Consider the following 57,671-nt stretch of genomic DNA (forward strand, 5'->3'; position numbering starts at 1 on the left):
CCACCGGTCTGCGCGGCCGGGGTGGTGCGGCCTTCGCGGGCGGTGAGTGCCAGTTCGCGGATTTCTCCTGCAAGCTGGCCCAGGCCCATCGTGTGAGCACCCTTGATGTTCGGCACGACGAGGCCGCGCGGTGTTGCCGCGGCGATGCCGAGGTTGACGTAGTGCTTGACCACGATTTCATCGCCTTCCAGCGAACTGTTGATCCGCGGATTGCGAGCTACCGCCCAGGTCACGGCCTTGGCAACGACGGCCAGGGGTGACAGCTTGACGTCGCCGAGCAGACCGGACGCCTTGAAGCGCGACACCAGTTCCATGGTTGCGGTGACGTCGACGTCGAGGAATTCGGTGACGTGCGGTGCGGTGAACGCCGAATCGACCATTGCCTGCGCCATGAACTTGGTGACGCCCTTGAACGGGATGCGCTCTTCTGCACCCGGGCCGCCAGCTGCCGAGGTGCCTGTCGCCACGGCGGCCGTCTGGGCGGGCGCGGAGCTCGCCTGACCGTTCTCCATGTAGTTCATGAGGTCGGCGCGGGTGACGACGCCGCCTTCGCCGGTCGTGGGGACATCGGCCAGGTTGATGCCGTTGTCTTTTGCTAGTTTGCGCACCGGCGGCTTGGCCAGAGCGCGCCCGGCTGTCTCTGGCAGTTCCGGTGCGGGCTGCACAGCCGGATCCGCCGCAGCCGCACGGGCTTCCGGTGCCGGGGCTGCATGCTGGTCCTGCGGCTTTTGTCCCTTGCGGGGGCGGCGGCGCTTGGACTGCGCGGTGGTTCCATAGCCCACGAGGTTCGGGCCGGTGCCTTCGTCGGCCGCAGTGTCCTCCGCAGCGCCACCGGCTGCGGGAGCGTCACCGGAGGCCGTGCAGTCGCCTTCGAACTCGAGGATCGGGGTGCCGACTTCGACGGTCTGGCCTTCTTCAACCAGCAGTTTGGCGATCACACCGGCGTGCGGACTGGGCAGTTCGACGAGTGATTTTGCGGTTTCTATTTCAACGAGGATCTGGTTGACCGTCACGGTGTCGCCTTCGGCGACCTTCCACGAGATGATGTCAGCTTCGGTCAGCCCCTCGCCCGGGTCGGGCAGGAGAAATGTGTCTGTCATTGGGTTCCTTAGAAGTCCATGGCCCGGTCGACGGCATCGAGAATGCGGTCGAGGTCAGGCAGGTAGTGCTGTTCGAGCTTCGAACCGGGGTACGGGGCGTGCGGAGCGCCGACCCGCAGCACGGGCGCTTCCAGGTGGTAGAAGCAGCGTTCGCTGATCCGTGCGGCGATCTCCGATCCCAAGCCCAGGAACACGGGGGCTTCGTGGGCAACAACAAGGCGGCCCGTCTTCTTCACGGACTCTTCGATGGCCGGGAAGTCGATGGGGTTGAGACCGCGCAGATCAATGACCTCGAGGTCAACGCCTTCTTCCGCCGCTGCCGCTGCCGCGTCGAGTGCCTGCGGTATGAGCGGGCCGTAGGCCACGAGCGTGCAGTCCCGTCCGGGCCGGACGACTTCAGCGCTGTACGCGGTGGTGGCGGGATTGCCGAGGTCGACGTCGCCGCGCAGCCAGTACTGGCGCTTGGGCTCAAAGTAGATGACCGGGTCGGGGCTTTTAATGGCCTCCTGGATCATCCAGTAGGCGTCGTGTGCGTTCGACGGCGCCATGATCTTAAGCCCCGCATGGTGGGCGAAGACGGTTTCCGGGCTCTCCGAGTGGTGTTCGGGCGAGCCGATGCCGCCGCCGTAGGGGATGCGGATGACCACCGGCACATTGAGTTTGCCGCGGGTGCGCGCGTGCAGCTTTGCCAGCTGGGTCACAATCTGGTCGTAGGCCGGGAAGACAAAGGCGTCGAACTGGATTTCGACAACCGGGCGATAGCCGCGGATGGCCATGCCGATTGCGGTGCCGACAATGCCGGATTCCGCCAGCGGGGCGTCGATGACGCGCTGCTCGCCGAAGTCCTTCTGGAGTCCTTCCGTCACGCGGAAGACGCCGCCGAGCTTGCCGATGTCCTCACCGATGAGAACAACCTTGGGGTCTTCGTCCATTGCCTTGCGAAGCCCCGCGGTGATGCCCTTGGACAGGGGCATCTTCTGAACCGAGTCGAGTGCGGATGCCGCGGTCACAGTGCGCCCTCCTCTGCGAAGGAGTCGAGGTATTCCAGGTACTCACGCCGTTCGGCTTCGATGAGGGGGTGCTCTTCGACGAACACGGAATCGAAGATCTCAGACGGCGCCGGCGGATCCATGGCCATGCAGGCCCCGCGAATCCGGGCGGCAAGCGCGTCGGCTTCTTCGTCGATCGAGTCGAAGAATTCCTGGTCGGCGTAGTCTTCGCGGTGCAGGAAGCGGCGAACCCGGTCGATGGGGTCCTTTTCGAGCCACGATTCCGTCAGCGCGTCCGAACGGTACTTGGTGGGGTCATCAGCGGTGGTGTGTGCACCCATGCGGTAGGTGAACGCTTCGATCAGCATGGGGCCCAGGCCCGCGCGAATCGAATCGGCGCTTGCCTTGGCCACGGAGTACATGGCCAGCACGTCATTGCCGTCGACGCGCACACCGGGAACGCCGAAGCCGGTTCCGCGCTTGAACAGCGGTGCTGCCATCTGTGCGGAGTTCGGTTCGGAAATGGCGAACTGGTTGTTCTGGATGAAGAACAGGACGGGCGCGTGGAAAACCGCCGCGAAGTTGAGGCCTTCGGAGACGTCGCCCTGGCTGGTTGCGCCATCGCCCATGCATGCAACCGAGATCGTGTCGCGTTCGAGGTCGCCGGTGGCGACGTCGCCGTCGAACTTCACGCCCATGGCGTAGCCGGTGGCGTGCAGTACCTGCGAGCCGATGACGATCGTGTAGGTGTGGAAGCGGTTTTCCTGGGGGTCCCAGCCGCCGTGGTGCTGTCCGCGGAACATGCCCAGCAGCGTTTCGGGTTCAACTCCGCGGCACCACGCCAGGCCGTGTTCACGGTAGGTGGGGAACACGAAGTCCTGTTTGCGCAGTGCGCGGCCCAGTCCGATCTGCGCTGCCTCCTGGCCTTTCAGCGGGGCCCACAGCCCCAGCTGACCCTGGCGCTGCAGGGCGTTGCCTTCTGCGTCCACTCGACGGATGAGCACCATGTCGCGGTAGAAATCGCGCATGTCCTCGCCTGTGAGATCTGCGGCGTAGGAATCGTACTCCCCGGAGCGAACGCGCTTGCCTTCCGGCGAAAGCATCTGAATCATCGGACGATCTGAATCTTGAGCAGCACTGGTGTTGCCTGCGAGATTCGAGGTCATTGCGTCTCCTCTAATCGTGGCCGAATGGGCTTGTGGCCTCTTTGCCATACCAACCGAGCGCTCGGCTGTTTGCCTGCACGTCGGCGACGTGTTTCACATCGTGAACACAATCTAACGGAAGTGAGGACCTATGCCAATATGCACTTTTACTTTTCCTGGCGGACCCCTTCGTATTCGCGCGACTCTTCGACGGTGCCGCCGAGAAAGTCGCGATTGTCTTTCGAAAACTGAACAATATCCGGCTGTCGACTCCTCTCAAGATCGCGGATGACCTCGGTGTACGCCTCAGAGGAATGAGCACCCAGGGGGCTGTCCACCGGCGGTGAATCCGCGATGATCGTGGTCCAGGTGCGCTTGTCAGGGTTGTCCGTTCCGTCGAGTGCCGGAACTACGTCTCGGTCCTGTTCGATCGACAGCACCTTGGTGTTCCCCACGTCGAAGCGGCCGACGGGACTGCCGACGGTGACCACCTGCCGCACGCGCGCCTGTTTGCGGAATTCGGGATCAGCTGCCAGCGATGCCGCGACGATTCCGCCCTGCGAATAGCCCACGAGCATGATTTCGTCTTCGGGCTGGATGCCGCTTTCTCTGATTGCCGTCTTCACCACGTGGCGCATGGCTGATTCTCGCTCTGCCATGGTCTGCACGTTCGTTGCCGTGTCCGTTGTGTTGCGTCCGCCTTTGACACTCCAGTCGGTTGTTGCCGGCACATAGACGATGTACCGCTTCTTGCCGTCCTGTCCGCGGACCGCATCCACCCGAACCCTGCCGTTTTCGCGACCGGAGTGTGCGGCTACCTGGCGTTCGTACAGGCCGGACAGGGAACGCGGCGAACCGCCCGCCGCAGCCGCGTGAGAGCGAACCTCCGGAGGTTCGGTGGGAAAGGCCCCGCGCGCTTCGCCGGTCTTGGCCAGAGAGCGGGTCAGCGGGCCAGCGCGCATTGCATCGATGATGGGCGGCAGCGGCGGCAGGCCCAGCAGGCCCGTGCCGAAGCCGGAGAGCCCGGAATCAAGCACCCGGCTGAACGCGCCTGTGTTGTCTGCCACCGCCTGCTCGAAGATGCCTCGGGCTGCGGCCATGGCCTTCTTTCCGAGTTCGGGACTGCGCCCGGTGATGAGGGTGACAAGCCCGTCCGCCGCCGCTGTCCATCCGGCCGCTGTCAGTGCCGCAATGGCCGCCGGAACCGCCCACACCGGTGCTGTCACCCGCACCGCCACACCCAGGCCCCAGCCGGCCGCCCAACTGCCGAACTGCTGCGCCCTGTGGGCGGCAGAATCGGCAGCTTCGTAGCCCGCCGCTGCCAGCTGCGCCTGCGCACCGAGCTTCGTGAGGCTGTCGCCCAGCCCACGGGTGCGCATGAAGAACTCAGCGCAGGCGTGTTCGACTTTTGCCCACGTCAGCGGAGAGTCCAGCAGCGAGCCCACGCCGGGCGGCTGAGGTGACGCCCGCACAACGTCGCCAGCGCTCTCACCCAGGTTCCGCAGAGTGCCCGCCGCGCTGCGGATGTTTTCAAGCCGGGCAAAAAACCCGCGCTCCCCGCCGATAACCCTCATGACTCCACCCACTCGTAAGCCGCGGCGAGCGCCGCATCGAGTGCTGCGACGATGGCGGATGGACGGTCCGCCGCAGTGAATTCAATGTGCTCGAAAACCTGTCCAGGCGTCCCGTCAGGGGTGAGTGCGCCCACGGCAAAGGCTCCGTCGCTGAAGCCCGCGGCAAGGATGTCTCCCATAATCTGCGGGAGGTCACCAAGGTCGCAGAATGTTCCGCGCAGCAGACGCCCGTGTAGGGCCGCACCACGGTCGGCCGCACCGCCGTCCGCCTCCACATCGCCCCTGTCGCGGCGCACGATGACCGCGGCGGTTGCCGGGTCGAACACCGCGTGGATGACCAGAATGCCCGGCGGTCCGTACGCATAGGCGGAAAAGACAAATGGGTTCGAGGCGAAGGCAACTGCGAGTGCAAGCTCGGCACCGTTGACGGGCTTCCCGGGGGAGCCCTCCCCACCAGAACCCGAGGTGCCACTCCCCTCCCCCGGAACCGGCACCTCGTGAGCTGGCTCCCCAACAGCCGGCTCCGTCAGAGTCGGTACGATCCCGAGCGGCAGGAGCGCCACGAGGTCTGGCGGCAGCGCTGCGAAAGCGCGAGGGTCCAGGTCGAGCCACGTCATGACACCGCCTTCCTGACGTGCTCGGCGAAAGCCCGCACGACCTCGTCCGCCATGCGCCCGGCCTCAGAGCACGCGCGGGCTCGCTCCCGCAGCTGCCTGCGGAAGGCTTCTGCAGCGGCACCTTCCCAGTAATCGGGATCAGCTGCGGCCACGGCGTTCGCCAGCATCGCCAGTTCGCCGCTGATGGCTTCCCATTGCTTCATCATCACGTGCAGTTCATCCATGGCCCGATCTTCAGCGCGGCCTGCCCACGCCGGCCAGGGTGGACCGAAGCCTGTGGACACACGTGCAGTTATCCACAGTCAGCCGATACTCAGCGGCGCACACTGCATGGACACGGATAGGGTGTGCCCGTGACTGCCGCACAGCGAACCCCCGCCGAAGTTCTCGATTCCGTCTTCGGCTATTCGTCGTTTCGGGGCCAACAAGAAGAGATCATCAACCACCTGTGCACAGGCGGCGACGCGGTAGTCCTCATGCCCACCGGCGGCGGTAAATCGCTGTGCTATCAGATTCCTGCGCTGGTGCGCCCCGGCACCGGCGTGGTCATCTCGCCCCTCATCGCGCTCATGGAGGACCAGGTTGTCGCCCTCGAAGCGCTCGGGGTCAAAGCCGCCTACCTCAATTCGAGTCTGAGCCCGGAAGAAGCTCACGAGGTGCAGGCCCAGCTGCGTTCGGGTGCTTTGGATCTTCTGTACTTGGCTCCTGAAAGGCTCGTCCAGGAAAGGACGCTGCGCCTGTTGGAGCAGACGCAGATTTCGCTGTTTGCTATTGATGAGGCGCACTGTGTGTCCCAGTGAGGGCATGATTTTCGGACTGACTACCTGGGTTTGTCGGTTCTGCACGAGCGTTTTCCGGCCGTGCCGCGTGTCGCGCTGACGGCAACCGCCGCCCCGGCTGCCCATGATGAACTGACGCGGCGGTTGGCCATGGGTGAGGCGCGCCATTTTGTTTCGAGTTTTGATCGGCCGAACATTCAGTACCGGATTGCGGAGGTTCTTTAAACACATCTACCCGTCACACGAGCAGGACAGAGCTGGCCAAGACTGATGGCGTTGCCTACCTCGATGCCGTCGCAGACGAGGCCGCGGCCAGCGGTCGCCTCGCCGCTATGGATAGATTTGGCAAGCACAAACCCGCGTCGAACACCGCGAAGCAAATCAGCACATCCGAGCCATCCGGGCACAGGAGCGCGCGACGTGCGGCGAACCACGACCAAAAGACCAGGACACTGCCCGACTGGGCAGCACAGCGAGCAGAACTCCGTGCCGGGGCCGACCCTCGCGTGATCGACGCCGCCCAGCACGTCGAGGCGGCGAGAGCCGGCCGCGACGAGACGCGAACACGGCACAAGCAGGAACGCCGGGCACTTCTGATCAGCGAGTACGGAGCAGAGCAAGCCCGCCGTGCCCATCTGGACATGCGCGCCCCCAACCCGCACCGTCTCGTGCATAACGCAAGAACTGAGGCCGCAGTGCTCCGCGCCGAGTCAGACGAGCTCGGCGCCCTGCCTGTGAACGAAGCTGCCATCTTGATAGAGGCCACCCGTGCCAACGGGAGTGGCTGCGACAGCAGATGGCAGAAAGAGCCCGTCGGTTCGGTGACCCTCACGAACATGAACTCCACCGCCAGAACTCTGATCGCTGGCGGCCGACCTGCGGGCTATGACGTGACTCTTTCACCTGCGTGTCGCATGGTGGCCGCTGGCAGCATGCGGGAGAATGAGTCGGACATGTAGCGAACAGTAGGTGACCGCGTCACCGAAGGGAGGTCTCCGTCTGGTGAAGTCGCGCGAGCTCGAAGAGTTATCCGGTAGTCACCGCATCACGTGCCGACCCGGCGAGTTTCCGAGGGGTCACGCTGACCCCGGCGAACGGCGAGGGTGCCCCAGTGTCCGGTAGCAAGCAGGTCTCCGTCGTCCGGCTCGGCGCAGATCTAATCCAGGCTGAAGGTTCAGGGTCGTTATCCGCACTTCAGAAACGTCGAGTCGAGGCGTGGCTGGCCGCCTTACTTCAGACCGAGCATCTCTCGCTTTTGATTGGCAACGGTTTGAGCGCAGCGGCGGGCAGTATGGCAGGGAAGCTCCCGCCCCTAATGTCTCGCCATGTCTCAGAAGACGAGGAAGCACCATTTCCACGGATAAGAAAATATGCGCAGGAATCGGCTCGGAACGTTGGTCGAGATGCAAATCTTGAAGACGAGATTCGAGCTGCCATGATGCTCGCGGATGGCCTCGCCGTGCTCGGTGAAAAGTCCAAGGAAGACTCAGTCAGAGCTGCCATCGAAGTCGCCATGTCAAGCCTCCTGAATGAAGTACTGGATTTCGAAAGAAACATCTGGGAGCATCACCAGAAGTCCGACGGCGAAGCCCTCAAGGTTACACGCGCCTTGACACAGTTTCTCGGGCCATTCACCGCTCGGCCTGCTCAACGCGATCGTCTGAACCTCTTTACTACTAACTATGATCGGCTATTGGAGTACGCGGCCGATGTACTTGGCCTACATCTGATAGACCGCTTCGAAGGCAGGCTCCACCCCAAGTTCAGCGCATCCAGAGTCAACCTGGACCTTCATTATTCTCCGCCTGGAGTTAGGGGTGAGCCCCGACTGGTCGACGGCGTGGCAAGGTACGCCAAGCTGCATGGGTCTATCGATTGGAGCTTCGCACGAGGGGAGATTTGGCGCGACTCGATTCCTTTCGGTGGTCCTCGCGCCGCTTCGAAGACAGCAACGAACGCAGTCATCTACCCCAATCCGGCGAAGGATGTTGAGACTCTGTCCTTTCCTTACGCCGAGTTGTTCCGTGACTTCGCCGCTGCTGTTTGTCGTCCGAATACGACACTGGTCACCTTCGGTTATGGATTTGGCGATGGCCACATCAATCGAGTAATAGCAGACATGCTCCGCGTTCCATCAACCCACTTAGTCGTCGTGTCGCGCGATCCTCTCAGCGCCTTCGACTCTTTTAAGGCTCGGACTCTGTTTCCTCCGTCGCAGACAACCGAACTTGTAGGCCCGGACGTAGGAGGTCTTGAAGAGTTTTCCTCATTGCTCCCTGTGATTACTTCGGACCAGATCCTTGAGGCTCAGTTCGACTACCTCAACAAGCGATCAAAGCTCGGGGATGAACTCGACCCCCAGCACGGTCACAATGAGGACTCATGAGCACACCGTTTGCCTTTCGCAGAAGTCAGATCATCGGTTCAGTGGAGAGTGTCTCCCCTCGAGAGATTAGCGTCTCTCTATCTAACGAGGCGCCCAGCGCAACGTCATTAGATACAAGCCTTGTGCAACGATTTCCCCGAATCAACTCATGGGTGCTGATACCCAGCGAGGTCGGTCATTTGGTTGGTGTTGTCACATGGATAGGCATAGATAACTCGATTCCCTTGGCGGCTGAACGTCACGATCGAACACTGCTCGATATCCCCTTCCCACATCGGCGAATGTCAGTCACCCCGTTGGGAACCTTGAGGTGGGGGATGGCCGACAACGCGTCACCCGAACTGGTACGGGGTGTCGTTTCCTATCCGTCGGTAGGCGAGCCGGTATTAGTTCCCGATGCCGAGCAGATCGGAGCGATCGGCAGCGCAGGAACGACAGCCGGGAAGGTTGTACTAGGCACATCACCTCTAGCAGGCGATACAGATGTCGCATTCGATCCAGACCGCCTCTTCGGTAGACACTTGGCAGTCCTTGGCTCAACGGGTTCGGGCAAGTCATGTACCGTCGCTGGGCTTGTCCGCTGGTCGCTATCGGCCGCACGCGCAGCGTCCAGCAACAACAAATCGCGTTCCAGATTCGTGGTACTAGACCCGAACGGTGAATACAAGGATTGTTTCAAAGACTTGACAGGGGTAAGGGTTCTCCGCGTCGAGCCAAGCGGCGAAGGCGAAGAGAGACTCACTGTTCCCGCTTGGTCCTGGTCAAGCGCTGAATGGGCCGCAATCACCAGAGCCTCCGCGCAGTCACAACGTCCTCTGCTCCAACGCACTCTCAGAAACCTCCGGAATAGTCTAGATACAGAGATCGAGGGGATCGATCGTCTAGCAGTAGAGCTTCGGGCTCACCTCGATATATGGAGCATTCTACGAAGCGACATGCCGGGGCATCTCAAGTTCCCCCGCTATACGAGCTTCACTTTGGTCCTAGAAGACATGGAGGATGTTTTCTCTCCTTGGCAAGATGAAGACGGGATAGAGGAATTGTTGCAGCAGGTCGAGGACATGCGACAACGTCATTGCACCACCCGTCAGTATGGGGACCAAAGCTACGTCAACACCGAGGTTGATACCCTTCTCGACTGCCTGCGTAGCGCGCTCGCGGGTCTAGGGGAGCCAGAGGAGGACACCAAATATACGGAGGACATGCCGGTAGTCTTCGATCCCCAGGACCTTCCCTCCCAACTTGAGGCGCTTCTCAGAACATCTGACTTCCAGCGAGACGCTGGATACGCGTCATCTTTCCTGATCAGGGTCAAAGGGTTACTGGGCGACCTCCGTCATCAACCGATCATCGCACCTGATGGTGATGAGAGCCTTGCAGAATGGCTCAGCAAGTTCCTCGGGGACGAAGAATGCGAGAATGGCGAAGTCGCTGTCATCGACTTGTCGCTTCTAGCTCCAGAAGTCGTTCACACTGCCGTTGCGGTAATCGGGCGTCTAGTCATGGAGGCACTCCAGCACGTCAGAGCAATCACTGGCGAGGTTCTTCCGACGGTGTTGGTGCTCGAAGAAGCGCACAGTTTCGTAGCATCTGGCGTCAGCAGCGCAGACATCCCAACCAGCGCTGATCTTTGCCGTGAGACTTTCGAACGTATCGCGCGAGAGGGCAGAAAGTTCGGACTTGGTCTCGTGCTGTCCTCTCAACGCCCGTCTGCACTTTCTCAGACTGTGCTCTCTCAGTGCAACAGCTTTCTTCTGCATCGCATCGTGAACGACCGAGACCAGGACCTGCTCAGACGATTAGTGCCTGACTCGCTCGGCGATTTATTGCACGAATTGCCTTCGCTGCCACCACGCCAGGCAATTCTACTTGGTTGGGCTACGGAACTGCCAACTCTTGTTGAGGTAAGTCACCTGAATAGTAGTCAACGCCCACACTCAGACGATCCTCGGTACTGGGAAATCTGGACGGGCATGAAGTCTGTTGAATTCAACTGGCAGAAGGTTGTCGATCACTGGACATCCTGACCTTAGGGCTACGCCGGCCCGTATCGCGGATACTGTGCCCCAGTAGATCAGCAAAGATCGCGACCAAAGCCATCCTCAGCCACGAAAGTCGCGCGTCAAAAGTGCTTCCCGACATGCATGCGAATCCAGAAATCTAGGACCGCACACGTGCGCACGTTCGCAGGGGAGTGTGTTCGGGGAACCTCAGACTGCGGAGAAGACTTCTCCGCGCCGTCAGCTGGTGCAGCTGATCAAGGATGAACATCCGGGTGAGGCGGGTATTGTCTACTGTCTGTCGCGCAAGTCGACGGAGCAGTTTGCTGACTATCTGTGTGAGCAGGGCATCGATGCGATGGCCTATCACGCTGGTCTGCCGCAGGATGAGCGTTCGGCGCGCCAGGCGCGATTTCTGCGTGAGGACGGCGTTGTCATCGTCGCCACGATTGCCTTCGGGATGGGCATTGACAAGCCGGATGTGCGCTTTGTCGCCCACGTGGATCTTCCGAAGTCCGTTGAGGGCTACTACCAGGAGACGGGCCGAGCCGGCCGGGACGGCCTGCCGGCGACCGCGTGGATGGTGTACGGCTTGGGCGATGTTGTGGCTCAGCGCAGGCTGATCAGCCAGTCGGAGGGTTCGCCGCAGCACCGGCAGAATCTAAGCCGCCACCTGGATTCCATGCTCGCCCTGTGTGAGTCGCTCAGCTGCCGCCGCCAGCAGATTCTGCAGTATTTCGGAGAGGATTCCAGCCCGTGCGGCAACTGCGATACGTGCCTTCATCCCCCGCAGGCGTGGGATGCGACTGTGCCGGTGCAGATGCTGCTGTCGACCATTATCCGCTTGGAGCGCGAGCGCGGTCAGCACTTCGGCACGGGGCAGATCATTGACGTGCTGCGCGGTAAGAACAATCCGCGCTCGGAAGAGTCCGACCACGGGAGCCTGTCGGTGTGGGGCATTGGGGCCGATCTGAGCGAAGCCCAGTGGCGTTCGGTATTCCGACAGACCACGGCGCGCGGTTGGACCGTGCCGGTCGGCGAGTACGGCGTGTTCATGGTCGATGCGTCTGCCGACCCGGTGCTGCGCGGCGAGGTGAGGGTCGAACTGGCCAAGCCGAAGAGGCAGAGCAGGACGAGCTCCGCCTCGTCAGGGGGTGTGCGGAAGTTCCATTTGACGGAAGATCAGGAGGAGATCTTCAACCGCCTGCGCATCTGGCGTAGAACCACCGCCGCGAACGCCGGTGTCCCCGCCTACGTGGTGTTCCCGGATACCGCACTCATGCACATTGCGATTGCCCAGCCGCAGTCGTCGGCTGCTCTGCGGAAGGTCAGCGGGGTCGGTGACAAAAAGCTCGAGGCGTATGGCGCCGAGGTTCTGGAAATCGTCGCCGGAGCAGACGTGGGATGATGGGGCTATGACTCGCGTGACTTTGGCTGATCTTGATCCCGCTATTGCCCTGAGCCCGCTCGATGGCCGCTACCGTGCCGATGCGGCGGGCCTGGTCGACTACCTGTCTGAGGCCGCACTCAATCGCGACCGCATCCACGTGGAAGTGGAGTGGCTGATCCACCTGTCTGAAAACGGTGTGGTCGACGGAGTGCGCACTGTGACAGAAGAAGAGAAGGCGGGCCTGCGCGGGCTGGTCGAGGACTTTGACGCTGCCACTATTGCCAAGCTCAAAGACATTGAGAAGGTCACGGTGCACGATGTCAAGGCCGTCGAGTACGTCATCAAGGACCGCCTGGCTGAGCTCGGCGGGGATGACCTGCGCGAGTTCGTGCACTTCTGCTGCACGTCCGAAGACATCAACAACCTGTCCTACGCCCTGGGGCTCAAGGGCGCGGTTGAAAACCAGTGGCTGCCGCGGGCCGAAGCGCTCATCGATCAGCTGACGGCCATGGCCCAGGAGCTCGCCGAGGTTCCCATGCTCGCCCACACGCACGGTCAGCCGGCCACGCCGACCACCATGGGCAAGGAAATCGCGGTGACCGCGCACCGTCTGGCCCGCCAGTTCAAGCGGATCAAAGACACCGTCTACCTGGGCAAGATCAACGGTGCGACCGGCACCTACGCCGCCCACTCTGTCGCGGTTCCCGGTGCTGACTGGCCGGAGATTGCCCGCAGCTTTGTGGAAGACCGTCTGGGGCTGACGTTCAACCCACTGACCACGCAGATCGAATCGCATGACTTCCAGGCGGAGCTGTACTCCGACATCGACAGGTTCAACCGGATCGCCCACAACCTGGCGACGGACTTCTGGACCTACATTTCGATGAACTACTTCAAGCAGATCCCCGTTGAGGGCGCCACCGGTTCCTCGACCATGCCGCACAAGGTCAACCCCATCCGCTTTGAAAATGCCGAAGCGAACCTCGAAGTGTCGTGCGCTCTGCTGAACACCCTTGCCGACACGCTTGTCACCAGCCGCCTGCAGCGCGACCTGACGGACTCGACAATGCAGCGCAACATCGGTGTCGCTTTCGGCCATTCGATCTTGGCGATGAACAACCTGGTCAAGGGCCTGAAAATGCTCGACATCAACCGTGACGCCCTCGATGCTGACCTCGACGGCAACTGGGAAGTGCTCGGCGAGGCCGTCCAGTCGGTCATGCGCGCGGCCTATCTGCGCGGTGTTCCCGGCATGGACAGCCCCTATGAAAAGCTCAAGGACCTCACGCGCGGCCACCGGATCGGCCAGGCGGAGCTGCAGGAATTCACTGAGGGCCTGGGCCTGCCGGAAGAGGACGCCGAACGCCTGAAGCAGCTGCGCCCGCAGACGTATATCGGCCGGGCCCGCCAGCTTGCCGCCGACCACGCCGAACGCTGGAGTGCGCTGAAGAACGGCTGATCGTTCTGCCCACACCCCTGCTGACCCCAGTACAAACTGACGAGGTGCCGCTCACCAGGAGCGGCACCTCGCCAGTTTTTCTGTGCGTGCGGTTCTGTGTGTGCTTCAGTTCCGTGTGCGGGAACCGGATCACGAGGCCCGACGTGCGGCTCGCTCTACGAGGAAGCGGTCGTAGGCCAGCCGAACGAAAGACTCCGTGAAGTCGGGGTGGTCAACGGTTTCGCGCAGCATGTCGGCGATTTCGTGGAAGTAGTCGGCGGCGTGCAGCGGCACAATCGCGAGTTCTTCTGCGACAGCACGCGTGAACACAGCGGTGTCGAAGGTGCGGCCGTCGGTGAGCTCCACGCTGTTGCGCAGCCACTGCCACAGCTGGCTGTGCGACAGTTCCGCCGCGGCGGTGCCGATCATCCGACCGTCTTCGCGGTACTCCCCCAGCCCCGACAGGTAGGTGTCGGTGTAGCCGAGCACACGGCGGATGTTGGCGTGAACATCGTCGATGCTGATGTTCGGGGTGCGTGCGCCCACAATGAGGGCGCGGCGGCCCGGGTCGGCAGTCGACCTGGTGGTGCCGGCGTCCACCAGTTCGCGTGTGGTCTCCAGCAGTTCGCGGGCATCGTCAACCAGGGCGGGTTCGCCCACGCGGATGCGTGTCATCTCCGGCCGCGTGGAATCGAACTCGGCGCTGAACAGGGCACCGTGCTCAGCGCTCAGTGCCGCCGCGCGGTCAAGCAGTGCGGTCACGGAGGGTTCGTCGAAGTCGAGCGTCGTCCAGTCGTCGAACGAAATGTCCGAGTAGTCGCGAGCAGCGGAGATGAGCGAAGACATGTAGGCGCGCACACCCGTGGTGACGGTTTCGCAGTGCTCCCGCAGGGCGAACAGAATGTCCTCAAGGAAGGAAGCACCGCCGAAGGTGTCCACCTGGACGGTCGCGCGGATAAAACCGCGTTCGAACCCCATGCGGTCTTCCGCGAAAGCGAAGACGCTGTTCCACAGGGCGGCCTCAGCTGCTGTTTCAATGCCCGGCAGGTGTACCCGCAGGTGCTCACCGCGCTTGTGCAGACCGGCCGCATTGTGGAAGAAGAACAGGCCGAAGTCGACAAGACCGGCAACCGAGCGCACCCGCCGCCCGGAGTCGGATTCCCACACCAGGTGGGCTTCGCGGGCGTGAAGGTCACGCGGACGGATGCTCACCAACGGCATGTGCCGAGTGCGGATGCTGACCCGGTGACCGTTGTGCGGATCGAGCGCAAAAGCCTCTCCCCGCACAACGGCCCTCAGGTTCTGCTGAGCGATGACGACGTTCTTCCACCGGTGGCTCAACCCGGTGTGGAAGTCAGCCACCCACAGCTGTGCTCCCGAACGCAGAGCGTCGGAAATCTGCTGACCCAGAGCAGGAGCAACCACCTCGACAAACCCCGCGGTGTTGCTGGTGCCATCCGCGGTGCCGACCGCGTGCGGGCTTCCCGCGTCGGCAGTGCCAGTCGCGGAGTCTGCGGAGGAACAGACGTCCTGACCAGCACCGACAACGCGGAAGCCCGGCATCGTGCGCTCGACTTCGGCGGACTGCCCCGAAGCCGGCAGGCGGCCCACGTCCGAACCAGAACGGGAGACCTGCCGACTGTGCAGCACTGTGCGCAGTTCGGTCTCGAACTCGCTGTGCAGAGCCGCAGCGAACTCAAGCGCGGAAGTGGAGAGAACTCTGCCGAACTCGGGCTGCTGGGTTCCGCGGACAATCATGCGAGACACGGTGTTTTCCTTTTCTGGGTTGACGTCGGCTCCGACTTGACGGCCAGAGCCGACGTGCTCTGGGTTCTTCTGACTCTTTGGTCAGAACTGGGCGGACTCGGTGGAGCCCTTCATTGCGGTCGTCGAGGACTGCGGGTTGATGATGTTGGCAACCTGGTCGAAGTAGTCCACACCGACCTCGCGCTGGTGGCGGGTTGCGGTGTAGCCGCGGTCTTCCGAACCGAATTCACGTTCCTGCAGGTCGACGTAGGCCTTCATCTGTTCGCGGGCGTAGCCGTGAGCCAGATCGAACATGGAGTAGTTGAGCGCGTGGAAGCCAGCCAGGGTGATGAACTGGAACTTGTAGCCCATAGCGCCCAGTTCGCGCTGGAACTTGGCGATCGTGTCGTCGTCCAGGTGCTTCTTCCAGTTGAACGACGGCGAGCAGTTGTAGGACAGCAGCTGGTCGGGGTATTCGGCCTTGACCGCTTCGGCGAACTGCTTGGCGACTTCGAGGTCTGGCGTCGAGGTCTCCATCCAGATCATGTCGGCGTACGGGGCGAATGCCTTGGCGCGGGCAATGCAGGGCTCGATGCCGTTCTTGACCCGGTAGAAGCCCTCCGCGGTGCGCTCACCCGTGATGTAGGGCTGGTCGCGCTCATCAACGTCCGAGGTGATGAGCGTTGCAGCCTCAGCGTCGGTGCGGGCGATGATGAGCGACGGGACGTTCTCGACATCGGCCGCCAGGCGGGCCGTGTTGAGGGTGCGGATGTGCTGCGCGGTCGGGATAAGCACCTTGCCGCCCAGGTGGCCACACTTCTTCTCCGAGCCCAGCTGGTCTTCCCAGTGGACACCGGCAGCACCGGCGTTGATCATGCCGCGCATGAGTTCGTACACGTTGAGGGTGCCGCCGAAGCCTGCTTCTGCGTCAGCCACGATCGGGGCGAACCAGTCATCGACGGTCTTCTTGCCGTCGGCGACTTCGATCTGGTCGGCGCGCATGAGAGCGTTGTTGATGCGGCGCACAACAGCGGGAACCGAGTTGGCCGGGTACACCGACTGGTCAGGGTAGGTCTGACCGGCGAGGTTTGCGTCTGCTGCCACCTGCCAACCGGACAGGTAGATGGCCTTGAGCCCGGCCTTGACCTGCTGAACGGCCTGGTTGCCGGTCAGCGCGCCGAGGGCGTTGACGAAGTCTTCGGTGTTGACCAGTTCCCACAGGCGTTCGGCACCGTGACGGGCAAGAGTGTGCTCTTCGATGAGCGAGCCGCGGAGCTTGACGACGTCTTCCGCGGTGTAGTCGCGGTCGATGCCCTTCCAGCGGGGGTTTTCGTCCCAGTCCTTCTGGATTGCCGAAGCGTTGTGCAGGTCAGTCATGGTTTCTCCTTTGTGAGCCGTTTGAGCCGTTGCACCGGAGGAAGCGATTGCTGGAAGGCGATGCGCTGCCGGGTTCCGGTGTTGGGTTCTATCTTTCTCTGTGACGCACGCCTCCAAAAGAGTTTTTCAGAAGAATTTTCTCCGTTTTTCTGCTCTGCAGAATTTTCGCTCTTCTGCTGATGCGAGTGCCATAATTGCCCCATGACGAGCCCACATCACAGCAGCTTTCCTCCCTCGAACGCTCATAAACCGCCTGCGGCAGGCTCCCAAGCAGGCGCACATCAGGCGGAAGCAGATGCCCTGTCGATTGGCCTGAACCTGCGCCACTACCGCAGACGATCCGGGATGACCATGGCGGAACTGGGTGCGCTTGTGAGCCGGGCGGCATCGCAGATCTCCGCCTTTGAAACCGGCAAGCGAGCGCCCAGCCTCGACATGCTCGGGGCCCTGGCAAATGCACTGGACGTTTCTGTTGACGACCTCCTCAACCCCACCCCGGCCGATCCGCGTGCTGCGCTGGAACTCGAAGTTGAGCGCCGCCAGAACTCTTCGCTGTACTCCGTCCTGGGCCTGCCGACGGTCCGAGCGAAGTCATTGGGCAATGACGAACTCCAGGCGATTGCCTCACTGCAGCGGGCCCTGGCGACAGTCCTTGAACAGCGGGCCGCAACACCGGAGGAGGCGCGCCGGGCCAACCGAGTGCTGCGCGAAGAAATGCGCGCCCAGGACAACTACTTCCCGGACATCGAAGCTGCAGCGGCACAGCTGCTTAGCGCCATTGGGTCGGGCGACGGCCCACTGTCACAGGCACAGACAGCCGCAATCGCCAACCACCTGGGCTATTCCCTGCACTACGTGCCGGACCTTCCAGACTCCACGCGCTCGGTATCGGATACGCGCAATAAGCGGCTGTACCTGTCGAACGATTCACAGGCACTGGGCGATCCGCGCTCTCACGTGCTCACGGCCCTGGCCTCACACGTGCTCGGCCACACCCCGCCGAAAAGCTTCCAGGATTTCCTCCGCCAGCGCGTAGAAGTCAACTATCTGGCCGCAGCTCTGCTCGTGCCGGAAAAATCTGCTGTCGAACAGCTGCAGAACGACAAGAAAAACCGGAGTATTTCTATTGAGGAGTTGCGCGACCGTTTCTCGGTGTCTTACGAAACGGCCGCGCACAGATTTACGAACCTCGCCACCCGGCACCTCGACCTGCCGGTGCACTTCATGAAGGTCGCCAAGACGGGAACCATTCACAAGGCGTACTCCAATGACGGACTGCCCTTCCCCCAGGATCCCCTGGGCTCTGTGGAAGGGCAGTTTGCGTGCAAGCGATTCACATCGCGTGCCGTGTACCGGGTTGAAGACCGGTTCAGCCCGTACTTCCAGTACACGGACACCCCAGAAGGGACTTTCTGGTGCACAGCTCGGGTGCTGCCCGGCGGGGAGTTCTCCATCAGCGTCGGTGTGCCCTTCGCCCACGTGAAGTGGTTCACGGGCCAGGGAACCCCGCACCGGTCAACATCGAAGTGCCCGGACCCCAGCTGCTGTTCGCAGCCGCCGCAAGAGCTCAGTGCCAAGTGGGAAGACGCCTCGTGGCCGTCCGCCCGCACCCACGCATCACTCCTTGCCGCGGTCCCACCGGGGGTGTTCCCCGGTGTTGACCGCACCGAGGTCTACGCCTTCCTCGAGCGCCACGCACCGAGAGAGACTAGGACGATGGACGCGAGCAGCCCGAGCGCGCCGATGAACTCGAGGATCACGTCGAGGTAGGTGAAGTCGTAGAGCTCGCCATAGCCGCCATAGTTTGTAATGGCCAGGGAGAAGACCGCCATGAGCGTCGGCATTGACAGCACCATCAGCGGGACAAACAGTTTCTGCTGCTGCGCCAAGCTGATCAGTGCATCAGCGCGCAGGGCGCACGTGAGCGCCCCGGTCAGAAGCAACAGCACTAGAATCCGGGAAGCCGGGAAAGCCACATTGTTGGCGAGCATTCCTTCGAGGAAGGTCCCGCCGACGCTCACGGCAAGCACTGCAGCATAGAGGACCGCGCACATGATCCACGTCGAGGCGGGCGATCTTTGCTCGGTGTCGACGGTCAGCGGACTGTCGGTCGCGGCACTGTCGGTGGCGGCGGCAGACACGTCTGGGGGAGAAGCTGATGCCAGGCAGATCGCTGCCACCACAATGAGCTCGGGCAGGGCGAACAGCATGAGGTAGCCCGGAGTTTCCTCCATCGGAGGACTGACCATGTTCGCTTCAAGCAGCACGAGGATGCTGCAGACAATCGGGGGCAGTCCCAAATACATGACCATACGGTTGTTTCGCAGGAAGATTCCGATTTGCTCTCCGGGTGCAGCTAGGACCACGAGGATGCCTGCCGCTGCGAAAACGGCGGTTCCGATGAGCGCATACGTGTACGGGAGGACGTCGAGGAGCCCGTCACTGAATCCGTTGATGCATGCCGCGATGACAAACAGGGCGCCTGCCGCAAGCCACAGGGCACTGCCGCGTTCTCCGCTCGAATCACGCATTGTATTTTCCTTTCCGCGCCGGGGGCCATGCCCCGATTCCGCGCTTCCCAGCGGTCCCGGCATTCCTTCGCCGCCGAGATCCAGTTGTCTCAATATAGCTTCGGTGCTGAAAGTCAGCCACGCTTCGCCGCGACGATTTCGCGGGCCTGGGCAACTGCGTCTGGCAGTGAGGCTATGACGTAGTCATCTTCGGCAAGCGATGACAGGACTCCGGTCGAGCTCGCCAGGTGCTCGTGCTGTGCCTGCAGGCCTTTGACGATGACTGTGATCTTGCGCCGACCGAAGACCTTGATGAGTTCGGCAAGTACTCGGGCGCCGGAAGAGTCCATAAACCTCAATTGGGACAGTTTGAGGATGACGACGTCAACATCGTTAATGCCCTCAATGGCCTCGACGGCAGTGAGAATGCGATCGCCGATGCCGAAGTACAGTGCCCCGTCAAAGCGGACGATCGCAATGTGCTTGTCTTCCGGCTGGTGGGGTTCGGGGATCTCTTCGTGTTCGACCGCGGCGGTTTTCGACAGGGCCCGCAGTGCGAAGACGGCGGTGACCGCGATGCCGATGAGCACCGCGAAGATCAGGTCGAAGGACACCGTGATGAGTGCTGTGAGCGCAAAGATGAACGCGTCCTGCCTGCTGGTGCGAAGGATTCTGCCGGCGTTGTGATAATCGACCATGTTCACCGAGGTGACCAGCAGAACACCGGCCAGGGCAACCATCGGGATCTGGCTGACGAGCCCGGAGGCCAGGTAGACGACCCCGGCAAGGAACAGCGCGTGCACCACAGCTGCCAGGCGGGTGCGCGCTCCTGCGCGGACGTTGACGGCGGTGCGGGCAATTGCACCGGTGGCGGGCATGCCGCCGAAGAAGCCGGAGGCGACCCCGGCCAGGCCCTGCCCCAACAGTTCGCGGTCGCCGTCATAGGCGCCCGCCGACGTCATGCCGGAGGCCACGCGGGCCGACAGCAGCGATTCGATGGCGGTCAGGGCTGCAACGGCGACTGCGGGGCCGATGAGTGCTTGCAGCAGCGCTGGATCGGCTTCTGGGGCACTCGGTGCGGGAAGCGATGTGGGCAGTTCCCCGATCACGGCCAGCGGCGCGTCGGCCAGCTGAGCAATGACCGCGACAGCGATGATTGCCAGGATCGAACCGGGCAGCCGTTCGTGCAGGCGGGTCGAGCCGACCATGATGACGGCCACGACAGCGACCATGGCCAGTGACCACAGCATTTGGGTGATGTTGATGTGGGCAAAGGATTGGGCGGCCGCAATAATGGCGTTGGTCGAATCGCCCGGTTTCGAACCCAGGGCGGCGGGCACCTGCTGCATGAAGATGATGATGGCGATCCCCAGGGTGAAGCCCTCAATGACGGGCCACGGGATGAATGCGACCACCCGCCCCAGTTTGAGCACCGCTGCGGCGATCACCAGGATCCCGCCCATAATGGCGACTATCGGCAGTGCCTGATAGCCGAATTCCGTGGCGATCGGCAGCAGGATGACGACCATGGCGCCGGTGGGACCTGACACCTGCACGTGGGAACCGCCGAAGACCGCCGCAACAAAACCTGCCACAACCCCGGTGATGAGACCCATTTCCGCCGGTGCCCCACTGGCAATGGCGAAGGCGAGCGCCAAAGGAATCGCAACAATCCCCACCGTGATACCTGCCATGATGTCGCGCAGCCAGCTGGAGCGCAGCTCCGCATAGTCAGACAGCCGCGGGGACAGACGAGCCACTCGCAGTGCCGCTGCTTCTGCCCGCTGTCCCATGAATCTGCTCCTTGTATCCGCGTGCCGCACCCACTGCCGGGCCCGGGTGAGTGGCCCTCAGCTGGAGTCTATAGGCGGACCGGGCAGGCACCTCGTGATGTATGGCAGAAAACCACGAGGTGCCGCCTGGGTCGGTCTTCTCTGTCAGGCGGGTGCGCGCCTGCTGGTGGCGCGCCTGCTGGTGGGGCCATACAGTGAGGGCATGGATCCTAGAATTCACTTCTCAGCAGAGTCGCTGGCGAAGATCAAAGAGCGTATGGCCGGTGCCGAGCCTGACACTCCCCGACCGTCGGCCACCGTGATCTTGTTGCGTGATGGTGAGCGCGGCCCGGAGGTGTACCTGCAGAAGCGCCAGTCGTCGATGGTGTTCGGCGGCAGGCCCGTGTTTCCCGGTGGGAAGGTCGATGCGGCTGACAGTGCGGATATTGAAGCCTGGCACGGGCCGACACCCGAGGAATGGGCGCAGCGGCTGGGTGTCACCGCGGATGAAGCGCGGGGGCTGCTGGTTGCGGCGGCGCGAGAGACTTTTGAAGAGTCCGGGTATCTGCTGGCCACAGCGAGTGACGGCGGCGAACTGACAGCGCTCAACACGGATGAGTGGCGGGCCGACCGGGACGCTGTTGATGCGCGAGAGATGTCCTTTGCGGATCTTCTGCGCAAGCACGGGCTAGTGCTGCGCACCGATTGGCTCACACCGTGGAGTGTGTGGGTGACACCCGAGGTTGAGCCGCGCCGCTTCCACACGTGGTTCTTCCTGGCCGCGTGTCCTATGGGGCAGGAGGTGCTTGGGGTGTCGGCCGAATCCACTGTCGACGGGTGGATCACTCCGGCAGAGGCTGTGCGGAAGAGCGCTGCTGGTGAACTCCAGCTGATGCCCCCGCAGCTGTGCACTTTTGTGGAACTGCACGGGCACGCAGGTGTTCGCGAGGTGCTTGCGGGCGATCGCGACGTGCTCGAGGTGCGGCCGTTCGTTGTGGAGAACAGTGACGGGTCGGGGTACTTGGAACTGCCGGAAGAACTCGTTCGCTTGGCTGATGAGGTAGGGAGGGCAATCCTGTAGGGCGGCAGGTTCACTGGGAGCTGGCTGCAGCGGGGTTTCGGCCAGCCACGCCTATTTGTTCTTGCTTGCCTTCCTCGCTTCGCGGCGCTGACGGGCTCGAGCACGCTTGGTCTTGCGGATTTCGACGACCCAGCGGGGCACAAAGGGCCACGGCAACGGAATGCCAACTGATCCTATAAAGCCGATGCATCCGATGACGAAAGCAGCCATCAGCGGGACCGCATAAATCATTTCAATGAACTCGGGAAGGTTCAGGTGGCTGATCAACCACCTGACTGAGACAGCAGCCACGAGCAGCGTGGAGTACGGAAACGCGTAGAGCGCAAGATCGCGGTTTGGGGGAACATCGCCGGGGATTTCAATGTTCGTATTTGCGTCGTACCACTCCTCGGACCTGGGGCTCATCCGCACGCAGCGAATGTAGTAGGTCCAAGTGAGAACAGTGATAAGCAGTATCCCAAGGTGAAAGAGCCAGTTTCCAACGTCAGAATCCACAGAGAACGACCTCCCTCGGATGCTTGTGCCGACACTGAAGAAAACCTATCAGTGTTCCGCAGGAGCCACTCTGCTGATCAGAGGTGTTGCAACGACCCCTTGAATCCGCCCAGTCGATGACCTCCACAGCCGCCCAAATGGGCAGTTGCCCCGAGTATTTCTCCTTGTGATAAACAACGAAGTCTTCACGCGAAAGGGACAGTTCCTTGTCAAACCGGCGCTTCCACTTTTTGTAGGTCCGAGATGGTTCAGCTGAGCGACCAGGATCTCTGGCAACAGGGCCCAGCAGGTTGGGCTTCAAATGGATCAGGGGGGGCGATGCGTCCAAGCTCGTGCCCCAAGGCCGAACGAAATGCCAGTTCGATGGGTGTCAAAACGCCAACCCGCAGCCGCTCATCAAATTCGTATAGGGCAAGCACTTCCTCAAAGGAAGTGCCAACGATGAACTCGTCGAGTCGTTGGCCGCCATTCGACGACCTTTGACGGTACGGAAACCAGTATCCCGAGAGCCGGTAGTAGTTCACGCGCTCGAGTGCCCGGCGGGCCATCGCCTCATCTTCAATGTGCATACCGCGTAAGCGCAGAAGTTCGATCTGCTGACCATGAGACCTAAAGTTTTTCGACGGCTGCGCCACGTAAGCCCCTCGGAGGTCCGAAGAAAAATGAGGACCGGCCCTGGACTGCTACGAGGAGCAGCGGAACCGGTCTTGATGCGGCAACTCTACCTAAAATACCGCCTGCAGACAACGCTCCGACGAGACTCATGGAAAGTCCCCGGGTGAACAGGGTCCATGCCTCATGTATTTTTCCCCGCGAAATTTGTAGCTGCGGGACTGTATCTCTGCTGAATAGGGGGAAGATTGCGGCAAAAACTGCGATCCTGCCGCAATCTTCCCCTAGCCAGCAGAACTTCCGTCAACTGTGCATGGGTTCCTTACTCAGCTGAGCGCCACTCTGCGGTAGGTGCGGTCGGCGGCTGAGGCTGAGACGGAGAAGGAGTTTTCCCGGCGGAACCCCAAGTGAGCCAACGCCACCCCTTTTCCAGCGGACCCTGCTTGAATTTCTTCAACCACAGCGTGCTGATCACGGACTGGAGCAACAACATCACAATCACGAGCGCCCACGCCTGGTAGAAGACACTGTCAGGAGAATTGAGCTGATCCTCTGGGGGAGCAAGGAACGGCTTGGCTGCAACCATGACGAGGGTCGCGCCAATGTAGTTCGTCAGCGCCATACGCCCCAAGGGAGCGAAGACTGCCGCCATTACACGGCGCAGCGGAGTGTGCATGATCACCAGCACCAAAGCGATCCACAGGGCAGCATGGATCACTCCCACGACCGATGACGTCGAAGAGTACCCCGCCTTTGCGCGGTCCAGGTATTGGATGTAGCCGGCAACAACACCGACGGGCAATAGAATAAGGAGCGCCACGACGGGCTTCTTCGCATTTGCATCAAGACTCTGCGGCACCGACCATTCGGTAGCGGCAAAACCAAGAAGGAACATTCCCGGAATGAGCATCACGCCGCCAAACCAGGCACCCACGGCGGCCAAGAGGACACCGAGCACAAGGGCGATAATCCCCCGCTTTTCATGCTTCACAAACGTCAGCGGCCACAGGACGAACAAGCCGATGAGCGCGTAGGGCGTCAGGGCTTCTCCGTCGTGAAGTACGCCGTGCAGAAGCCCGAGGACAAACAGCGGGACCAATCGGCGCAGAAGAACCTTCCACTCCGGCAGCCCTCTCCTTTGCGCAGAGCGAACGATCATCGCAAAGCCAATGCCGAAAAGCAGCGAGAAGATCGGGAAGAACCGCTCGTGGAAAAGCATGTTCAACCATGTCCAGGCGATCGAATCTCGCGGGTCGAGCGGGTTCACGCCCCACAGCTCAATCACGTTGACAAATGCGATGCCACACAACGCCACTCCTCGGAGGACATCAAGTGACAGAAGTCTTTCTTTAGTCGGCGTAGCCTGTATCGCCGTGTGCTTCCCCATGCGGCAGCCTTTCCCACTTCCCTACACGTCAGAACTTGTAAACTAGCAACCCTCCGATTCCCCCCCCTCAGCATTTATTCAGGAATGTTCTGGCGGCTGTTTTCGTTGATCTTGTAGGCCTACACGTGCAGCGGCACACGCCAGCGCAGTGGGCTCCTGGGCTTATTGCCTCAGCAATGGCTCACATGGCATCGCCGAACTTTAGGAGGGCTCATGACTACGACGACAATCAACGTTTCCGGCCTCACCTGCAACCACTGTGTCAACGCGGTGAAGGATGAGCTCGGCGCAATCGACGGGGTGCAGTCCGTTGACGTCGAACTCGTCGAAGGCGGGGTCTCTCCCGTGACCATCGAATCCACCTTCCCCCTGGCCGAGGCTCACATCAACGAAGCTATTGATGAAGCCGGCTACACCATCGCCAAATGATCCGCGAAGTCGACCTTGCGATCACGGGGATGACGTGCGCGTCCTGCTCGTCGCGCGTGCAGAAGAAACTCAACCGGCTTGAAGGGGTCGAGGCGGTGGTCAACCTGCCGCTGAATTCGGCACACGTCGAGGTCAGCTCCGACGTCACCGACGACGAACTGATCTCCGTTGTCGAAAAGACCGGCTACGGTGCATCACTGTTGCACCCGCGCAGGGCAACAGCCCCAGAAGCTGAGGCCGCAAACGCCGCCAAGCCCAAAAACTCAGCTGACCAGACAGGCAACACGGAGCCAACGCCCGGGGAAACGGAGGCCACACATAGCCAAACCACCGACACCGACGGCCGCGATCCCAACCCCGACCCTCAGGGCTACCGCAAGCGCCTGATTGTCAGCGCGATCCTCGGGGTGCCCGTCATTGTGATTTCGATGGTCATGTCGTGGCATTTTCCCGGCTGGCACCTGCTGATCGCCGCCCTTTCGCTCCCGGTTGTCACGTGGGGTGCGTGGCCTTTCCACTCGGCGGCCTTCAAGGCGGCACGCGGTGGTGCTTCGACCATGGACACGCTCATCTCTGTGGGCGTGACCACCGCAACCCTGTACTCCCTGTGGACGACGGTGACGCTTGCGGCAGCCGGGCATTGGGCGCTGCCGCCCGGAAGTCACGTATGGTTCGAAGCCGCAGTTGCCGTCACAGTGTTTCTCCTGGCAGGACGGCTGTTGGAGAACCGCGCAAAGTCAAACGCGACGAAGGCCCTGCGCGAACTCATCAATCTGGGCGCAAAAGAGGCACTGCTGCTGGAAACCGGTTCCAATGGCCAGCAGACATCCCGCCTGATTGCCGCTGAAGACCTGAACGTGGGCGATGTTTTCCAAGTCCGCCCAGGCGAATCCATTGCCGCGGACGGAACTGTGCTCACCGGATCATCGGCAGTTGACGAATCTATGCTCACCGGCGAACCCGTCCCCGTCGACGTCAGCACCGGTTCGAAGGTCACCGGTGCGACGATGAACACATCGGGCACACTGACAGTCCGCGCCGACCGCGTTGGGGCCGACACGACACTGGCTGAAATGTCGCGCCTGGTGGCCCGCGCGCAGACCGGCAGGCCCGCAGCGCAGCGGATTGCCGATGCGATCTCCGCTGTTTTCGTCCCCGCAATTCTCGTGATCGCCCTGGCCACGCTGCTGGTGTGGGGCTTGGTGTTCAGCGCCTGGACCGACGGCCTGCACGCTGCGGTCACGGTGCTTGTCATCGCCTGCCCGTGCGCTTTGGGCCTGGCCACGCCGACTGCGCTGGCGGCTTCTTCCGGCAGGGGTTCGCAGCTGGGCATACTCGTGTCCGGCCCGCAGGCTATGGAGTCTGCGCGCACCCTCGACACGGTTGTGCTCGACAAAACCGGCACCCTCACCGAAGGCCGCATGCGTGTGGTCTCCCACGATCTTTCTTCAGCTGATCTGCTCATTGCCGCAGCCGCCGAAGCACCAAGTGAGCACCCCATTTCCCGCGCCATTGTCGAAGAAGCTGCCCGACTGGATGCCGAGGCGCCGCGCACCAAAGGCTCGGGCTCCGCTGAACAGCCGGTGGTCACCGACTTCGACAACATCCCCGGCGGGGGCGTCAAGGCCCAGGTGAACGGGCACGAGGTGCTGCTGGGCACCTCGTCATTGTTGACCTCCCGCGGGGTCCAGGTGCCAGCGGCCGATAACCACCCGGCAGCAACCGAGGTCGCAGTCGCCGTCGACGGAGCGTTCCGCGGCCGCGTGTGGGTTGCCGACACCGTCAAAGACGCCGCGAAGACCACGGTCGATGAGCTGCACCGACTGGGACTGCGCACAGTCCTGCTGACAGGAGACAACCCGGTGTCCGCGCAGGCTGTTGCCGATTCGATCGGCATTGACGAAGTTCACTCAGGTGTGAAGCCTGACGACAAGTACGCGCACGTGCGCGCTCTGCAGGATGCCGGACGCAGAGTTGCAATGGTCGGCGATGGGGTCAATGACGCTGCGGCTTTGGCCGGAGCGGATCTGGGGGTTGCCATGGGCACGGGAACCGATGTTGCGATTGCGGCCTCGGATATTACGCTCATGCGCTCCGACCCCAAGCAGATTCCGCAGGCCATCCGCCTGTCGCACCAGACGGTGCGCACCATCAAACAGAACCTGTTCTGGGCGTTCATCTACAACATGCTGGCCGTGCCGATTGCCGCTTCCGGCCAATTGGACCCGATGATTGCCGGTGCGGCAATGGCATTCAGTTCGGTTTTTGTTGTTCTCAACAGCCTGCGCCTACTGCGCTTCACATAGGCTGTTCTGCTCCTGGGCGGCAAGTCGATTCTCAGCGAGAGGCGACTTGCCGCGAGTGAATCCCCAGCGGGGTGTCAGTCCATGACGGGCGAATCGGGGTCGTGCTCAGTCTTGTCCTTCGACACGATGTAGTTCATGAGCGCGGCCAGCCCGGTGACCACGATCGCCGTGATCACGGTGTAGAGCAGCACCAGTCCAAAGCGCTCAAACGACTGCCAGCCGCGGGTGAAGATCATTGTCAGCACGAACACGATGAGGGCCGTGATGATGCCGAAGGTGTACGTGTCCTTATAGGACACAGCCTTGGTCGAACCCGAGCGCTGCGAAACCGACTTGTCTTTTGCCATGCCGTCCAGTGTACGCGCGTCCGAATGGCAAGCACTGTTCGGCAGTGTCAGCGCCTCTGTTTAATATGTGACCCAGATGACAAAGCAGTCGCGGAAGGGACACCATGACAGAGCACAGCACAACGGGCAACAGCCCGGGCAGCGGCAGCGCTGCTCAGACCGCAGAGGCGGCAGGACCGCTGGCAGGGCTGAAAATCGTCGAATTCACCGGACTGGGGCCCGGCCCGCACGCAGCTATGGTCCTGGCCGACCTCGGTGCTGACGTTGTGCGGATCGATCGGCCGGGCCAAGCCGAAAAGTCTGACCTCACAGCGCGCGGCCGCAGGATCGTCGAAGCCGATCTGAAAGATCCCTCGGCCGTCGAAAGCGTGCTCGAACTCATTGACCGTGCTGATGTGCTCATCGAAGGATTCCGTCCGGGAGTCATGGAGCGCCTTGGCCTGGGCCCAGACGTGGTCCTCGAACGCAATCCCGGTCTCATTTACGGCCGCATGACCGGCTGGGGACAGGACGGCCCGCTGGCAGACCGGGCGGGGCACGACATGGGCTACATTGCACGCACCGGCATGGCCTCGCTCATCGGCAGCGCTGACAGTGCACCAGTCGTACCGCTCAACCTGGTGGGCGATTTCGGCGGTGGGTCCATGTTCTTGGTCACCGGCATCCTCGCGGCTCTTTTCGAGCGCAGCTCAACCGGCCGCGGTCAGGTGATCGACGCCGCTATTGTCGACGGCACGGCAAGTCTGTCCGCCATGCTGTGGGCTCTGAAAGACACCGGCATGTGGCAGGACGCCCGCGGGCGGAACTTCCTCGACGGATCACAGCCGTCGTACTCCTACTACCGCACCTCCGACGGCCAATATCTTGCCGTGGCACCGCTGGAACCGCAGTTCTTCGAAGAGCTGCGCACCCACCTGGACCTTCCCGAATGGACACAGAAGGCCCGTTTCGATCCGCGGAAGTTCGCCGAAGTCCACCAGCTCATTGCCGAAGCGATTGCCAAGCACCCGCTGGCGCACTGGACGGAAGTCTTCGACCCCACCGACGCCTGTGTTGCACCCGTGTGGTCCATGGAACAGGCACTCGAAGACCCCCAGCTGAAAGCCCGGGGCACGTACACAGAAGTCGACGGTGTCAGCCAGCCGCGACCGGCACCTCGTTTTTCTGCACACGGCCGGTTGGACCCCCGCCCAGTCAGCAAAGAGGCCCAGCCGATCGACGGGATCATCCACGGATGGTCTGTCCGCTAGAACTCAGTACAATACCCATCGGAAAGGGGTGGGCATGCACATTGTCTTGGTCGAAGACGACGAAGTGATCCGCGAAACCACGCAGTTGGCCCTGGAGCGCTTCGGCTATACGGTCACGACTTTCGCAGACGGCCGAGACGGCTACGAATACGTGGCCGAACACGGTGCCGATGCCGTGCTCCTCGACCTCATGCTGCCCACTATGAACGGGGCGTCCATCACGCGAGCCATCCGCGAAAAATCAGCCGTGCCGATCATTGTGATCTCCGCACGGTCCGATCCAATCGACGTCGTTCAAGCTCTCGAAGCCGGTGCGGACGACTACCTGACGAAGCCCTTTGACATGCAGGTGCTCAATGCGCGCATCCGCACAATTGTCCGCCGTTTCGTCACTGCAGGCACAGGGGCGATGGGATTCGGTTCGACTCGCGTCGGACAGGATGCCGTTGATTCATCCGCCCCCACCGGGGGCAGGCAGAAGACCGCTGCCGAAAGCTCACGGTGGGAGGCCAGCCGCAACGACACTGCGCCCATCCTCGGCACCGGCGCAATTCCGGAAGTCCTCGGTCCCACACCGGGACTTCCGAATCCGTCACGAGGCACTCCGGGAGGTTCCGCCGGCAGCCCCGAAACGCGCTCAACGACCAAGTTGGGCTCTCTCGAACTCGACAACAGCAGGCTGACGGTCACCGTCGACGGAGCAGAAGTCCACCTCACCCCCACCGAACTGCGCATTCTTCTGCTGCTGACAGAAGACCCCAAGCACGTGTACTCACGCGAAAAGATCGCAATGACAGTGTGGGGCTGGGAGTGGGCCGGCGATACACGCGTTGTTGACGTGCACATTCAGCGGCTGCGCAAGAAGATCGGTGCCCGCATGATCGAAACCGTCCGCGGCTACGGCTACCGCTTTGCAGGCTGAGCCGTGTCCCTGCGGCTGAAATTCGTTCTTGTTCTTGTCATCGGGGTAGTGCTCACAGCGCTCATGCTCGGCGCGATCGTGCGCTACACCGCCGGCAGCGCCGAAGACACCCTGCTGCGCGGGCAAGCCGAATGGAAACTCGAACAGGCTCACAGTATCTACACCGAGTCAGGTCGGCTTCTGATGGACAGCAGCATCGACAGCCCCCGCCTTCCCGAACAGGCGCGCGAATCTGCCCGGCAGGGACGGACCGTCACAGTGCGTGGGCACCTGCCCGAAACCGGCGAACCGGTCATGTGGGCAGCCATGCCGATCACCGTCGGCGATGAAAAGAAAGTGCTGTCGGTCTACCACTCAGCAGCCGAATACGAACAGATGCGCGAACGCTTCAACAAGAGCATTGTCTTCGCCTCAGTCTTCGGTGCGGTGCTGATCGGCGGAATCGGCGCGCTGACAATCGGGAGTCTTTCGGGACGACTGACCCGCGGGGCCGAAGTCGCCCGGCAGATAGCCGCAGGCGACACCTCGGTGAAGATCGGCGATGTCATCACCACCGGACACGACGAAGTCGCCGACTTCGCCGATGCGGTTGACTCCGCCGTCGCACAGCTGTCAGAGCGCATCGATACCGAACAGCGCTTCACAGCCGACCTGGCACACGAACTGCGCACACCTCTGACCGGGCTGATCACCGCCGCCAGCCTGCTGGAAGAAGACTCGCGACCAGCCGAACTGGTCAAGGAGCGCGCCCGCAGACTGCAGGATCTTGTCGAAGACCTGCTTGAAGTGTCCCGGCTAGAGGGCGGGGCCGCGCACGTCGACATTCAGCCCATGCACGTTGCGTCCACACTGCATGCGCTCATCAGCAATCTGCGGTCATCCGGCGCGGTCGGCGAGCACGTGATCAACGCCGACTTTGCGCTGGCTGATGTCACCATCAACACCGACCAGCGGCGCTTTGAGCGGATCGTCTCCAACCTGGTCATCAACTCCATCAAGCACGGCAGCGACCCGATTACGGTCACCGCAACAGACAGGGCCGTGCGCGTCGAAGACAACGGTCCCGGCTATCCCACCGACATCCTCACGCTTGGCCCCACGCGCTTTTCCAGCGGGGGCGGAGGCGGTATGGGCCTAGGCCTGGTGATCGCACAGGGGCAGGCGAAGCTGCTCGGCATGGACCTGGTTTTCGGCACCGGTCACACCGGAGGTGCGAAAACCGACCTCAAATGGAGCAAGAGCGCCCTGGCCAGCTGAGACAGCCGCTCCCCTGCCTCAAGCACCCCGGCGTGACGCTCACTCGCTCAGGGCGAGTGCCGCCTTGATGTGCCCGATGTGGCTGTAGGCCTGCGGTGTGTTGCCCAGGTGCCGTTCTGCTACGGGATCGTATTCTTCCGGCAGCATGCCCGTGGGCCCGATGAGCGCTTCCATGCGGCTGAACAGATTGCGCGCATCTGCCGTCCGGCCGACCATCTGCAGAGATTCGATCAGCCACGACGTGCAGATGTGGAATCCGCCTTCAAGCCCTGGCAGGCCGTCGTCGTAGCGGTAGCGGAACACCGTGGGTCCTTCGCGCAGGCTGCGTTCAACGGCGTCGACAGTTGCGCGGAAGCGTTCGTCATCTGCCGGCAGCATGCCGGACAGGCCGACGAACAGGCACGCGGAGTCAAGGTCTTCTTCGCCGTAGGCGACGGTGAACGCACCGACCGTGGAGTTGAAGCCCTTGGAGCAGACGTCGTTTTTGATGTCTTCGCGCAGCTGCGGCCAGCCCGCGCCTGCGGGACGGCCGAACTCTTCGGCTGCCGCGAGGGCCCGATCGACCGTCTGCCAGCACATGACCTTGGTGTACACGTTGTGCTTGGGGGCACGCCGGGCTTCCCAAATGCCGTGGTCGGCTTGGTGCCAGCGGTTTGCAACCGCCTGCACGAGGGCTTCCAGCAGCGACCAGTGCGAATCGGACAGTGTGCCGTCAAAGCGGGCAAGGCTGACAATGAGGTCGGCAATCGGTCCGAACACGTCCAGCTGAACCTGGTGTTCGGCGGCATTGCCCACGCGCACGGGCCGCGAACCGGCATAGCCGGGCAGGTGTTCGAGAACAGCTTCGGTCACCAGGGGTGAACCGTCGACCGCGTACAGCGGGCGGAGCTCTTCGACGGTCAGACCCTGTTCGGCAGCCTGTTCGATGATCGTTTCGAGCCACGCCAGGAAGCCGCGGGCTTCAGCCGCAGAGCCGAGGTCCACGAGCGCGGAAGCGGTGAGAGCGCCGTCGCGCAGCCAGGTGTAGCGGTAGTCCCAGTTGCGCACTCCTCCGATGCCTTCGGGCAGCGAGGTGGTGGCGGCGGCTAGGATTCCCCCGGTGGGTGCGTGGCACAGTCCGCGCAGTGTCAGCGCGGAGCGGCCTACGCGATCGCGCGATTGTTCGGGCAGGCTGAGCTTGCCGACCCATTCGCGCGATGCTTCTTTCGCGGCTGCGCGCACAGCTGCTTCGTCTTCAAGGACAGCAGCAGCGGTGTTTTCAGCCGCACCGAGGATCAGCGCCAACACGACGGGAGCGCTGTCTTCGAGTTTGACGCGAGCGACAGCGGTTTCTGATTCGCCGTCCTGGATGACTTTGAACTGCACGCCGGGTGCGACAAGTTCAACGGCTTCTGTCGCACCGCGTACGCGCACACCGCGGTCGGTGAGCTTCAGGCGCACGGGGTAGGCGCCGTAGTCGGGCCGCGGTGCAAAGCGGATGAGCGCTTCGCCTTCGCCTTTGAGTGTGCGCACCAGCACTGCCGAACCGGCTGGGTCGGCCTCGGCAACGGGTGCCAGGTAGTCGGTGACGGACACCTGCTGCCAGCGGGTTTCGAGAATGTGTGTGGCATCGCGGTAGCGCTGCGAGATGGGCAGTGCGTTCGGTTCGCGTGCAGGCACCACGGAGAAGTAGCCTGCGTCGTCGCTGCCGAGGATTTCGGAGAACAGGGAGTTCGAGTGCGGCAGCGGGTGCGGCAGCCACGAGATCTGCGCGGTCGGGTCGACCAGCGCGGTTGTCGTTCCGTTGGACAGCAGCGTGTAGCGCTCAATGGGCACGGCCTCTTTGCCGAACAGCCACGCCCGCCGCAGCGCCACGACCGAGGACAGCACGAGTGCAACTTCGGAAGGCCCGCTCAGCAGGAACTGGGCGGCGGTTTCTGCGCCGGGCGCGCTTTCGCCGCCGTGCCGGTTTTCGGCTGCGGCTTCTGTGACTTTCAGGCCGAGGTCGGCTTCGCCGAGCGATGCGAAGGCCGGTTCGTCCGATGCGTCATCCCCAATGTAGAGCACGGTCGGCTGGCCCAGACGGCGGCGCAGTTTGTTCAGGGCATCGCCCTTGGTGGAGTCGACGACAGTGAGGTCCACGACCTCTTTTCCGCGCACGGAGCGCACGCCCGAAAGCGCTTCGAGCCGTGCCACAGCGTCTTCTGCCTGGCGGCGCTGGGCACCTTCGAGTCCGCGCAGGTGAATGGCCGCGCCGGAGGGCTTGGGTTCGATATTGAGTGTCGGCATGGCCGCGTGCACCGAGGCAAGACCGTGGCGCAGGTTCGACAGCGCGTGCTGTTCCGACCGGGAGAGAGACTCTTCGAAATCCGTATCGGTTTCGCCGCCGTGGGAGCCGACCAGGTGGACTTCCCTGGGCAGTCGCGACATAGCGGCGAGGTCTCGCAGGGACCGCCCAGAGATCACTGCCGAGGTGGTGTTCTCAAGTTCTGCCAGTGCCCGCAGCGCCTGCACCGATTCTTCTTTCGGGTAGGCGTGGGCGGGTGAATCGACAATGGGGGCGATGGTGCCGTCGTAGTCAGTGGCGACAAGAAGCTGTTCGGCACGGGCCAGCTGCTGGATAAACCGGAACAGCTCTGGATCGAGTTTTCGCAGAGCCGTCTGTACGTCGATGCCGTGGGCATCGGCTGAGCTGGGACCGATGTGCGCGTGGTTGCTCATTCCCTATCCTCGCTGATTGCGCCGGTGTTTTTCCTATTGTTGCGTGTAAAGCCCCCAACCGCATAGACCACCCCGATGATCGTTGCGGCAGCACCGGTCAGGCCCATTTCTGACAGTGCTTTCATATTCGAGCCTAAGATCATGGCGACTGCAAGGAGCAGGTGGACGGCCGCGGCGATTGCGAAATCAGTGGACATCCGCTGGTGTTTTACGCGCACGTAGATCCAGGCTTCGAGCAGTCCGTGCAGCAGCGCCCACACCATGATTGCCGCCCGCACACCGCCGACTTCTGTCGCGAAGGCCAAAAAGCCTGCCGCGGGCAGGACCACAACGGCCTGCCCCAGCAGCTGGGTGCGCAGGGCGGGGGTTTTCGCCGCCTGGCCCAGCAGCATGAGTCCCTGCACCACGATGTAGGCCAAAATGAGCAGCGCTGCAGTGCGCACGCCGACGGCGGTGTTGAAGGGGCTGTCGACCTCCACTCGCGGCCAGAACACCACGACGATTCCGAAGATGACCGACCACAGCCCCCGGGCAATCATCCACGTGGCTACCCGGCCGTAGTGGGTGAACTCGTTTTCTTCGGCCGCAGTTGCGCGCGCTGTCTGTGAGCCGCGGGCTTCGCCCGGGCTGGAAACGTCACTTTGCCGAGACATGCAGCTTGTCGCCGTCCTGGGTCAGCTGAGCTTCTTGCAGTCCCTGCTGTGCGGCACCGGAAATGAAGGAGCCGTCTTTTGAGGAGAAGTGCGATGTGTGGCAAGGGCACACAATCTTCTCTTCGTCCACCTGATTGACCAGGCAGCCCTGGTGCGGGCACACCGCGGAGAACGCTTTGAACTGGCCCTTTTCCGGCTGCACCACAACGAAGTTGTCCTTGATGACGCCCGAGCCTTCGGGAACATCTGCGGCGTTGAGTTCGATTTCGCCGAGGTCCTGGCTGGAGCAGGCGGCAAGACCGGCACCCGTGGCTGCCGCAGTTCCAATGACGCCTGCGCCCTTGAATACATCGCGCCTGCTCATGGTGGACATAGATGTTCCTTCCTTCGAAGTGTTTGTGCCCAGCTTCGCACAGCCGGGTTCACAAAACCTGAGAGCCCCCGCGGCCTGCCTTCCGCCTCGTCCCCCTGTGCGCAGTTGCGTCCCGACCAGACTGTGCCGCAGGTGCTATTCGGTGAGGTCCCCCGGCTCGTGCCCGAGGATTTCCTCGGCACCGGCAACGCCCTTGAGCAGTTCCGGATCGATCTGCTCGCCCGCTTTGATGACGGTGAACTGGCCGGTCTGCTCGAAGATGACACCGCGAACATCCTGCGGTTGGAAGATCCCGTTCTGGCGCAGCGCGGCATAGAGGTCAACGCGGGCCAAGTGGGCCCGCTTGAGCCTGTCTTCGAGGACTTCGCCATTGGCCATGACGACGATGGGGTGCGGGGCCGTGCGCGACTGCGCACCGAACCTGCGGTTGGCATACCGCATAATCGACGCGAGCGTCAGGATGCACACCAACGCTATGACGCCCGTGGCGAGCGTGGGCTTATTGCCGAGGATCACACGGCCGGCAACGGAGCCGAGCATGATGACCGCAATCGTGTCGGTCATGTACAGCGATGACAGCGAGCGCGCCCCGTAGAGTCTCACCAGCAGCGCCAGGAAGAAGTAGATGCCGATGGCGGCACCGATGATGAACGGCACCCGCCACAGTTCGATGCCGAGGTTCGCAGCGGTTTGGGACCACCATCCGACCGGAGGCGTCATTCCTGTTCCTCTCTTCTGCCCGGCGCACGTGTTCTGCCCAGCGCGCGGCGGGTGATGGGCCGGACTGACCAGCTGCGCATTGATGACGGTGCTCGCCAGCCGAATCGCAGCGACAGCAGGCGGAAGACGGTCACCATTGCAATGACCCCGACTTCAGCCCACCAGGCGATGAGGTCGATCTGGTAGAGCCCGGCGGTCACGGCCGCGCCGACGACGGCTGGGATGACGTAGAGGTCAGAGCTTTGGAACACGACCGGAACCCGGTTGGCGAAGACGTCGCGCAGCATGCCGCCGCCCACGCCGGTCATGAGTCCCAGCAGAATGGCCGACAGGATCGGCATGCCGTAGTGCAGGGCTTTCGTAGTGCCTATGACGACGAACACGCCCAGACCAATGGCGTCGAAGAACACGATGCCGCGTTCTGCCTGCACGACGCGCGGGCCGATCAGGTACACGATGACGCCTGCCGCTATGGGAATGAGCAGGTAGACGGGGTGCTCAAATGCCGCCGGACGGGTGGACAGGATGAGGTCGCGGGCGATTCCCCCGCCCGTGGCGGTGAGCATGCCCAGCACGATTCCGCCGGTGAGGTCGATGTTCTTTCGCGACGCCAGAAGGTTCCCCGACAGGGCGAACGCGAGAACGCCCACTAAGTCGAGGATGTAGAAGTACATTTCTGTCGACGGCATAGCGCCTCTATTATTGCTTGCCCGCCCTTTCAGCGCGGACTGTCTCGCCCTTGAAGACCGGTGGCCGTGCTCTCACCCGAACCTGGTGTCCTAGTCTGTGGTGTAAGGCACACAGCAGAAAGGCGGCCATGTTCAAGCAGTCGGACAAGCTCAAAGACGTGCTCTATGACCTGCGCGGTCCCGTTCTGGCAGAAGCCCAGAAAATGGAGGCCGCAGGGCACAAGATCCTCAAGCTCAACATCGGCAATCCGGCTCCGTTCGGCTTTGAAGCGCCCGATGCGGTGCTGGTCGACATGATCAAGCACCTGCCGGAGGCTCAGGGGTATTCAGACTCACGGGGTCTTCCGTCCGCTCGCCGTGCGGTTGTGCAGTATTACGAAACTCGTGGGATTGAGAACCTCGATTCTGACGAGGTGTTCTTGGGCAACGGCGTTTCTGAGCTCATCACGCTGTCACTGCAGGCACTGTGCAATCCCGGTGACGAAATTCTGGTGCCCAGCCCCGACTATCCGCTGTGGACCGCCTCGGTTGCCCTGTCCGGCGGCACGCCGGTGCACTACCGCTGTCTTGAAGAAGACGACTGGAACCCCGATCTCGAAGACCTGGAAGCGAAGATCACCCCGCGCACCAAGGGCATTGTGGTCATCAACCCGAACAACCCGACCGGTGCCGTGTATTCGCGTGAAACGCTCACCAAAATCGTGGAACTGGCCGACAAGAACGGACTGCTGATCTTTGCCGATGAAATCTACGAAAAGATCACCTACGGCGATGCACAGATGATCAACATGGCCTCGCTGACCGGGGAGGACGTGCTGTGTCTGACGTTCTCGGGGCTGTCGAAGGCCTACCGGGTGGCGGGCTATCGTTCCGGCTGGCTGGCCATCACCGGGCCGGACTGGAAAGCCCAGGACTACATTGCCGGGATCAAACTGCTGGCGGATATGCGCATGTGTGCCAATGTTCCTGCCCAGTACGCAATTCAGGCGTCCCTTGGCGGACGCCAGTCGATTGACGATCTTGTGCTGCCGCAGGGCCGCCTGGGCGCACAGATGGAACTGGCCACCCGCAGACTCAACGAAATCGACGGCGTGGACTGCGTGCCCGCCCAGGGTGCCCTGTACCTGTTCCCCCGTTTGGACAAGGACCGCTTCGGCATTGTCGACGATGAACAGTTCGCCCTGGACCTGCTGCGCGAACAGAAGATCCTCGTCAGCCACGGCACCGCCTTCAACTGGGAGGACACCGACCACTTCCGCCTGGTCACCCTGCCCAGCGTCACCGATCTGGCCGAAGCTCTCGACCGGCTTGAGGAGTTCCTGGCCAGCTACGACCAGAAGAGCATGCACGCATAAGCCGGGCGGCGCCTCGGCGGGGTGCTGCTCGTCTATTCTTAACGGGAAAGATTTCTTGGAGGCCCGATGTCCTGTTTTACGGTCGGTGTTGCCGGTGGGACCGGCAGCGGGAAGACGACGCTGACCCGTGCGCTGCTCGAACGGTTTTCCGGCCATTCTTCAGTTGTCTTCATGGACAACTACTACAAGGACCAGTCGCACCTGACGTGGGACGAACGGGTGGTGACCAATTACGACGCCCCCGAGGCCTTCGACGTCGAACTCATGGCCGATCACCTTCGGCAGCTGCGCGCTGGGCAGGCCGTTGACTGCCCCGTGTACAACTTCGCCGAACACAACCGTGCCGCTGAAACCATTCGCGTGGAGCCCTCCCCGGTTTTGGTGGTCGAGGGGATTCTGCTTCTGGCGCTGCCGGAGCTGACGGACCAGCTGGACCTCAAGCTGTTCGTCGACACGGACGCAGATGTGCGGATTCTGCGCCGCATTCAACGAGACGTCGTTGAACGCGGACGGTCACTGGCTTCGGTTGAAGAGCAGTACCTCAAAACGGTCAAGCCGATGCACGAACTCTACGTTGACCCGTCTAAGCGCACCGCGGACCTCATCGTCCCCGAAGGCGGACGCAACATCGTCGCCCTGGACACACTCATCAACAGGATCGAACGCGAAGTCAGCTGACCGGCTGCTGATTCCGAACAAGCACTTGCTGTTTTTGCATTAAGAATGCGGCGGGAGCAGAACGCTCCCGCCGCATTGTTGATCAGTTACTCAGACTGGCCCTTCAGACTCACGCAACTTCTTACGGCCGCGGTAGTAAGTATCTATAGCGTTCCAGGCTGACAGCCCGAAAGCCGAAACCATGCAGAAAAGCACCGCCTGGATACGGTTGTCCTGATTCCACACCAGCACTAGTACCAGGAGAGTCACACCGACAGCACCTACGGACAGGCCGCCGAACTTCTGCCAGCACTTCTTCTTCAACTTTGAAACTTCATGCTGCGTACTCATGTTCTAAGAGTAGAAGCGGATCCGCGGGCAGTCGACACCGTGGAATTGAACCCCTTACAACTTGAAAGAGATTCGCTAGAACTGCTCACCGTGACGAGTGGGTGTCATCGCTCAGCCTTCCGTGCAGCTGCCGAGTGACATCGTCCATTCCTATGAAGTGAACTTCTGTGCCCAGTTCGGCGTACTTGGTGACGATCGCATCCAGCGCGGTGACGGTCGAGGCGTCCCACACCCGCGTGTGCGTCATGTCGATCACCACAAGGTCGGGGTCTTCTGAATAGCCGAACTGCGTGGTGAGGTCATTGCTGGAAGCGAAGAACAGTTCACCGGTGACCGTGTAGCGGGCTCGCGCCCGGCTGCTGTCGGGATCACTGTCGAGGTGCCGCTCAACTTCCGCAAAGTGCGCCACCCTGCGCACAAAGAGGATCGCGGCTGCGATGACACCGGCCCCAACACCCACCGCCAGGTTGCCGCTGATGACGACGAACACAACGGTGATGAGCATGATCGCCGTTTCAGACTTCGGCATGCGCTTAAGCGTCTTCGGGGCGATCGAACGCCAGTCGAAGGTCTGGTAGACGACGATCATCATGACCGCCACAAGGGCAGCCATGGGGACCTGCCCAACAGTGTCCCCGAGCGTGACCACGAGGATCAGCAGAAACACTCCTGACAGGAAAGTTGAGATCCGCGTGCGGGCACCGGAGATCTTGACGTTGATCATCGTCTGCCCGATGACAGCGCAGCCGCCCATCGCACCGAAGAACCCGGAGACCATATTCGCGATTCCCTGGCCCATGCTTTCGCGGACCTTCCGCGAGTGCGTATCCGTGATCTCATCGACGAGTTTGGCAGTCAGCAGCGACTCCAACAGCCCGACAACCGCCATCGCCAAAGAGTAGGGCGCAATCGTTGTGAAGGTCTCCACGGTCAGCGGGACATCGGGCAGGAAGAAGCCGGGCAGGCTGCTGGGCAGTTCACCCTGATCACCGACGGTCGGCACGCTGATGCCGAAGGACACCACCGCAATCGTCATGAGCACGATTGTGATGAGGGGAGCCCACGCGCTGGGAAGGAAACGCGGAATCACGATCAGCAACACGAGTCCGGCTGCCACCAGCCAGTAGACAGCACTGGGCACATTGAACAGGTGCGGCAGCTGTGACATGAACACGAGGATCGCCAGAGCGTTGACGAAGCCGACCATGACACTGCGGGGTATGAACCGCATGAGCTTCGGTGCTCCCAACAGCGCCAGTGTCACCTGAAAGACTCCGGCGAGGATCACGGTGGCAATGAAATAGTCGAAACCGTACAGGCGCGAAACCGGGGCGATGACGAGCGCGACCGCCCCCGTAGCCGCCGAAATCATCGCCGGGCGGCCGCCGACTATCGATGTCACCACCGCCATGATGAAGCTGGCGAACAGACCGACCTTGGGGTCAACGCCCGCAATGACGGAGAACGCAATGGCCTCCGGAATGAGAGCCAGTGCCACCACCAGCCCGGCCAGCACCTCGCGCGACAGCATCTTCGGCGAGCGCAGCGCTTCCGCAACGGTCGGTTTGGCGCGGTAGCGGTTCGGATCTTCCGGCAGCGGGGTGAGGGTCTCCATGGCTCTAGGCTACGAGTGCCACACACCGGGTGTGCACGAGATTCCCCGAACACCCGCCCGAACGGCTTTCAGCGGGCGATTTCACAGGCCCGTCTGCTGGCCGAACCACGTCAGCTGATCGGCAAAGGCCGGCCGCCACACCTGCCACGAATGACCGCCGGGATATTCGCGCCATTCAAGCTGCATGCCGGCAGCCCGGCCTTCGTCACACAGCATTCTGAGCTCATGGCGGTAGCGATCGTCTTCAGCCCCGACTGAGAAGACTCCCCGCACCAAGGGATAGCGCCGCTGCTTCATGAGGTCAGCCGGGTTGTTCTGACTGTATGCGCGTTCATCCCCGTGAAAAATCACGTCGACAGCACTGGCTGAACCTGACACCTCGGGAGCTGCTTCACCGGAGAAGTTGAGCACCAGCGAATATGCATCAGGCGCCCGAGTCACAACCTGCAGCGCACACGTGCCGCCGTTCGACAGCCCGCCGATCCCCCACCTGTCTCTGTCATGGGTGACCTGAAGGTTCTTTTCAATCCAGTCAGGAACATCCCGCTGCAGATACTCAGCAACATTGCCTGCCTCGGAATCCGAACACAGCGGACTTGTGAGCGAACCGCCCAGCTGATCGACCACGACCACCACGGGAGCGGCACCGTCGTGTGCGGCGGCGTAGGCATCCAGGCTCATCTGCATTTCACCGGCATCAACCCACGTTCGCGGAGCCCCAGGCTGACCGGCCATGAGAACCAGCACGGGCAGATCCCTGCCGCCTGCGTGCTGGTAAACGGGCGGCAGATAGATGACAGCCGGGCGCGGATTCCACCCAGACCGCGCACCGGGCAGCTGCGCCTCGACAAGGGTTCCGCGCCCAGACACCTGCCCGTCCACGGGCCCCTGCGGAACATCGCCCAAGCTGCGGTAGTCCGCGCCCCCGCCCACAGCCCCAGCCAGTGTCCGGTAGGCCCCGAACCGCGCATTCATGGCACCCAACATTCCGGCGGTGCTCAACAACACTGCCACCGCGATCACGGCAGCTGTCGCCGCGCGGCCCAGCTTCCACAGCGGCTGCAGGCGCAGAAGCCTCGATAGGGCCGTCGCATCCAAGCCAACCAGCACCGGCTGGCGGGGCCACAGGGCCAACAGGGGGAGGAAAACGCCAACCCACAGCAGGGCCCAGATAATCCAACCGAAGGGATCCACAAAGGGCAGCCACAGAACATCGAATACGAACCAAGCGGCCACGGCAAATGCCGTGGGAACCCCGAGCACAAACATCCAGCCGGTCCGTGAAAAGTGCAGTCCGCGCAGCAGCACAACGACGATGACCGCTGCGACTATGAGAACACCGAAGGCGAACTCGGGCCCCGCTCCCAGCAGGAGAACACCGTCAAGGGCATTCCGAAGCCACGTCATCGTCGGTTCTCAGTCTTTGGATGAGCGCAGCAGCTCTGATCCCAAGCGCACGGTGTCGCGCACGCTGAGATTGGGCAGATAGGCGTGACTGACAGCGCGGGCAGCGCGAGCCAGATCAGCGACTTCGGGTACCGCCAACCACATGGTTTCCGTGCGCGGCTGGAATTTGTGCTTAAACGCGTACAGCGAATTGAAGCCGTAGACCGGTTCCAGGCGAGCGCTCAGCGCGGCAAGCACCGAGTGGATCATGCCCGGCTCATCGGCTTCTGTGACCAGAGGTGCGCCTGACAGCGACAGCACACGCAGCCCCTCATCCTGAGCGCTGATAATGGCCCGCGCAATGAGGAACTCCATGACCGGTCGGAAGCCGCCGTCGCGCCTGCGCATGAAGTCCAGCGTCAAACCGATGACCTCGCCGTCTTCGTACACCGGCATCCACGACGTCACCCCGTGGACCGTGCGGTCCTCGTCGACGGCGACAAGCAGGCGAACCTCTGGGTCGTCAAGCTCCGCGACCCCACCGAGTGTGAAGCCCATTTCCGGCAGGGGCTTCTGTTCGGCCCAGTGCTGCGAAATCGCCTCGATCTGATCCCGTATGGCCAGCGGCGCGCTCTCCCACGTCATCCACTCGGCTTCCACACCCTCCTTCTTCGCACGGTTAACAGCGGTGCGGACGTCTTGGAAGGCTTTGCCCTTGAACTCCACCTGGCCCAGATCGACCACGGTTTCGGTTGCCACCGGAACACAGGACCATCCCCAGCTGCGTGCGACATCGGCCGCGGCATCGTGTACGGAGTAGAAGATCGGCACCAGTCCCTGCCGAACCGCCCAGCGGGAGAATTCGTCCATGACGTCAGACAGTTCCTCCGGGCTGGCCGCCGGATCTGTGACAGTGAGAGCGGCACCATCGCGTCCGCGGAAGGCAATACCTGCCCGCCCGCTGCCGCTGATCCACACGCTGTTGTCTTTCCACGTAGTCATCCAGCCAAGCGTTCCCGCGCCCACCCTGCGCAGAATGTCGCGGTAGGGCACCGCCGTCTGGTCGCTGCTTTCGACCACTCCCCTGGTCACTGCGCGCAGAGCGACCACGACAATGACCGCCCACGGCACCAGGGTGCCGATGTCCAGGGCAAAGCGACCGAACGCATCGTCAGCTGTCAGGGGACCCACGGGGCTCAGAAGCCGCAGACCGGGCACGATGTGGATGATGTAGTCCCACACGAGCCTTCCGACTGTCGGGGTCTCACCCAGGTGGGAACGCAGAAGAAGACCCGCCGCCACAGCGACAACAGCACCCAGCACGACACCGGAGAAGACAAACAGCGTCAGCCTGCGGTACCACCCGGCGACAGGGCGAACCGGGAACAGCTTCCACTTCCACACAACCACCGCAATGACCAACAGTGGAATGATGATCGGCACGAACAGCTGCAGCCCCGGGCCGACGGCCGGATCAAGCCCCAGAACAGCACCGGATTCATCCCAGTAGCGGTACAGGCCGGAAATCGTGGCCGCGGCAATGGCAGAGCGCAGGAGAATGTAGGCCTGCAGGAGCACCGTGCCGATGGCCGCGGCCTGTCGACCCCGGCGCAGTCCGGGCAGGAAGCTCAGCTGCACCAGCCACGGCATAGCCAGGCGGATAATCGAGCCCAGGCTGGTGCTGCGGCTGAAGGCCTCTGCCCGCTGGCACGCCGCTTCGGTCCCGGATGCGCACACCGCCTCTATCTGTTCGGGTGTGATTGACGCTTCAAACAGGTATCGCACCGAGGCCAGGGGGCCGATGAAGTATTCGGCGCGCATTGAAATCACGGATGCGGCGATGATCGCCACGATTCCGGTGACGATGAATTCACGCGCTTCAAGCCGCGAACCCACGCGGCGCTTGGGGATGGGCCCGCCGATCACACGGCCGGCAGCAAGCCCGATGCCCACCGCCACCAGGTGTTCGAAGTCCCGCGCCTCACCTGCGCACGTGACCATCACGGCCAGGTACACGCCCACCAGCAGAATCACCCGGCGGCGCATAACGCCCTCCGTCAATCCGGCCGCAGCAACCCCGGTGGCAAACAGCCACGCTCCAACGGACGAGGACGGGGTCTCGGCAAACACGCGGAACCATTCCACGGGGGTGTGGGCGAGCGCCCTGGACACGAGTGTGACGAGCACAATTGAGGCCGTGTGCCCGACGACGCCGATGATCGCATACCTCAGCGAACCGAGTCTGCGCTCGGCCCAGATGCCCACAGCAAGCACCAGGACTACGACCGCCGCGAAGTAGCAGGGGCTGACCGAACCAGACGGCAGCAGCCGTACGAGGATCCCGGACTCATCGCCAGCTGGAGTTTCTGCCACAGCGGACCGTTGGAAGTCCCAGCCCGCGAGGACCAGCACGGCAAACACCGTGCTCACGGGCCCAGACCGCAGCCATTCGACGCAGGCGTGCAGCGCTGCACGGCCGCGCATCGGTGCGGTTTCTTCTTGCACTGAACTAGTCATAAGGCTGATAACTCTATAGCCCAATTTCTTCGTACGTCGTCAGGTTTTCCTCCGCTTTTCCAAAGGTTTTCCTCCCTGCCGCCTAGAATGGGGCCTGTGAACGGCAGACGATTATGACGAGCAATTTCTCAAACTCGACCACACTCGCCGACGGCCGTGTGCTCGTGTGGGACGAATGGGGCGAGCCCACCGGTGTGCCGCTGCTGTACGTCCACGGCACCCCGGGTTCTGGCCGCGAAGCTCAGGTTCTGCACCACGCCGCCGGACGTTTGGGAATCAGGATCATCGCCCCGCACCGGCCGGGCTATGGCGGTTCTACGCACCTGCCGGGGCGCAGCGTTCTCGAATGGGCCGAGGACGCGTACACGCTGCTCGATCAACTGGGCCTGCCCGCTGCCATGCTTCTGGGCTTTTCCGGGGGCGGTCCACACGCTATCGCCTTTGCGCTGCGCTATCCGAACCGGGCCAGCGCTGTCGGTCTGATTGCGCCTGCCGGTTCGCCCACCGGTGTTTCTGCTGTGGTCTCACGAGGCGCCTGGGCGGTTGGCATGCCCGTTCTGGCCGGGATTCTGGGGCTGCCGCGGTTGGGTCGGCGGCTGGTTGCCCGGTCCGGCAGCCGCCGACGGTCACTGCGTGCGGCCAGCATTTTCACTGCTTCTTTGGATACTGCCGTCGGCCGGGGCCGTGAGCACCTGCGCGGTGCCGTGCGCGATTCCTGGGCGATCTACGGTCCGTGGAGCCGTTTCCTCAACTGGAATCAAAAGGGGCTGCCGCCGTTCCTGCTGTGGCACGGCGAAGACGACACTACCGTAAAGCCCGAGGTCAGCCACCGCATCAGCCGTGCGCTCGCTGGTTCGCAGCTGACGATTCTGCCCGGTGTGGGGCACGTCAACGCCCTGTCTGAGCACGGCGAAACGATCCTGAGTGAACTGAAAAGCGCAGCGGAATCCGCGCGCTGAGAACAACTCAAACGATCGTTTGGTTTGTGTTAGCTTAGACACAAACTGCTCCCCAGATCGGAGGACACTGATGTCAGACGCGTACATCTATGACGCAGTGCGAACCCCGCGCGGTAAGAACCGCGGCGGCGCACTGCACGGCACCAAACCCATTGACCTCGTGACCGGCCTCATCGACGCCGTTCTCGAACGCAACCCCCAGGCTGACCCCAACCAGATCGACGACATCGTGCTCGGTGTTGTCACCCCCGTTGACGAACAGGGTGCGGTCATCGCCCGCACCGCAGCGATTGCCGCCGGACTGCCCGACACCGTGGCAGGTGTGCAGCTCAACCGGTTCTGCGCCTCGGGCCTGGAAGCCGTCAACACGGCTGCCCAGAAAACCTCGGCCGGATGGGACCAGCTGGTGCTCGCCGGCGGTGTCGAATCCATGTCCCGCGTCCCCATGGGCGCAGACGGCGGCGCGTGGGCAGAAGACCCACAGACGGCCTACCACTCCTACTTCGCACCGCAGGGCATCGGCGCTGACCTCATCGCCACCACCGAAGGCTTCACCCGCGAAGACTGCGACGCATACGCCGTCGAATCGCAGAAGCGCGCCGAGAACGCCTGGCAGAACGGCTACTTCGACAAGTCGATCGTCCCGGTCAAAGACATGAACGGCTTCACCGTTCTGGCAGAAGACGAACACCGCCGCCCCGGCACCACCGTGGACGACCTCGCCAAGCTCAAGCCGTCCTTCACCAAACTCGGCGAAGAAGTCGGCTTCGACGCTGTCGCACTGCAGAAGTACACACACATCGAGAAGATCAACCACGTCCACCACGGCGGAAACTCCTCCGGCATCGTCGACGGCGCGGCGCTGACGCTGGTCGGCACCAAGGAAATCGGCGACAAGCTCGGCATGAAGCCGCGTGCGCGCATCGTCGCCACCGCCGTCACCGGTTCGGACCCGACGATTATGCTGACCGGGCCCACCCCGGCCACCGAAAAGGTGCTCAAGACCGCGGGGCTTAAGGTTGAAGACATCGACCTTTTCGAACTCAACGAAGCATTCGCGGCTGTTGTGCTCAAGTGGATGAAGGACCTCAACATCCCGCACGACAAGGTCAACGTCAACGGCGGCGCCATCGCCATGGGCCACCCGCTGGGTGCCACCGGCGCCATGATCCTGGGCACGCTGCTGGACGAACTCGAGCGCCGTGACCTCAAGCGCGGCCTCGCCACCCTGTGCATCGGCGGCGGCATGGGCATCGCAACCATCATCGAGCGAGTCTGAGGGGAAGAACCATGACTGAATACACCGGATACGACTGGTCCCAGAGCCCCGACGGAATCGTCACCATCACAATGGACGATCCCAACAGCGGCGCCAACATCATGAACCAGCACTTCCTCACCTCGCTCGAAGGAACCGTCGAGCGCCTGGAAGCGGAAGTCGACTCCATCACCGGCGTCGTCATCAAGAGCGCCAAGAAGAAGATCTGGTTCGCAGGAGCTGACCTCACCGGCTTCCTCAACATGCCGCAAGAGGCACTGGAACCCGAATTCGAAAAACTCGAACACACCAAAGCCCTCATGCGCCGACTGGAGCAGCTGGGCAAGCCGGTCGTCGCAGCCATCAACGGTGCGGCACTTGGCGGCGGCTTCGAAGTTGCGCTGGCCTGCCACCACAGGATCGCCGCATCTGACAACGGCCGCATCCAGCTGGGTCTGCCCGAAGTCAGCCTGGGCCTGCTGCCCGGCGGCGGCGGTGTCACCCGTGTGACCCGCATGCTTGGCCTGCAGAAAGCACTCCAGAACGTCATCCTGCCGGCCAAGCCGTTCGACCAGGAAAAGGCACTGGCCATCGGGCTGATCGACAACGTCGTGCCCCTGGACCAGATGGACGAAGCTGCCCGCGCCTGGATCAAGGAAAACCCGGCACCCGTCAAGCCGTGGGACGAACGCGGTTTCAAGATTCCCGGCGGTGCACCGAAGGACAACCAGGGCCTCGTGGCTGCACTTCCCGCCCAGCTGCGCAAGCAGCTCAAGGGTGCCCCCATGCCGGCCCCGCTTGCCGCAATGTCAGCGGCAGTCGAAGGTGCCCGCGTGGACTTCGACACCGCCTCGACAATTGAGTCCCGTTACCTGATCAGCCTGCTCGCGCACCCCACGTCGACCAACATGATCACGGCGTTCTTCTTCAACATGCAGGCCATCAAGGCCGGCAAGTCCCGCCCCGAGGGCTTTGAGAAGTTCCAGGCCACCAAGGTCGGTGTTCTCGGTGCCGGCATGATGGGTGCTGCCATCGCCTACGTCAGCGCGAAGGCCGGCATCGACGTTGTGCTGAAGGACGTGTCGAAGGAAGCAGCCGAAAAGGGCAAGGACTACGCCCGGAAGCTCGAAGCCAAGGCGCTTGAGCGCGGCCGCACCACCGAAGACAAGTCGCAGGCACTCCTGGACCGCATCACCACCACCGGTGACGCTGCTGACTTCAAGGGCGTTGACTTCGTCATCGAAGCTGTTTTCGAGAACGTCGACGTCAAACAGCAGGTGTTCCAGGAAATCCAAGATGTCGTCGAACCCGACGCTGTTCTCGGTTCCAACACCTCGACCCTGCCGATCACCACGTTGGCAGAAGGTGTCGAGCGCAAGGAAGACTTCATCGGCATCCACTTCTTCAGCCCTGTCGACAAGATGCCGCTGGTGGAGATCATCCGCGGCGAGAAGACCTCGGATGCTGTGCTTGCGAAGACCTTCGACTTCGTTCAGCAGATCCGCAAGACGCCCATCGTGGTCACCGATTCGCGCGGCTTCTTCACCTCGCGCGTCATCGGTACGTTCCTCATGGAGGCCATCGGCATGGTCGGTGAGGGCGTCGAACCGCAGATGATCGAACAGGCTGCCCTGCAGGCCGGCTACCCCGCCGGTCCGCTGCAGCTGATGGACGAACTGACGCTCACCCTGAACAAGAAGATCGCGGACGCAACCCGCGCAGGCAACCAGGCTGAGGGCAAGCGCTTCGAAGAGTTTGGTCAGGACGTTGTTGCCTGGATGCTCGACGAAGGTCGCCCCGGACGCAAGGACGGCGCAGGCTTCTACGAATACGAAGACGGCCAGCGCGCCCGCCTGTGGCCAGGTCTGCGTGAGAAGTACAACTCCAAGCACGAAGGCGTCGACATTCACGAACTGGGCGAGCGCATGCTGTTCGCTGAGGCAATCGACTCCGTCAACTGCCTGGAAGAGGGCGTTCTCACGACCGTGGCCGATGGCAACATCGGTTCGATCCTCGGCATCGGCTTCCCCGCCTGGACCGGTGGTGTGCTCCAGTACATCAACGGCTACCCCGGCGGCATGAAGGCCTTTGTTGCCCGCGCTGAAGAGTTCGCGCAGAAGTACGGCGAACGCTTCGCACCTTCGGAATACCTCAAGAAGCGTGCAGAGGCAGGCGAAGCCTTCCTCTGATCCGCGTGTGATGCGTGTGGCTGGGTAGTTGCCGCGCAGGCGCGGGGACGTGAACTGATACAGCTGCGGGGGCGGTTGCGGACTTTTCCGCGACCGCCCCCGCAGCTGTTTTTCTTGCCTACTCGGCAGTTCTGCTGTCTAGGTGGAATACGGAGGCGAAAACGGCGATTTCCCCTCCGTATTCCGGCTAGACGGCAGAGTAACTTTGGCAGGCGGGTGACTGAGTGGGTGGGGGGCCACCGGCACCTCTGGTTGCGTCAGCCGGTGATGGCTCGCACCGCCAGGTAGAACACGCTCGGGCCCAGCAGGCAGCCCAGACCGGTGTAGAACGTGGCGGTCATGGCGCCGTAGGGCACCAGGCGTTCATCAGTGGCGGCGAGCCCTGCGGCGACACCGGAGGTTGTGCCCATCAGCCCGCCGTAGATCATGGCGGATTTGGGGTTGTTCAGTCCGATGAGCTTCGCGGCAATAGGCGTCCCAATCATGACGAGCACCGACTTGACCAGACCCGCGGCGACGGACAGGGCAATGACGGTTTCGGATGCGCCGACTGCGGTTCCGGTGACCGGGCCGACTATGTAGGTGGCTGCTCCCGCACCGATTGTTGCGATTGATTCCGCGTCCCGGTAGCCGAAAGCCACGGCAACACCGGCCCCGACGACGAACGACAGCACTACACCGATGATGAGCGACAGCGCACCGGGCAGCCCGGAGCGTTTGAGTTCGCGCACATCGATCCCGTAGGCAGTTGCGACAATTGCGAAGTCACGCAGCATGGAACCGCCCAACAGCGCCATGCCGCCGAAGACTGCGATGTCTGAAATGCCCTTCTTGCCGCCGGTTGCCAGTCCGCCGAAGTAGGCGAGCACCAGGCCCAGCACGATTGCGATGGCCGAGGCCTGCAGCCGTCCGCCCGTGAGGGCTTTTGACAGCCAGCCGGAGACGATCATGATGACTGCAACGACCACGAACGCCACCAGCAGGTCGAGGTCTTCAAGGACTGAGAGAACTGTGTCGAGCATCAGCGGTCACCGCCTTCGGGTGCGTCGGCTGGTTCTGCAGCGTCGGCTGGTTCCTCGATATTCGGCAGAGGTTCGCTCGGGGCACCGATTTTGGAAAGCAGCGGCACCATGGCCAGGCTGGCGACAGTTGCGGCAGCACCGGCGGCCAGGGCAACGGGACCGGCGCCGACAGCCGCGTAGACGTTTTGGATTGCGGCCATTGCTACGACAATCGGAATGTACATGGCGTTCCAGAACAGCACACCGTGTTCTGTCGGAGTGGGCAGTTTGCCTTTGCTGCGAAGCCATGTGGTCAGCGCAATCAGGAGGATCATGCCGAAGCCCACTCCCCCGACGTTGGCATCTACGCCCAGAAGCTGGCCGAGGATTTCGCCGATGATGGTGCCTGCCAGCACGCTTGCGGCGAGCGCGGCGACTCCGTAGAGAATCATCGCTCGCTCCTTTCGGATAAACGGTTAGAGGATTGACAGGTTGAAAGCTGCGACTGCGCACAGAAAAGCCGGTCCGCGGCGGGCGGACCGGCTTTCAGTTCAGATGGTTCAGCTGGTGGGCTTTGCCAGCTGGTCGGTCTTGGGCTGGTGCGCAGCGTGGTTGAAGAACGCGCGACGGCCGAGTTCGTAGATCCAGCACATGACCCAGCCGATGGCGACGCACAGTGCGGGCAGGAGGACCCACATGGCAACGAAGACGATAAGGGCGATGATCGCACCGATGACCTGCATAAGCGACCTCTTCACTAAAGCGGATTAGGACATTCGAACCCAGTCTACCCCGTCCAGCGTTTGTGCACACTTTTCCGGGCGGGCTCTCAGGTGCCAGCCGCCTACTGTTCCCAGGCGCGAGGTGCCAAACACTCGTCCCGTCACCGCGGCATGTTCGCAAAGCGCGATTTCGCACCCTGGAATGCGACGGTGATTTCGCCGGTGGGTCCGTTGCGGTGTTTGGCGACGATGATCTGAGCTTCACCAGCCGATGGTGATTCGGGGTCGTAGACGTCTTCGCGGTGGATCAGCAGAACCATGTCCGCGTCCTGTTCGATCGAACCGGATTCACGCAGGTCAGACACCATGGGGCGTTTGTCGGTGCGCTGTTCGGAGGATCGGTTCAGCTGGGACAGCGCAATCACGGGAACCTCAAGTTCCTTGGCCAGCAGTTTGAGCGAGCGGGAGAATTCGGAGACTTCCTGCTGGCGTGATTCGACGCGCTTGCCGGAGGTCATGAGCTGCAAGTAGTCGATGACGACCATTTTGAGATCGTGCTGCTGTTTGAGCCTGCGGCACTTGGCACGGATTTCAGTGAGCGCCATGTTTGGGGAGTCGTCCATGTACAGCGGGGCGTCGTTGATTCGACCCATGGTGTTGGCCAGGGTGGTCCAGTCGCGGCTCTGGTCGAGGTCACCGTGGCGCAGGGCCTGCAGCGGGATGCCGGATTCGGCTGACAGCAGGCGCATGGTGAGTTCCTGCCTACCCATTTCCAGCGAGAAGATGACGGTGGTCTCGCTGTTGTGGATGGCGGCGGAGCGCGCGAAGTCCAGGGCGAGCGTTGATTTGCCCATACCGGGGCGGGCGGCGATGACGATCATCTGCCCGGCGTGCAGGCCGTTGGTGAGTTCGTCGAATTCGTAGAAGCCGGTGGGCACGCCGATGGTGTCGCCGTCGTGGGCACCGGAGCGCTCGATTTCTTCGACTGTCGGCCCCAGCACGTCTGCCAGGCGCACGTAGTCTTCCGAGGCGTTGCGCTCGGTGACCGAATAGATTTCGGCCTGTGCACGGTTGACGAGGTCTTCTGTGTCGCCTTCGGCGTCGTAGCCCATCTGCACAATGCGCGTGCCGGCTTCGACGAGTTTGCGCAGCATGGCCTGTTCGCGGACGATGTTCGCGTAGAAGCCGGCATTGGCGGCCGTGGGCACGGACGAAATGAGGGTGTGCAGGTAGGCGGGTCCGCCGATCCTGGCGATAGAGCCGGCTTTGGACAGGGCGTTGGCCACCGTGACGGCGTCTGCGGGTTCGCCTGCCGCGTAGAGGTCGAGGATGGTGTCGTAGATGGTTTCGTGGGCCGGAATGTAGAAGTCGTCGCCGCGCAGGAGTTCGACAACGTCCGCAATCGCGTCCTTGGACAGCATCATGCCGCCGAGCACACTGGCTTCGGCGTCACGGTCCTGCGGTGGTGTGCGCAGACCCGCGTCCGCGTGTTCCCATGTGTTGTCGGCCATCTGTCCCTTCCCCTGATGCGCGGGGCTCCCCGCGGCTCACCATCATAGGACCACCCGCTGACATAGCCGGTCCGGTCCTCTTACGAGGCGGAAGTCGCCACCCTTCTCCCGCCCGGCTGCCCTGGGGTCACCTGGTCAACCGAGGAGCGCCATGATTCCAGGCACGCTCAGGATCGCCACGTAATAGGCCATGAAGAGCACGCCTGCGTGAATGCGAAGGACTCGAATGAGCAGACCTGAGAGCACCCCGACCGTCAGCACCACCACGAGACCGAGAATTCCGCTTTCCCACAGGCTCACCGCAACAACCAGACCGACAAACGCAGCGATAATCGCTTCGTGGCTGACCTTAGAGACGACGAACTTGGCTGCCGTGTGCGCGTAGCGCATTGAGAACGGGTAGGCGATGAGTGCGGCAGCGATAACGCCGATCAGTGCGAGGCCGAAGAACTCCCAGCTGGTCAGTGCGTCCGAAATGTTGTAGTGCTGGCCGCTCTCCGCGTCAGTGTGGAAGACCGGTGGCGCGTTGAACAGCGGTGCAGCGGGGCCCGCAGAGACCGGGCTCAGAGGCAGGCCAAACGCAATAAGCGGAATCATCGCTTCCGCAATGTAGGTCGATTCTGTTGTGCCGTTCTTCGCGGCAAGCACGGTTGTCAGCCTCTGATAGCCCTGCTTAATGCGCGAACCAGCCAGTTCACCCATAAGGACTGTCATAGCTACAGGGGAGAAGACAAAGGTTGCCGACGATACGACTGACGTACTCACAGTTGCGAGCTTTTGCGTGCGGTCCAGTTCTCTGAGCGGGTTGGGGAACCATCCGCTTCGCTTCTTTTCTCCCTGTTCTTCGGGCACGGGAGCGAGGTACACGCGTGAGGGGGTTTCTCGTGCCATTTCTCTGCGGTTGAGCGGAACGGCAGCGCGCAGAAGGTCGAGCAGCAGGGGGCCCGTAGCAATGCCGAGGAAGTAGCTGGTTGACACCGAGGTGTCGAAGGAGCCCAGCCAGGCGTTGAGACCGAGCACGATTGCCGCAAAGGGAATGATGGCAAAAACTCCGGCCCATTTGCCTGCCGAAGCGTAGCCGATGCCGAATGCTGCAACGAGGAACAGCCACGGGGCAAGGTCGCCGATCAGCTCGCTGAATGGCGACAGAACAAACGAGAACACCATTGCTGTGGGAACAGCGATGAAGGCGGAGATAATGGCTGCCGAGACAGCCTTGCGGAGAGCAACATGGGGCAGCCCCAGTGCCCGCATTTGGCGAGCCTCGTCCAATAGCGGGACAGCCATCGTGTCGCCGGGTATGCCCAGCAGCATCGTTGGAATTGCATGGGTCATGTGTTTGGAAACAGCCGCTGCGAAGAAGAATGTCCAAACGCCGGCCGGAGGGACTCCAAGCAGGATGACTACAAGCGTCAGCGGAGCAATCGTTGCTGTTTCATCGGTTCCCGAGACAATGCCGATCAGTGAGAAAACGAGTGCGCCAATGAGCGCCATGAGGATCGCCAACGGCAGATCCGCGAGGAGGAGTTCCATCAGCGTTCGCCTCCCTTGTCAGCATTTGATTTCTGAGACTGTTCGAACTCCTCAAAGACGCTTGTCAGACCTGCCTGCTCGAGCTCCCTGCGCGACATTTCGCTCGCGTCTTCAAGTGAGCCCAACCCCTTCGGGTCGGCGGCAAGCTCGGTCACAATGCTTTCGATTCGACCGGCCTCATCAGGCGTCTCGACGATCTCTCGGGCGGGCTTTGCAATGAATGCGGTGACGAAGCCGGCTCCGAGGCAGCCGACCAGCGCAGTCGCGAGTGACCACACGTGCACCAAATCGGGGTTGTCGATAAACAGCCCGAAGAGGGCTCGTCCGCCATAGAGGCCGATAAGGGCACCGATAATGCCGCAGAGGACCCCGGCCAAAAGCGTTTTCGGACGGACCGTGTCGTTCCACACGAGAAGGTAGCCGCCGGGATCTCCCTGGGATGCGGCTGAGTCAGACAGATTGCTACTCATCGTTGAGCTCCAGATGTAATAAGTCGTCGAGCGACAATGGTCAGGCAGTAAGCGCCCGCTTAACGGCGGATGCGCTTGTGTTGCCCTTCTTTAGGTCAAACCAGTCAGTCGCTTCTGCGACTTTTCTGAGGTCTATATCGGTGCAGATACCTGCACCGTGCAGAAACCACAGCAAATCTTCCGTTGCCAGATTGCCCGTAGCTCCGGGGGCAAACGGGCAGCGACCCAACCCACCGGCAGAGGAGTCCACTTCGCGCACACCAGTCCGAATGGCGGCTGCCACATTCGCAAGCGCTTGTCCGTAGGTGTCGTGGAAATGCACTGCGATGTTGGAAGGTGCAAAGCCGGCTTTGTAAAGATCTTCAAGGAGAGCTTCGACCTGGGCAGCGTGGGCAACGCCGATGGTGTCGGAGATGACGACTTTTGCGGCCCCCGCTTCGAGAAGCTCGGCTGATCGAGCAACAACTGCAGCTCGGTCGACTTGCCCCTCCCACGGATCGCCAAAGCACATCGAAAGATAAGCGCGGCTGGGCACCCCAGCACTGCGTGCTTCGCTGACGACCTCAGCGGCCTGCTTGACACTGTTGTCGGCACTTGTGTTCATGTTCGCCTGGGCGAAGGATTCGGTCACCGAGGCGAATACTCCCACTGCATCGATCTGTGCATCCAGTGCACGTGCCAACCCTTTGAGGTTGGGAACAAGGGCCGTGAACTTCACACCGGGAACGCGCGGCAGCCCCTTTACAACAGCTTCGGCATCCGCCATCTGCGGAACCAGGTCCGGCCGGACAAACGAGGCGACTTCGATGGACTTGAGGCCGGCATTGACAAGCTCAGTGCAGAAAGCAATCTTCTCTTCTGCGCTAGTCAGTGTTGATTCAGCTTGGAGTCCATCACGGGGGCCGACTTCGTGGATAGTAATAGGCTCAGCCAGCCATTCACCTGGCTCGACGGTCACCGGGAAGGCATCACTTCGCTTCATCAGCTGTCCTCTTCGCGAAGCTGTCGAAGTGCCTTTTCCGCCTCTTCCGCGCGAATATTGCCGGTTTGGACGAGCACCGCAGCCACGCGAGTGACTTCTTCACCCTCAGCCCCTGCGGCCGACGCAAGGGTGCGGGCGTGCAAAGCCATGTGTCCCTTCTGGATACCTTCGTCTGCGAGTGCGCGCACAGCAGCGATGTTCTGGGACAAACCAACAGACACAATGACCCGCGACAGTTCGTCTGCGGTCTCTACACCGAGAACTTTCGTGTTGGCTTTGGCGACGGGGTTCGACTTTGTTGCGCCACCGACGAGTCCGACGGGCATCGGCATTTCCAAAGTGACCGAAAGGTTCCCATCGGCGTCGCGCTCGAACCGTGAGAGAGATTTGTAGCTGCCGAATCGAGCGGCATAGGAGTGCGCACCCGATTCGACCGCTCGGGTGTCATTTCCTGTAGCCAGCACAACGGCGCTTACACCGTTCATGATGCCCTTGTTGTGAGTGGCAGCGCGGTAAGCGTCTGCCTCTGCCAGTGCCGCGGCGTCAAGGATCGACTCAACAACCTCTTCGCCGCCAAGGTCCTCCGGCGACAATACGGCACGCGCGGTGTACACGCGCTCAGTGGCGAAGTTGGACAGAATCCTCATGAGGACGCGGCCGCCGGCAATCTTCTCAATGCTGGGCTTGAGAGCTTCCGCCATTGAGTTGACGGCGTTGGCACCCATTGCGTCGCGCACGTCGACGATCAGATGGACGATCACCTGAACTCCGCGTTCAGTTTCGACGATGCGAGCTTTGAGATCTTCGCATCCCCCACCAAACTTGACGAGGATCGGGTCGACCGAGTTTGCCTCTTCGATGAGGCCGCTTTTGGCTTCTTCTAGGCGAGCTCGGGCCGCATAGGGGTCCGAGACGCCGATGACCTGAATCTGCGCGATCATCTTGGGCCCGGTGGAACTAGTGGTGAAGCCGCCGTGTTTCAGGGTGTGGCGTGCAATGTTGGATGCCGCTGCAACAACCGACGGTTCTTCAGTTGCCATGGGGACGAACCGGGGCTGACCGTCAACAAGGAAGTTGACACCCAAGCCAATCGGCACGCCGATGACGCTGTATACGTTTTCAATCTGTGAATTGGCGCGATCGATGGGCAACGCGGGGCCTGCGTCGAGCACTTCGCGTGTTTCTTCATCGAGTCCGAGTCTCTCGGCGAGCGCATCGCGACGTTCCTGCGGCGTGAGTTCTCGGATTCCCGACCAACGAGCATCTGACATTGTGCTGACCTCCAAAGCAGTTTCGGGCATGCAACAACACCACTGTTGTTAACTGGTTCACGACGCTACGCCAGCATCACGTCCTTCAAAATGTGGATGAACACCACAATCAACGGACACTGAGTGTGGACATCACACATCAGGCTTCAAGGTCGCAGGTCAGTCGCCAAAAACGAACCGCGATCTCGATGGAGAACAGCCGATTCGGTTCCCTCCAATCGCCCAACAGATCGTCGAGCCGACTAAACCGCTGAGAAAGTGTGTTGACGTGAATGAACAAGCGCTCTGCTGCAGCACGCATATTCCGGCCTTCTTTGCAGTAGGCAGTCAAGGCATCGAGCAGCGGTGTAGAGCGCCCAGCCTCAACTAAGGGGTACGCCTCCACATCGAACAACGGCCCCAAGTGCATCTTCATGAACTCGGCGCGGAATTCTCGAGATGTCATCAACAACCACGACACCGGCTCAATCGCTTCGGCCCTATAGACCTTCGACGGCCACTCCCCGTGAGTCAGTGCCTGCAGCCACGATTCAAGCTTCGGCCACTGCTTGGGCGCATTTTCATAGAAGTCACGAGCTGTCTCGCAAGTCCAAACAATAACCGGTCCGGGAATAGACCCTGCCCGCTGCTTGTGGAGTTCATCACCGCGAGTCGCTGCGACCACCGCAACCGTCGTACCGCGAATGCTTGCGGCAATGAGTTTTCTGTCGTCCCGGACAAATGACTCCACAGTTGACACTGGCTCCTGGGACACAATGAGCACAATCTGGTCCGAAGGATCGAAGCCAGCGTCTTCAAGGAATTTGAACGGCTTAGCACCGTGCCGATTGAGTATGTGCCTGGTCAGTGCAGCTTCCCGCCTATTGTGCGCTTGGATCAGGTGCGCATGGTGAAGGGAGAACGCACCCAGGCACAGTTCCGCCAAGCGGACAGCCACGTCTGACTGCAGCGCCTCCACCACTTGTCCGGGGTACTCGATGAGCAGAAAAAACCGGCCGTAGATCTTGGATCGAACCGGCACACAGGCTAATGGCGAACTGTTGCGCAGGCGGTGGCAAACCCGGTCTTCTAGGGGAAGGAGATCATTCAAGTTGAAAGCCTCCTCCTCGATCTGGAATCCAGGCGAGGATGCGAGCGTCTCTCCCCGAGCGTCGATGAGCATCAGTTCCGCCGCGAATTCGGCGCTGGCCTGCGCCAGAAGCTCCGACAGTGTGCTTCCGCGAACGATGTTTTCGAACAGCTGGCTCAGCTTGTCGGAGCTCTTCCTCCACGACGCAAAGTAGTTTTCCCAATGCGCGAGTCGCTTGAGCGCTACTTCTGCATTGGCTTCCATGTCTGTGAAAGCCAATGACTTCCAAATGGTTGCCGACGCGATATCGGCAAATGAACTGATAGTCGCGATCTCTTCCGGCGAATATCGCCGTTCGCTGCGCGAGCTGAGGAATAGGACTCCCACCACTCGCGAATGCGCAATCAGCGGCACTCCAGCCAACGACACGAGTCCCTCTGCGGTCACTGCTGTGTCGAGGTTTTCGGATCGGACAAACCGGTTGTCTTGAAAGTAATTCGGGCTGACCTTTGCGGCCTGCGAATTCACGACCAGTGTGGCCATTCCGGTATCAGGCAACACCTCAAGTCCGGAGAACTCCCGGCTGACGGCTCCCTTTGAGGCACGAACCTTGAGATACCCGTGCTCCGGGTAGTACTGAGACAGGTAAGTTACGTCCGACATCCCGAGCGAATGAACGAAGCCGACGATCTCGTCGAGAATCTCGTCTGTTGTTCTGACGCTTGTGATGGTTTTCGTGGCTTCGTGAATAGCCAGAAGTTCCTTGTTTCGCCGCTTGAGG

The 57,671-nt window shown here is 62.1% G+C and carries 49 protein-coding genes and 1 pseudogene (2 of these 50 cut by a window edge); 18 read left to right on the top strand and 32 right to left on the bottom strand.

The features are described from left to right. The 6 genes from GC119_RS05065 to GC119_RS05090 form a co-directional block, all read right to left on the bottom strand. Positions 1–1,100, bottom strand: partial view of a dihydrolipoamide acetyltransferase family protein gene (locus GC119_RS05065; RefSeq protein ID WP_151952606.1) — the 5' portion only. It extends 256 nt beyond the left edge of the window; 1,100 of the gene's 1,356 nt are visible here — the first part of the coding sequence; the start codon lies at positions 1,098–1,100; its stop codon lies off the left edge, out of view. Positions 1,101–1,108: 8 nt separating this feature from the next. Beyond that, positions 1,109–2,074: an alpha-ketoacid dehydrogenase subunit beta gene (locus tag GC119_RS05070; RefSeq protein WP_070576365.1), complete on the bottom strand. Its 966-nt coding sequence runs from the start codon at positions 2,072–2,074 to the stop codon at positions 1,109–1,111. Positions 2,075–2,106: 32 nt separating this feature from the next. Further along, positions 2,107–3,255 carry a pyruvate dehydrogenase (acetyl-transferring) E1 component subunit alpha gene (pdhA, locus tag GC119_RS05075; RefSeq protein ID WP_070575820.1) on the bottom strand — a complete coding sequence of 383 codons (1,149 nt, stop codon included), beginning with the start codon at positions 3,253–3,255 and terminating at the stop codon, positions 2,107–2,109. Positions 3,256–3,401: 146 nt separating this feature from the next. After that, complete coding sequence (locus GC119_RS05080) at positions 3,402–4,808, bottom strand: hypothetical protein (protein WP_151952607.1); 1,407 nt, start codon at positions 4,806–4,808, stop codon at positions 3,402–3,404. Then, complete coding sequence (locus GC119_RS05085) at positions 4,805–5,425, bottom strand: hypothetical protein (RefSeq protein ID WP_070575826.1); 621 nt, start codon at positions 5,423–5,425, stop codon at positions 4,805–4,807. Before GC119_RS05085 ends, GC119_RS05080 begins: the two co-directional genes overlap by 4 nt. Further along, on the bottom strand, positions 5,422–5,649 hold the full coding sequence (locus GC119_RS05090) for a hypothetical protein (RefSeq protein WP_151952608.1): 228 nt from the start codon (positions 5,647–5,649) through the stop codon (positions 5,422–5,424). Before GC119_RS05090 ends, GC119_RS05085 begins: the two co-directional genes overlap by 4 nt. A gap of 123 nt (positions 5,650–5,772) precedes the next feature. Here GC119_RS05090 and GC119_RS05095 point away from each other — a divergent pair. The 6 genes and pseudogenes from GC119_RS05095 to purB form a co-directional block, all read left to right on the top strand. After that, a pseudogene (locus GC119_RS05095) lies at positions 5,773–6,414 on the top strand (RecQ family ATP-dependent DNA helicase); the annotation flags it as partial. A gap of 296 nt (positions 6,415–6,710) precedes the next feature. Continuing rightward, complete coding sequence (locus GC119_RS05100; RefSeq protein ID WP_151952609.1) at positions 6,711–7,163, top strand: hypothetical protein; 453 nt, start codon at positions 6,711–6,713, stop codon at positions 7,161–7,163. Positions 7,164–7,315: 152 nt separating this feature from the next. After that, a complete protein-coding gene (locus GC119_RS05105; RefSeq protein ID WP_151952610.1) occupies positions 7,316–8,590 on the top strand; it encodes an SIR2 family protein in 1,275 nt (424 codons plus the stop codon). Continuing rightward, the gene (locus tag GC119_RS05110; protein WP_151952611.1) at positions 8,587–10,617 is read left to right on the top strand and encodes an ATP-binding protein; all 2,031 of its coding nucleotides are present in this window, start codon (positions 8,587–8,589) and stop codon (positions 10,615–10,617) included. The genes GC119_RS05105 and GC119_RS05110 overlap by 4 nt, the downstream gene beginning before the upstream one ends. Before the next feature lie 169 nt (positions 10,618–10,786). Beyond that, complete coding sequence (locus GC119_RS05115; protein ID WP_319643750.1) at positions 10,787–11,998, top strand: RecQ family ATP-dependent DNA helicase; 1,212 nt, start codon at positions 10,787–10,789, stop codon at positions 11,996–11,998. A 7-nt stretch (positions 11,999–12,005) separates the two neighbouring features. Further along, on the top strand, positions 12,006–13,439 hold the full coding sequence (gene purB, locus GC119_RS05120; protein ID WP_151952613.1) for an adenylosuccinate lyase: 1,434 nt from the start codon (positions 12,006–12,008) through the stop codon (positions 13,437–13,439). 129 nt (positions 13,440–13,568) lie between these two features. Here the strand turns inward: purB and GC119_RS05125 are convergent, their stop codons facing one another. After that, entirely contained in the window at positions 13,569–15,176 is a 1,608-nt protein-coding gene (locus tag GC119_RS05125) for a hypothetical protein (protein ID WP_226829300.1), read from the bottom strand. 90 nt (positions 15,177–15,266) lie between these two features. Continuing rightward, the gene (gene aceA, locus GC119_RS05130) at positions 15,267–16,541 is read right to left on the bottom strand and encodes an isocitrate lyase (RefSeq protein ID WP_070575837.1); all 1,275 of its coding nucleotides are present in this window, start codon (positions 16,539–16,541) and stop codon (positions 15,267–15,269) included. A 201-nt stretch (positions 16,542–16,742) separates the two neighbouring features. Between aceA and GC119_RS05135 the strand changes: the two genes are divergently transcribed. Then, positions 16,743–18,311, top strand: coding sequence for a helix-turn-helix transcriptional regulator (locus GC119_RS05135; protein ID WP_151952615.1), 1,569 nt, complete (start codon positions 16,743–16,745; stop codon positions 18,309–18,311). Here the strand turns inward: GC119_RS05135 and GC119_RS05140 are convergent. Further along, positions 18,215–19,072, bottom strand: a complete 858-nt coding sequence (locus tag GC119_RS05140; RefSeq protein ID WP_070776741.1) for a hypothetical protein — start codon at positions 19,070–19,072, stop codon at positions 18,215–18,217. The two genes, GC119_RS05135 and GC119_RS05140, sit on opposite strands and share 97 nt — an antisense overlap. 113 nt (positions 19,073–19,185) lie before the next feature. Beyond that, positions 19,186–20,844, bottom strand: a complete 1,659-nt coding sequence (locus GC119_RS05145) for a SulP family inorganic anion transporter (protein ID WP_070575846.1) — start codon at positions 20,842–20,844, stop codon at positions 19,186–19,188. Between the two features lie 202 nt (positions 20,845–21,046). Between GC119_RS05145 and GC119_RS05150 the strand changes: the two genes are divergently transcribed. After that, a complete protein-coding gene (locus GC119_RS05150; RefSeq protein WP_151952616.1) occupies positions 21,047–21,904 on the top strand; it encodes an NUDIX hydrolase in 858 nt (285 codons plus the stop codon). 51 nt (positions 21,905–21,955) lie between these two features. Here the strand turns inward: GC119_RS05150 and GC119_RS05155 are convergent, their stop codons facing one another. The 3 genes from GC119_RS05155 to GC119_RS05170 form a co-directional block, all read right to left on the bottom strand. Continuing rightward, entirely contained in the window at positions 21,956–22,309 is a 354-nt protein-coding gene (locus GC119_RS05155; RefSeq protein ID WP_226829269.1) for a hypothetical protein, read from the bottom strand. 338 nt (positions 22,310–22,647) lie between these two features. Then, on the bottom strand, positions 22,648–23,034 hold the full coding sequence (locus GC119_RS05165; RefSeq protein ID WP_151952619.1) for an Abi family protein: 387 nt from the start codon (positions 23,032–23,034) through the stop codon (positions 22,648–22,650). Positions 23,035–23,333: 299 nt separating this feature from the next. Continuing rightward, positions 23,334–24,398, bottom strand: coding sequence for a DUF418 domain-containing protein (locus GC119_RS05170; protein ID WP_070575864.1), 1,065 nt, complete (start codon positions 24,396–24,398; stop codon positions 23,334–23,336). Between the two features lie 213 nt (positions 24,399–24,611). On the opposite strand from GC119_RS05170, the gene GC119_RS05175 reads away from it, so the two are divergent. Both GC119_RS05175 and GC119_RS05180 read left to right on the top strand, forming a co-directional pair. Next, positions 24,612–24,827, top strand: coding sequence for a heavy-metal-associated domain-containing protein (locus GC119_RS05175; protein ID WP_070575867.1), 216 nt, complete (start codon positions 24,612–24,614; stop codon positions 24,825–24,827). Further along, the gene (locus GC119_RS05180; RefSeq protein WP_151952620.1) at positions 24,824–27,133 is read left to right on the top strand and encodes a heavy metal translocating P-type ATPase; all 2,310 of its coding nucleotides are present in this window, start codon (positions 24,824–24,826) and stop codon (positions 27,131–27,133) included. The genes GC119_RS05175 and GC119_RS05180 overlap by 4 nt, the downstream gene beginning before the upstream one ends. Before the next feature lie 74 nt (positions 27,134–27,207). Here GC119_RS05180 and GC119_RS05185 read toward each other — a convergent pair whose 3' ends face one another. Continuing rightward, a complete protein-coding gene (locus GC119_RS05185; RefSeq protein WP_070575873.1) occupies positions 27,208–27,480 on the bottom strand; it encodes a hypothetical protein in 273 nt (90 codons plus the stop codon). Positions 27,481–27,584: 104 nt separating this feature from the next. Here GC119_RS05185 and GC119_RS05190 point away from each other — a divergent pair, with 104 nt between their 5' ends. From GC119_RS05190 to GC119_RS05200, 3 genes are read left to right on the top strand one after another with little or no spacing between them, the layout of a single operon-like run. Continuing rightward, complete coding sequence (locus GC119_RS05190; RefSeq protein WP_151952621.1) at positions 27,585–28,730, top strand: CaiB/BaiF CoA transferase family protein; 1,146 nt, start codon at positions 27,585–27,587, stop codon at positions 28,728–28,730. A 34-nt stretch (positions 28,731–28,764) separates the two neighbouring features. Further along, a complete protein-coding gene (locus GC119_RS05195; RefSeq protein ID WP_070575887.1) occupies positions 28,765–29,652 on the top strand; it encodes a response regulator transcription factor in 888 nt (295 codons plus the stop codon). A 3-nt stretch (positions 29,653–29,655) separates the two neighbouring features. After that, complete coding sequence (locus GC119_RS05200) at positions 29,656–30,909, top strand: sensor histidine kinase (RefSeq protein ID WP_151952622.1); 1,254 nt, start codon at positions 29,656–29,658, stop codon at positions 30,907–30,909. A 39-nt stretch (positions 30,910–30,948) separates the two neighbouring features. Here GC119_RS05200 and otsB read toward each other — a convergent pair whose 3' ends face one another. The 5 genes from otsB to GC119_RS05225 all read right to left on the bottom strand — a co-directional run bounded on the left by otsB (position 30,949) and on the right by GC119_RS05225 (position 36,044). Continuing rightward, a complete protein-coding gene (gene otsB / locus GC119_RS05205) occupies positions 30,949–33,609 on the bottom strand; it encodes a trehalose-phosphatase (RefSeq protein WP_226829272.1) in 2,661 nt (886 codons plus the stop codon). After that, complete coding sequence (locus GC119_RS05210; RefSeq protein WP_151952623.1) at positions 33,606–34,262, bottom strand: hypothetical protein; 657 nt, start codon at positions 34,260–34,262, stop codon at positions 33,606–33,608. The genes otsB and GC119_RS05210 overlap by 4 nt, the downstream gene beginning before the upstream one ends. Next, entirely contained in the window at positions 34,246–34,635 is a 390-nt protein-coding gene (locus tag GC119_RS05215; RefSeq protein WP_226829274.1) for a ubiquinol-cytochrome c reductase iron-sulfur subunit, read from the bottom strand. The genes GC119_RS05210 and GC119_RS05215 overlap by 17 nt, the downstream gene beginning before the upstream one ends. Before the next feature lie 135 nt (positions 34,636–34,770). Next, positions 34,771–35,355 carry a DUF421 domain-containing protein gene (locus tag GC119_RS05220; protein ID WP_070776714.1) on the bottom strand — a complete coding sequence of 195 codons (585 nt, stop codon included), beginning with the start codon at positions 35,353–35,355 and terminating at the stop codon, positions 34,771–34,773. Next, a complete protein-coding gene (locus tag GC119_RS05225) occupies positions 35,352–36,044 on the bottom strand; it encodes a trimeric intracellular cation channel family protein (RefSeq protein WP_151952624.1) in 693 nt (230 codons plus the stop codon). The genes GC119_RS05220 and GC119_RS05225 overlap by 4 nt, the downstream gene beginning before the upstream one ends. 128 nt (positions 36,045–36,172) lie before the next feature. Here GC119_RS05225 and GC119_RS05230 point away from each other — a divergent pair, with 128 nt between their 5' ends. Together GC119_RS05230 and udk are read left to right on the top strand one after the other, a co-directional pair. Continuing rightward, on the top strand, positions 36,173–37,399 hold the full coding sequence (locus GC119_RS05230) for a pyridoxal phosphate-dependent aminotransferase (RefSeq protein ID WP_151952625.1): 1,227 nt from the start codon (positions 36,173–36,175) through the stop codon (positions 37,397–37,399). A 66-nt stretch (positions 37,400–37,465) separates the two neighbouring features. Then, positions 37,466–38,077, top strand: a complete 612-nt coding sequence (gene udk, locus GC119_RS05235) for a uridine kinase (RefSeq protein ID WP_151952626.1) — start codon at positions 37,466–37,468, stop codon at positions 38,075–38,077. A gap of 90 nt (positions 38,078–38,167) precedes the next feature. On the opposite strand, the gene GC119_RS05240 is transcribed toward udk, so the two are convergent. From GC119_RS05240 to GC119_RS05255, 4 genes are all read right to left on the bottom strand, one after another. Continuing rightward, the gene (locus tag GC119_RS05240; RefSeq protein WP_151952627.1) at positions 38,168–38,407 is read right to left on the bottom strand and encodes a hypothetical protein; all 240 of its coding nucleotides are present in this window, start codon (positions 38,405–38,407) and stop codon (positions 38,168–38,170) included. A gap of 85 nt (positions 38,408–38,492) precedes the next feature. After that, positions 38,493–40,022 (bottom strand): SulP family inorganic anion transporter, encoded by a 1,530-nt coding sequence (locus GC119_RS05245; protein ID WP_151952628.1) that lies wholly within the window; start codon positions 40,020–40,022, stop codon positions 38,493–38,495. A gap of 81 nt (positions 40,023–40,103) precedes the next feature. Next, the gene (locus GC119_RS05250) at positions 40,104–41,429 is read right to left on the bottom strand and encodes an alpha/beta hydrolase (protein WP_151952629.1); all 1,326 of its coding nucleotides are present in this window, start codon (positions 41,427–41,429) and stop codon (positions 40,104–40,106) included. Positions 41,430–41,438: 9 nt separating this feature from the next. Continuing rightward, entirely contained in the window at positions 41,439–43,925 is a 2,487-nt protein-coding gene (locus GC119_RS05255; protein ID WP_151952630.1) for a bifunctional lysylphosphatidylglycerol flippase/synthetase MprF, read from the bottom strand. Between the two features lie 113 nt (positions 43,926–44,038). Here GC119_RS05255 and GC119_RS05260 point away from each other — a divergent pair, with 113 nt between their 5' ends. The 3 genes from GC119_RS05260 to GC119_RS05270 all read left to right on the top strand — a co-directional run bounded on the left by GC119_RS05260 (position 44,039) and on the right by GC119_RS05270 (position 48,331). After that, positions 44,039–44,884 (top strand): alpha/beta fold hydrolase, encoded by an 846-nt coding sequence (locus GC119_RS05260; protein WP_151952631.1) that lies wholly within the window; start codon positions 44,039–44,041, stop codon positions 44,882–44,884. Positions 44,885–44,954: 70 nt separating this feature from the next. Continuing rightward, a complete protein-coding gene (locus tag GC119_RS05265) occupies positions 44,955–46,163 on the top strand; it encodes an acetyl-CoA C-acetyltransferase (RefSeq protein WP_256282542.1) in 1,209 nt (402 codons plus the stop codon). Positions 46,164–46,174: 11 nt separating this feature from the next. Further along, positions 46,175–48,331 carry a 3-hydroxyacyl-CoA dehydrogenase NAD-binding domain-containing protein gene (locus GC119_RS05270; RefSeq protein WP_151952632.1) on the top strand — a complete coding sequence of 719 codons (2,157 nt, stop codon included), beginning with the start codon at positions 46,175–46,177 and terminating at the stop codon, positions 48,329–48,331. A gap of 257 nt (positions 48,332–48,588) precedes the next feature. Here GC119_RS05270 and madM read toward each other — a convergent pair whose 3' ends face one another. From madM to GC119_RS05315, 9 genes are all read right to left on the bottom strand, one after another. Continuing rightward, positions 48,589–49,353, bottom strand: a complete 765-nt coding sequence (madM, locus tag GC119_RS05275) for a malonate transporter subunit MadM (protein WP_151952633.1) — start codon at positions 49,351–49,353, stop codon at positions 48,589–48,591. Further along, the gene (gene madL, locus GC119_RS05280) at positions 49,353–49,784 is read right to left on the bottom strand and encodes a malonate transporter subunit MadL (protein WP_083304222.1); all 432 of its coding nucleotides are present in this window, start codon (positions 49,782–49,784) and stop codon (positions 49,353–49,355) included. The genes madM and madL overlap by 1 nt, the downstream gene beginning before the upstream one ends. A 108-nt stretch (positions 49,785–49,892) precedes the next feature. Then, on the bottom strand, positions 49,893–50,075 hold the full coding sequence (locus GC119_RS05285; protein ID WP_070575935.1) for a hypothetical protein: 183 nt from the start codon (positions 50,073–50,075) through the stop codon (positions 49,893–49,895). Between the two features lie 140 nt (positions 50,076–50,215). Further along, positions 50,216–51,565, bottom strand: a complete 1,350-nt coding sequence (dnaB, locus tag GC119_RS05290; RefSeq protein ID WP_070575937.1) for a replicative DNA helicase — start codon at positions 51,563–51,565, stop codon at positions 50,216–50,218. 135 nt (positions 51,566–51,700) lie between these two features. Further along, a complete protein-coding gene (locus GC119_RS05295) occupies positions 51,701–53,098 on the bottom strand; it encodes a tripartite tricarboxylate transporter permease (protein ID WP_070575940.1) in 1,398 nt (465 codons plus the stop codon). Next, on the bottom strand, positions 53,098–53,568 hold the full coding sequence (locus GC119_RS05300; protein ID WP_070575943.1) for a hypothetical protein: 471 nt from the start codon (positions 53,566–53,568) through the stop codon (positions 53,098–53,100). The genes GC119_RS05295 and GC119_RS05300 overlap by 1 nt, the downstream gene beginning before the upstream one ends. Positions 53,569–53,608: 40 nt before the next feature. Continuing rightward, positions 53,609–54,550: a hydroxymethylglutaryl-CoA lyase gene (locus GC119_RS05305; protein ID WP_070575946.1), complete on the bottom strand. Its 942-nt coding sequence runs from the start codon at positions 54,548–54,550 to the stop codon at positions 53,609–53,611. Continuing rightward, a complete protein-coding gene (locus tag GC119_RS05310) occupies positions 54,550–55,821 on the bottom strand; it encodes a hydroxymethylglutaryl-CoA reductase, degradative (protein ID WP_070576381.1) in 1,272 nt (423 codons plus the stop codon). The genes GC119_RS05305 and GC119_RS05310 overlap by 1 nt, the downstream gene beginning before the upstream one ends. A 139-nt stretch (positions 55,822–55,960) precedes the next feature. Beyond that, a protein-coding gene (locus GC119_RS05315) for a helix-turn-helix domain-containing protein (RefSeq protein WP_193215624.1) crosses the window boundary here: on the bottom strand, positions 55,961–57,671 show its 3' portion. The gene runs 149 nt beyond the window's last position; the window shows 1,711 of its 1,860 coding nt (coding positions 150–1,860); the start codon falls outside the window, past its right edge; its stop codon occupies positions 55,961–55,963.

This window comes from Brevibacterium sp. Marseille-P9724 (genome assembly GCF_902500275.1).
Lineage (GTDB): Bacteria > Actinomycetota > Actinomycetes > Actinomycetales > Brevibacteriaceae > Brevibacterium.

Bases quoted from the DNA above. Each gene is read 5' to 3' on its own strand.
- GC119_RS05265 (WP_256282542.1), top strand. From the start codon at position 44,955: ATGTCAGACGCGTACATCTATGACGCAGTGCGAACCCCGCGCGGTAAG.
- GC119_RS05215 (WP_226829274.1), bottom strand. From the start codon at position 34,635: ATGTCCACCATGAGCAGGCGCGATGTATTCAAGGGCGCAGGCGTCATT.
- GC119_RS05135 (WP_151952615.1), top strand. From the start codon at position 16,743: ATGACGAGCCCACATCACAGCAGCTTTCCTCCCTCGAACGCTCATAAA.
- GC119_RS05220 (WP_070776714.1), bottom strand. From the start codon at position 35,355: ATGACGCCTCCGGTCGGATGGTGGTCCCAAACCGCTGCGAACCTCGGC.
- dnaB (WP_070575937.1), bottom strand. From the start codon at position 51,565: ATGGCCGACAACACATGGGAACACGCGGACGCGGGTCTGCGCACACCA.
- aceA (WP_070575837.1), bottom strand. From the start codon at position 16,541: ATGACTGACCTGCACAACGCTTCGGCAATCCAGAAGGACTGGGACGAA.
- GC119_RS05240 (WP_151952627.1), bottom strand. From the start codon at position 38,407: ATGAGTACGCAGCATGAAGTTTCAAAGTTGAAGAAGAAGTGCTGGCAG.
- GC119_RS05170 (WP_070575864.1), bottom strand. From the start codon at position 24,398: ATGGGGAAGCACACGGCGATACAGGCTACGCCGACTAAAGAAAGACTT.
- udk (WP_151952626.1), top strand. From the start codon at position 37,466: ATGTCCTGTTTTACGGTCGGTGTTGCCGGTGGGACCGGCAGCGGGAAG.
- GC119_RS05085 (WP_070575826.1), bottom strand. From the start codon at position 5,425: ATGACGTGGCTCGACCTGGACCCTCGCGCTTTCGCAGCGCTGCCGCCA.
- GC119_RS05110 (WP_151952611.1), top strand. From the start codon at position 8,587: ATGAGCACACCGTTTGCCTTTCGCAGAAGTCAGATCATCGGTTCAGTG.
- GC119_RS05230 (WP_151952625.1), top strand. From the start codon at position 36,173: ATGTTCAAGCAGTCGGACAAGCTCAAAGACGTGCTCTATGACCTGCGC.
- GC119_RS05255 (WP_151952630.1), bottom strand. From the start codon at position 43,925: ATGACTAGTTCAGTGCAAGAAGAAACCGCACCGATGCGCGGCCGTGCA.
- GC119_RS05285 (WP_070575935.1), bottom strand. From the start codon at position 50,075: ATGCAGGTCATCGGTGCGATCATCGCCCTTATCGTCTTCGTTGCCATG.
- GC119_RS05270 (WP_151952632.1), top strand. From the start codon at position 46,175: ATGACTGAATACACCGGATACGACTGGTCCCAGAGCCCCGACGGAATC.
- GC119_RS05210 (WP_151952623.1), bottom strand. From the start codon at position 34,262: ATGTCTCGGCAAAGTGACGTTTCCAGCCCGGGCGAAGCCCGCGGCTCA.
- GC119_RS05175 (WP_070575867.1), top strand. From the start codon at position 24,612: ATGACTACGACGACAATCAACGTTTCCGGCCTCACCTGCAACCACTGT.
- GC119_RS05295 (WP_070575940.1), bottom strand. From the start codon at position 53,098: ATGGAACTCCTCCTCGCGGATCTGCCGTTGGCGATCCTCATGGCGCTC.
- GC119_RS05305 (WP_070575946.1), bottom strand. From the start codon at position 54,550: ATGAAGCGAAGTGATGCCTTCCCGGTGACCGTCGAGCCAGGTGAATGG.
- madL (WP_083304222.1), bottom strand. From the start codon at position 49,784: ATGATTCTCTACGGAGTCGCCGCGCTCGCCGCAAGCGTGCTGGCAGGC.
- GC119_RS05225 (WP_151952624.1), bottom strand. From the start codon at position 36,044: ATGCCGTCGACAGAAATGTACTTCTACATCCTCGACTTAGTGGGCGTT.
- purB (WP_151952613.1), top strand. From the start codon at position 12,006: ATGACTCGCGTGACTTTGGCTGATCTTGATCCCGCTATTGCCCTGAGC.
- GC119_RS05080 (WP_151952607.1), bottom strand. From the start codon at position 4,808: ATGAGGGTTATCGGCGGGGAGCGCGGGTTTTTTGCCCGGCTTGAAAAC.
- pdhA (WP_070575820.1), bottom strand. From the start codon at position 3,255: ATGACCTCGAATCTCGCAGGCAACACCAGTGCTGCTCAAGATTCAGAT.
- GC119_RS05070 (WP_070576365.1), bottom strand. From the start codon at position 2,074: ATGCCCCTGTCCAAGGGCATCACCGCGGGGCTTCGCAAGGCAATGGAC.
- GC119_RS05250 (WP_151952629.1), bottom strand. From the start codon at position 41,429: ATGACGTGGCTTCGGAATGCCCTTGACGGTGTTCTCCTGCTGGGAGCG.
- GC119_RS05260 (WP_151952631.1), top strand. From the start codon at position 44,039: ATGACGAGCAATTTCTCAAACTCGACCACACTCGCCGACGGCCGTGTG.
- GC119_RS05195 (WP_070575887.1), top strand. From the start codon at position 28,765: ATGCACATTGTCTTGGTCGAAGACGACGAAGTGATCCGCGAAACCACG.
- GC119_RS05245 (WP_151952628.1), bottom strand. From the start codon at position 40,022: ATGGAGACCCTCACCCCGCTGCCGGAAGATCCGAACCGCTACCGCGCC.
- otsB (WP_226829272.1), bottom strand. From the start codon at position 33,609: ATGAGCAACCACGCGCACATCGGTCCCAGCTCAGCCGATGCCCACGGC.
- GC119_RS05190 (WP_151952621.1), top strand. From the start codon at position 27,585: ATGACAGAGCACAGCACAACGGGCAACAGCCCGGGCAGCGGCAGCGCT.
- GC119_RS05145 (WP_070575846.1), bottom strand. From the start codon at position 20,844: ATGGGACAGCGGGCAGAAGCAGCGGCACTGCGAGTGGCTCGTCTGTCC.
- GC119_RS05300 (WP_070575943.1), bottom strand. From the start codon at position 53,568: ATGAGTAGCAATCTGTCTGACTCAGCCGCATCCCAGGGAGATCCCGGC.
- madM (WP_151952633.1), bottom strand. From the start codon at position 49,353: ATGCTCGACACAGTTCTCTCAGTCCTTGAAGACCTCGACCTGCTGGTG.
- GC119_RS05310 (WP_070576381.1), bottom strand. From the start codon at position 55,821: ATGTCAGATGCTCGTTGGTCGGGAATCCGAGAACTCACGCCGCAGGAA.
- GC119_RS05155 (WP_226829269.1), bottom strand. From the start codon at position 22,309: ATGAGCCCCAGGTCCGAGGAGTGGTACGACGCAAATACGAACATTGAA.
- GC119_RS05125 (WP_226829300.1), bottom strand. From the start codon at position 15,176: ATGATTGTCCGCGGAACCCAGCAGCCCGAGTTCGGCAGAGTTCTCTCC.
- GC119_RS05180 (WP_151952620.1), top strand. From the start codon at position 24,824: ATGATCCGCGAAGTCGACCTTGCGATCACGGGGATGACGTGCGCGTCC.
- GC119_RS05140 (WP_070776741.1), bottom strand. From the start codon at position 19,072: ATGCGTGATTCGAGCGGAGAACGCGGCAGTGCCCTGTGGCTTGCGGCA.
- GC119_RS05185 (WP_070575873.1), bottom strand. From the start codon at position 27,480: ATGGCAAAAGACAAGTCGGTTTCGCAGCGCTCGGGTTCGACCAAGGCT.
- GC119_RS05090 (WP_151952608.1), bottom strand. From the start codon at position 5,649: ATGGATGAACTGCACGTGATGATGAAGCAATGGGAAGCCATCAGCGGC.
- GC119_RS05150 (WP_151952616.1), top strand. From the start codon at position 21,047: ATGGATCCTAGAATTCACTTCTCAGCAGAGTCGCTGGCGAAGATCAAA.